Genomic DNA, 44,267 nt, shown 5'->3' on the forward strand with positions numbered 1-44,267 from the left:
CACCGCCGACTCCGGCGGCAGCGTCAGCTCGACCAGGTTCGCGTCGCCGTGGCTGAAGCGGAGCAGCCGGACCAGGTCGCCGACGCTCACCGCCTCCTCGACCAGGGCCGACATCAGGCGCGGCGTCGAGACGGCCACGTCCACGCCCCAGGCCTCGTTGAACAGCCACTCGTTCTTCGGGTTGTTCACCCGGGCGACCACGCGCGGCACGCCGTACTCGGTCTTGGCGAGCAGCGAGACGACCAGGTTCACCTTGTCGTCGCCGGTCGCCGCGATCACCACGTTGCAGCGCTGCAGCGCCGCCTCGTCCAGCGAGGTGATCTCACAGGCGTCGGCGAGCAGCCACTCCGCCTGCGGCACCCGCTCCACCGAGATGGCGGTCGGCGCCTTGTCGACCAGCAGGACCTCGTGCCCGTTCTCCAGGAGCTCGCCCGCGATGGAACGGCCCACCGCACCCGCGCCCGCAATAGCGACACGCATCAGTGACCGCCCTCCTCGGGACCCTCGGCGAAGGCCGCCTCGACCTTCGCGATCTCGTCCGTACGCATCATCACGTGCACCAGGTCACCTTCCTGGAGCACCGTCTGCGAGGTCGGCAGAATCGCTTCGCCCAGCCGGGTGAGGAAGGCGACGCGGACGCCGGTCTCCTCCTGGAGCCGGCTCACCTTGTGGCCGATCCACGCCGGGGAGGTGTGCACCTCGGCGAGCTGCACGCCACCGCTCGGGTCGCGCCACAGCGGCTCCGCGCCCGAGGGCAGCAGCCGGCGGAGCATCTGGTCGGCGGTCCAGCGGACCGTCGCGACCGTCGGGATCCCGAGGCGCTGGTAGACCTCGGCGCGCCGCGGGTCGTAGATCCGCGCCGCCACGTTCTCGATGCCGAACATCTCGCGCGCGACCCGCGCCGCGATGATGTTGGAGTTGTCGCCGCTGCTCACCGCGGCGAAGGCACCGGCCTCCTCGATCCCGGCCTCACGCAGCGTGTCCTGGTCGAAGCCCACACCCGTGACCCGCCGACCGCCGAAGCCGGAGCCCAGACGGCGGAAAGCCGTCGGGTCCTGGTCCACGACCGCGACGGTGTGCCCCTGCTGTTCGAGGGTCTGCGCGAGAGCGGCTCCCACTCGCCCGCAGCCCATGATGACGATGTGCACGTCCCCTTACCCCGCACTCCTGATCGCCTTGCTGACCTGCGAATACACCCTGCTCACAACTTTCCTCGCCCGATCGGCCCGGGCCGTGGCGGGCAACGCCCTGACGGGTCGCCCGGTCCGAGCTTAAGCGGCAACGCTGGCGGGGACCGCACCGGAGGTGGTACTCAGGGAGATTCGGTGCGGATCGGGGGTGCCGGTGCGCGTGGCTCTTTTCGAACGCTTACGATCCTCTCCGTGTCCAAACTGACCGACGTGCCCAAACGGATCCTGATCGGGCGGGCCCTGCGCAGCGACAAGCTGGGAGAAACCCTTCTCCCGAAGCGGATCGCCCTCCCCGTCTTCGCCTCCGACCCGCTGTCCTCGGTGGCGTACGCCCCCGGCGAGGTGCTGCTCGTCCTCTCCGTCGCCGGCCTGTCGGCCTACCACTTCAGCCCGTGGATCGCGCTCGCGGTCGTCGTCCTGATGTTCACGGTGGTCGCGTCGTACCGGCAGAACGTGCACGCGTACCCGAGCGGCGGCGGCGACTACGAGGTCGCCACCACCAACCTCGGGCCGAAGGCCGGACTCACCGTCGCGAGCGCCCTGCTCGTCGACTACGTCCTGACCGTCGCCGTGTCGATCGCCTCGGGCATCGAGAACCTCGGCTCGGCCGTCCCGTTCATCGTCGAGCACAAGGTGCCCTCGGCGATCGCGGTCATCGTCCTCCTCACCCTCATGAACCTCCGGGGCGTGAAGGAGTCGGGCAGCCTCTTCGCCATCCCGACGTACGTCTTCGTCGCGGGCGTCTTCATCATGATCGCCTGGGGCGCCTGGCGCGGCCTCGTCCTCGGCGACACCATGCAGGCCCCCACCGCCGGCTTCGAGATCAAGGCCGAGCACCAGGGCCTGGCCGGCTTCGCGCTGGTCTTCCTGCTGCTCCGCGCCTTCTCCTCCGGCTGTGCCGCCCTCACCGGCGTCGAGGCCATCTCCAACGGCGTCCCCGCCTTCCGCAAGCCGAAGTCGAAGAACGCCGCCACCACGCTCGCCCTCATGGGCGGCCTGGCCGTCACCATGTTCTGCGGCATCATCTTCCTGGCCATGGCCACCGACGTCCGGATGGCCGAGAACCCCGCCGAGGACCTGCTGCACAACGGACAGCCGCTCGGCGCGGGCTACGTCCAGGACCCGGTCATCTCCCAGGTCGCGGCCGCCGTCTTCGGCGACGGAACGTTCTTCTTCGTCGTCCTCGCCGCCGCCACCGCCCTCGTCCTCTTCCTGGCCGCCAACACCGCGTACAACGGCTTCCCGCTCCTCGGCTCGATCCTCGCCCAGGACCGCTACCTGCCGCGCCAGCTGCACACCCGCGGCGACCGCCTCGCCTTCTCCAACGGCATCGTGCTCCTCGCCGGCGCCGCCGCCCTCCTCGTCTGGATCTACGGAGCCGACTCCACCCGGCTGATCCAGCTCTACATCGTCGGCGTCTTCGTCTCCTTCACGCTCAGCCAGATCGGCATGGTCCGGCACTGGAACCGGCACCTGAAGACGGAGCGCGACCCGGCCAAGCGCCGCCACATGATCCGCTCCCGCGCGATCAACGCCTTCGGCGCCTTCTTCACCGGCCTCGTCCTCGTCGTCGTCCTCGCCACCAAGTTCACCCACGGCGCCTGGGTCGCCCTGCTCGGCATGGTGATCTTCTACGTGACGATGACCGCGATCCGCCGCCACTACGACTCCGTGGCCGCCGAGATCGCCGCGGCCGAGGAGCGCCCCGACGAGTACGTCCGGCCCTCCCGGGTCCGCTCGGTCGTCCTCGTCTCCAAGCTCCACAAGCCCACCCTGCGCGCCCTCGCGTACGCCAAGCTCATGCACCCCGGCGACCTCGAAGCGCTCACCGTCAACGTCGACCCGGCCGAGACGAAGGCGCTCAAGGAGGAGTGGGAGCGGCGCGGCATCAACGTCCCGCTCAAGATCCTCGACTCGCCCTACCGCGAGATCACCCGCCCGGTCATCGAGTACGTCAAGACCCTGCGGCAGCAGAGCCCGCGCGACGCCGTCTCCGTCTACATCCCCGAGTACGTCGTCGGCCACTGGTACGAGCACCTGCTCCACAACCAGTCCGCGCTCCGCCTCAAGGGCCGGCTGCTCTTCACCCCCGGCGTGATGGTCACGTCCGTCCCGTACCAGCTCCAGTCCTCCGAGGCCGCGAAGAAGCGGGCCAGGAAGCGCCAGGAGTGGAACGCGCCGGGCTCCGTCCGCCGCGGCCCGGTGGAGAAGCGCCAGAAGGAACCCACCGCAAAGAACAACTGAGAAACAGCAACTAGACTGGTGGGCTGCCGTCGGACCGTGGTCCGAGCGGCAGCCCACCTTCTTCTTCCCTCTGGAGTCCCCGGTCATGCAGAACACCCCTGTTACGTCGCTGGTCGGGGCGGAGTACGAGGTAGAGGTCGGCCCGGTCGCCCACGGCGGCCACTGCATCGCCCGCACGGAAGCCGGCCGGGTCCTCTTCGTCCGCCACGCCCTGCCCGGCGAGCGCGTCCGGGTGCGGGTCACCGAGGGCGAGGAGACCTCCCGCTTCCTGCGCGCCGACGCGATCGAGATCCTGGACGCCTCCAAGGACCGCGTCGAGGCGCCCTGCCCCTTCGCCGGGCCCGGCAAGTGCGGCGGCTGCGACTGGCAGCACGCCAAGCCCGGCGCCCAGCGCCGCCTGAAGGGCGAGGTCATCGCGGAACAGCTCCAGCGCCTGGCCGGGCTCACCCCGGAGGAGGCCGGCTGGGACGGCACCGTCATGCCCGCCGAGGGCGACAAGCTCCCCGCGGGCGAGGTCCCGCAGTGGCGCACCCGCGTCCAGTACGCCGTCGACGCCGAGGGCCACGCGGGCCTGCGCAAGCACCGCTCCCACGAGGTCGAGATCATCGACCACTGCATGATCGCCGCCGAGGGCGTCTCGGAGCTCGGCATCGAGAAGCGCGACTGGCAGGGCATGGCGGCGATCGAGGCCATCGCGGCCTCGGGCTCGAACGACCGCCAGGTCATCCTCACCCCCCGCCCGGGCGCCCGCCTCCCGCTCGTCGAGCTCGACAAGCCGGTCTCGGTCATGCGCGTCGACGAGAAGGACGGCGGCGTCCACCGCGTCCACGGCCGCGCCTTCGTCCGCGAGCGCGCCGACGACCGCACCTACCGCGTCGGCAGCGGCGGCTTCTGGCAGGTCCACCCGAAGGCCGCGCAGACCCTGATGCTCGCCGTCATGCAGGGCCTCACCCCCCGCAAGGGCGAGACGGCCCTCGACCTCTACTGCGGCGTCGGCCTCTTCGCGGGCGCCCTCGCCGACCGCGTCGGCGACCAGGGCGCGGTCCTCGGCATCGAGTCCGGCAAGCGCGCGGTCGAGGACGCCCGCCACAACCTGGCCGGCTTCCCGCGCGTCCGCATCGAACAGGGCAAGGTCGAGTCGGTCCTCCCGCGCACCGGCATCACCGAGGTCGACCTCATCGTCCTGGACCCGCCCCGCGCGGGCGCCGGCAAGCAGACCGTCCACCACCTGGCGGGCCTGGGCGCCCGCCGCATCGCCTACGTGGCCTGCGACCCGGCAGCCCTGGCCCGAGACCTCGCCTACTTCGCCGAACGCGGCTACAAGGTCCGGACCCTGCGCGCGTTCGACCTGTTCCCGATGACGCACCACGTCGAGTGTGTCGCGATCCTGGAGCCGGTGAAGAAGGACGCCTGACCTGGGGTTTTGCGGGTGGGCTGTATGCGCGGTGTGGGCGTTACGGGCGATGTCTTGACGCTGAGATGACGCTCGTGACGCTCATTTGACGCTCGTTCTGATGGGGTGTCAGGACTGGGGGCGGCCAGACCCGACGAGCACCATGCACTGCCCTACCCTCCGGTGGGGTGAGTCAGGCCCCTTCCACGACCGAGAGGTGGTGGCGGAGCTCGTCGGCCACTCGTGCCCTGTCGCCGTTGGCGGGGAGGCGCCAGTCCGTCTCGATGCCTCGTTCCACGGCCGGCTCGCTGCTGAAGCGGACGAGGTCGGGGGCGGGCAGGTAGGTGTCGCGCAGCCAGAGCAGGAAGGGGGCCGCCTCACCCGCCGTGGTGTCGGACAGCATCACGCAGTCCCGCCCGTGGACGGTGGCGGTGCCGTCGTACTCGGTGCCTTCGTCGGTGCCCGCCCAGAAGGAGAGGTACGGTTCGCCCTGGTGCGTGTGGTCCTGGTGAACCTTGTAGCGAACCTCGGGGAACAATTCCCGCAGGGCTTCGCCGAGGCCGGCCAGGTCGAGGCCCCAGGCGTGCGGTTCCCGCTCCGGGGCGTAGAACAGAAACGTGGTCCGGTCGTCGTCATCGTGCGTCATGGGGTGCGTCCTTCCTGGGGTGGGTCACTTCACGTACCGGGCGTTTCCGGGAAGCTGCTGGAGGGCCATGAGCGTCTGTCGGTACGCTGCGGCTTCCTTGTCGTTGGTGACGATCTCCAGACCCCGGATCTGCTGGTGCTCGTTCATCGCCTGCCGGTACTTCTCCAGCTCGCTCTCGTCCCTGCCGATCAGGATGTCCTTCCGGTTCCACTTCTTCGTGCCGTCCGGTTTGTACTCGTCCTCGATCTCGAAGGTGGACGGGCGGCGCCATGTGTTCTTCCTGCAGTCGTCGTCGGCGTCCTGTACGTACTTGGCGTCGACCATCATTCCGTCCGCCGGACGCATGCCGTCCGCGCCGATGGCGGGCTTCTCGTAGTCCCTGGGCAAGGGGATGATGCGTTCGGGGTAGCCGGCGATCCGCAATTGGTAGACGTTCTCAGGGGTTGTGGGATCCGACTTGCCACCGAAGTGGGCCGGCTTCAGGGTGTTCACCCAGGCGACGAACTCCTTGCGCTCCTCCGGAGTCAGCAACCGGGGTGGCGGGACTGCGGCCGGGGGGATCGGGTCGCGCCACGGGATACTGGGATCGGGGTCCCGGTACACCGCGGGGACCATTCCCGGCATCCCTCCGCTGTACGACGCGAGGACCAGCGGCACCGGGGCAGGCACCGGAACCGGCGCCGGGATGAGCGGAGGCAGGAACGGCAGACCGGGCGCACTCGGTCTCCCTGAGCCCTCGGGAAGCCTGACGCGCTTCTCGGCCGAGTCCAGGGCATGCCCCACCTCTCCCAGTCGGCGGATCCACGGGTCGTCCAGAACGGCGGCAGGCCCCCCATCGAAGCTGTTGCCTCCGAACAGGGGGCTGTCCCAGGGCAAGTCCACCGCGAAGAGATCCGGCTTGTGCTGCTGGATCGCCTTCTCGGCCGCCTCGACGTGCTCGGCGTAGCGGTCGCGCGCCTCGGCGATCTCGTCGCAGGCGGCCACGAGATCGGTGACGAGCGGTTCGTCCTCCTGGACTCGGGAGGGTGGGCAGGGGAGCCCGACGGACGTTTTGAAGGAGGCCCGGAGGGCATCGGCGGCCTCCTCGGAGTGTGCCTTGTCGGCCGTCACGGCCGATGCCCGGCCGTCCTCCAGGAAACGCGGCATCAGCCCGCCACCGCGCCGCCGACGATCGGCGACCGCGCGGATCTTCTCCGGCGATCCCCGGAAGCGGTCGGGTCCGCCCGGTGCGTACTGCTCCTCCCAGGCCCTCCCCCCCGACCACCTCCGGAAGCTCGTGCCCAGACCGAGGCAGTTCTCAGGGCAACCCTCCTCGGGGTCACCCATGCCGGAGACCAGGTCGGGCTGGTCGCCGAGCAGCGAGGCGACGATCCGCTCTCCTGCGCCGTGAACTCCCGCGCATGGTGTCCGTCAGTCCCGTCGAGGGCGACGAGAACCCCTGACGCAGGGGCGAAGCCCGGCTGGTCGACGGGGAGGTGGAGGGCAGCGAGGAGGCCCTGCCGTGAAGCCTCTCGGGACCTGGCCGAAATCGGGTTCCTGGGGCGATGGAGAAGGACCGGGTCGCCGAGCCCTCGGTCGCGCCGGGAAGACGACCCCGAGCCATGAGCTGGGAGTCGCCCGGCGCTTCCTCCTCAGAACAGTGTCCGACCTGCGGAAACGAGCGCCGGCGTGGCGGCTGGGGTCGCCCCGGCGAAGTCGTTGTCGATTGCTGCGCACCGCCACTACCGGCACGTGGTGGCGGTGGTCGCTCTCAGGCCGCGTCCCCGCCAGGGCGGTCGTGTACGGAGAGCTCCGCCACGGCGGCGTCCCGTACCCGTTCGAGGTCGGCGATGTAGGGCGGGGTGTCCGGCAGGGGTGTGCAGAACGTGACCTGGGCGGTCAGGAGGTCGTCGTCAAGGCCGCCCAGGGACAGCGAGACGTACGCCCGTACCCGGTCGTCGCCGAAGTGATCGCGCGCCGCCCGCAGGCAGTCGGCGGCGTAGGCGAGGCAGCGGCGCAGCAGCACGTTCGTGCGCTCGTCCGCGGCGGCGGGCTCGGTGGGGAGGTCGTAGTCCGTCATCCCGCGGCCGTTGACCGTGGTCTCCTCCGCCAGGCGGTCGAAGTACGACCCGTCCGGGTCGGGGCGGAGGTCGGTCAACACCCGTGCCCCGCTCCCCGTCACCGACCAGCCCCGCTCGACGACCTCCTGGAACATCGGGGGGACGTCCGACGAGGACAGACCGGTGAGGTCCGCGTCCGTCAGGAGTTTCCTCATCCACTGGTTGGTGCGCACGTCTACCCTTCGCCGAGTGCGGCGAGACCCTTCCTGATGCCCGCGATGAAACCGGGGTTGTTGCCGACTGCCTTCTCGATGCTTCGCGGGAGACCCTCGAACTTCCCGGACTCGAAGTCGAACTGGTACTTCGCACCCTTGTTGCTCTGGTCCTGGAAGTGCAGCTGCCCCGGTCGCTGGCCCGGGTTGGGGTTCTCCACGTCGATCCGGTACGGACCATGATTCCAGAGCGTCTTGCTGGTGATCTGGGGCCCGTTCGCCCCGATCATGCCCCGATCGTTCGGGTCCTTGATGCCGTAGAGGTCGCGGTTGTCCTTGATGCGCTGCTCGACGACGTCGGGGTGGTAGGGGTCCCGCTCGAACCCCGGTGACGAGGTGTACCCCTCGCGCAGCGGGTCGTAGGGGGCGAGGCCCAGCGGGTCGGCCCAGGTGTGCGGGTTGTGCACGTAGGCCGAGGGGTTGGGGCCGGGTGCGAGACCGAGCGGATCCTGCGTCAGGTAGCGGGCGGTCTCGGGGTCGTAGTGCCGGTGCAGGTTGTAATGCAGGCCGGATTCGGAGTCGTAGTACTGCCCGGGGAAGCGCAACGGGGTGTACGTGGTGCCGTTCCTGGACCAGGTGGTGGTGCCCCACACCGTGGCGCGGGTGAGCCACGCGATGCCGCCGGACTCGGAGACGAGTTCGGTGGGGGTGCCGACGAGGTCGGTGGCGATGGCGAAGAAGCGTTCGTCGAACACCTCCTGGGAGGATTCCGCCGCGAGCACGCGCTCCGTCTGGGACAGCGGCCGCACGCCTCGGTGCTCCCAGGTGAGGGCGACGGGCCGGGGCATTCCCGGGGCGGTGGCGGTCTGCTCGCACAGGGTCCAGCCGTCCCAGGTGAAGCGCACCTCCTCGACGACCGTCGTGCCGTCCTCCGCCAGGCGCTGTTTCGCGGTGCGGCGGCCCAGCGGGTCGTACCGGTAGCGCCAGTGGATCCCGTCCGGGGTGGTGACGGCGGTGAGTCTGTCCTCGGCGTCCCAGGTGTAGCGCCAGATGTCGGCCTTCCGGGACAGCCGGGTCCTGCGGCGCAGAGTGATCCGGCCGGCGGCGTCGTGCTCGTAGCGCACGGATCCGGCGCGGGTGAGGGTGGTGCCCTCGTAGGCGCGGATGCCGGTCGCCTCGTGGCCGGCGTGCTCCACGGGCCACGAGGCGTCGGTCTGGGCGCCCGCCGCGTCATAGGCGTACGTCTCGGTCCAGTCGGCGGCCGTCACCGTGGTGATCCGGCCCGCGGCATCGAGGTCGTAGCGGAAGGAGCCGCGCAGGGCGTCGTCGAGTGAGGTGAGGTGTCCGTCGGCGCGGTAGGCGTAGGCGCGCCGGTTGACGGTGCGGGTGCCGGCGGTCAGGTGCTGGTCGGTCAGTCGGCCGGCTTCGTCCCAGGCGGAGGCCAGGAGCAGCGGGCCTTCCGTCCCGCCGATGGACCGGCTCACCTCGCGTCCGAGCGGGTCGTGGGCGAACGCGATCCGGCGGGTGCCGCTGGTCAGCGTGGCGAGGTGGCCCGCCGCGTCGTAGCCGTAGGCCGTCACGTGCCCCGTGGGCGTGGTGCGGCGGGCGCGTCGCCCGGCCGTGTCGTAGGAGAAGGAGAGCAGCCGGCCGTCGACGATCTCCGCCTTCAGGTTGCCGCGACGGTCGTACTGCCGGACGAGTTCGCCGTCCGGCCCGGCCGCGTGGACGATCCGCCCGGCCTTGTCGTACGAGTAGGTGGTGACGGTGCCGGACGCCTCCTTCCGGACGACCCGGCCAAGCGCGTCACGCCCGTAGCCGACCGTCTCGCCGGCCGCGTTGGTCCGCGAGGTCACCTGCCCGGCCGCGTCCCGGGTGTAGGTGACGGTCCGTCCGTCGAAGTCGGTCTCGGCGACGGTCCGGCCGGCCCGGTCGTAGGTGTACGACCAGGTCAGGCCGCGCGGGTCGGTGACCTTGGTGAGTCGCAGGGCGGGGTCGTGCTCGAAGGTGTGGCGAGCCCCGTCCGGGCCGGTGCGGGCGGCCAGGAGGTCGAAGTGTGTGTACTCGAAGCGGCTGGTGAGCCCCGCCCGGTCGGTGTGGGAGGTGCAGTTGCCCTCGCCGTCGTACGTCCAGGTCTCGGAGGAGCCGTCCGGGTGGGTGCGCCGGGCCAGTTCGCCGTCGGCGTCCCATTCCAGGGTGGTGACCTCTCCGAGCGGGTTCGTGACGCGGACGAGACGGCCGAAGGCGTCGCGTTCGTAGCGGGTGGTGGCTCCGAGCGGGTCGGTGACCTCAAGGGGCAGTCCGGCCGCGTCGCTGCGGTACGTGGTGACGGCGCCGGTCCCGGTCGTACGGGACAGGAGGTGGCCCTGCTCGTCGTAGGCGTAGCGGATGGTGTGGCCCGCGGCGTCGGTGACCGCCGTCAGGTTGCCGCGCTCGTCGTACTCCTGGCACATGCGCGTGCCGTCCGCGTCCGTGAAGTCGACCGGGAGCCCGCGGGCGTCGCGGCGGACGGCGACGCGGCCGCCGTCGGGGCGGATGAGGGTGAGCAGTCGGCCGTCGGTGTCGTAGGTGTACGTGGTGGTTCGGCCGAGCGGGTCGGTGCGGGTGAGCACGTTGCCGTGCCGGTCGTGGGTGAAACGGGTGGTGTGGCCGAGCGGATCGGTGACGGCCAGGACGCGGGAGGCGCCGTCGACGAGATGGCGGGTGACGCGCCCGTCGGCGGTGGTCAGGGTGGTGGTGCGGTGGCCCGTGACCTGGTCCGGGAGGCCGTACGCGAGGGTGAGCTGGAGGTGGCCGGCTCCGCCGCCCTCGCCGATGACCCGGTCCTTCTCGTCGTAGACGTAGTCGTACCGGCTGTCGTTGGAGTCGGTCCAGGTGATGACCCGGTGCCGGTCGTCGTACACGAAGGCGAGGGTGGCGCCGGAGGGCTTGACGACGGCGGTCAGGTCACCGTCGGTGTAGCCGTAGCGGACGATGTCCTGCGCGGTGCCGTCGGGGAGCCGCAGGGCGAGGCGGGTGACCCGGCCGTCCTCGGCGTCGACGGTCACGTGGTGGCCCGCCGAGTGGACGAGAGCGAGTGGGGTGCCGTCCTCGGCGCGGTCCACCGTGATGGCGTGTCCGTTGCGGTCGTCGACGCGGGTGAGCCAGGCCACGCCGTCTCCGCCCGGCTCGACGCCGGCCGGTGCGGTGAACCGGCGGACCAGGCCGGTCGTCGGGTCGGTGAGGGTGTAGTCGCCGTCGTCGTGGCGGGCCAGGAGCCGGCGCGTGGTGCCCGACTCGGGAAGGGTGGGGACGCCGGGCACCGGGTGCGGATAGGGGAGCAGGAGGCCGTCGTCGGTGACGTGGACGACGCCGCGCGCGTCGACCGTCAGCCGCTCGTCCACGGTCGAGGACCAGGACGGGCCGAAGAACCGGCCCAGCGTGTACCCGGACTCGGTGCGCCGGGTGAAGGCCAGCGGCAGCGCGCCGGGCAGCACCAGGTCGGTCTGTGGAAGGAACATCCGGCCCGAGGCCAGGTCCACCGGGTCGGTCTCGCCGACCGGGCGCCGGCCGTCGGGCCGGGTGTGGGTGCCGCCGGGGGCGTCGTCGATCAGCTTGCGGACCCGGTTGGCGTCGTTGGCGAGGTCCGCCGCCTCCGCCGCGACCCGCGCGCCCTTGACCGCCGCGCCACCGCCGCCGGTGGCGGCGGTGAGCACCAGGTCGGGGACGAGCCGGCCGAGGCCCTCCGCCGGGTCCTTCATGAAGTTGTCGAGCATCTGCTTGCCGGCGCCCATGGGGTCGTTGGCGACCTGGACGAGCCCGGCGGCGAGGCTGTTGAGCTGGGTGAAGTACTCGGCGGGGTGCGTGAGGTTGTAGGGGTCGGTGGGGTTGACGCTCCGGACGAAGCTGAGCAGACCGGCCGTGCCCTTGACGATCCCGCCGCCGAAGTGGGTCTGCATCACCTGTAGTTCGTCGAGGCCGTCCTTGGCCTGCTCGGCGTACGAGGGCTTGGGAGGGGCCGCGTCCCGGGCCGCCCGGATCGCCGTGCGGGCGGTCTCGGCGGCGGCGTTGCGCTGTTTCCGGGCCTCGGCGAGGATCTCCTGCGCCTCCTCCATCAGGGCCTTGCCGGGGTCGCTGAAGGCGCCCGGCCTGGGCGGCAGGGAAGCCGGGTTCCGCTTGTCGGCGGGTTCGGCGTTGTACCGGTCGACGGCCCTGTTGTAGTCGTCGACGTTCTTCTGGTGGGCGTTCGCGGCGTCCTCGGACGCCTTGGTGCCCTGCTTCCACTTGTCGATCGCCGTCTGGGCCTGCCCCTGGGCCCATTCCACGGTCGAGGCGAAGCCGGTCAGCGCGTCGGCGGCCTTGCCGAAGGCGTCCGCACCCTTGAACCACTTCGGCGGCTCGACAGCCACCTTCTCCCGGAAGGCGTCGGCGGCCTCGCCCTTCACGGCGGACGCGTCGAGACCCTTGAGGCCGTTGCCGACCTTGTCGAACGAGGCCTGGAGGTCGTGGAGGTGGGAGGCGGTCGACCGGAGCTTGGACGGGCTGCCGTAGATCAGCTTGGTCTTGTCCTCGGTCTGCCCGAGGTCCATTTCGTCGACCTCGGCGCCCATCCGGTTCGCCACCGAACGCGACTGCTCGCGCACCCAGTCCGCGCCGGACTCCCAGCCGACGTCGTCCAGCCTGTCGGCGGTCCAGTTGCCGGCGTCCTCGACCCGGTTGCCGAGCCATTCGACGCCGTCCTCGACCGCGTCCTCGACGACGTCCGGCGTGAGGTCGCTGATGAAGTCCCCGATGCCCACGGCTCAGTTCCCCCCGGTGTTCTGCTGCTGGGCGGCCCGCTGCTCGGGTGACGGGCCGAACGTCTCGTCCACGGCACGGTCGAAGTCGCCCTGGTCCACCCCGAGGAGCTCGTTGAGGATCCGCGCCCGGCTCCCGCCCTCGCCCTCCGTCACGAGCGCCCGCCCGGTGTCCTTCCAGGTCTGCGCGGCGTCCTCCCCGGCGCGTTCGAAGGATTCGGCACTCCAGTCGGGGCTGAGGTAGTCGGGCGTGAACACGTCGCCCCAGTCCTGTTTGACGATGTCGTCCTCGGAGGCGTGCGGGTTGCCCACGGCGGAGTTCACCGCGACCTTGAAGGTGCCCTGGAGGTACTGGTCCTCCTCCCAGACGAGTCCGGCGGCAAGACCCAGCGCCGCCGCGAGGGTGTTGGCGTCCTGGATCTGCGCCCGCACACCCCACTCCCAGCGCTCGCAGTAGTCCTCGAAGTCGGCCGACAGCCCGTGGTGCCCGGCCTCCATGCCGGTCATCGAGAGTTCGGAGAAGCCCTTGCCGAGCACGGCGCCGGTGCCCGTGCCGATGTCCCGGAGCTCCGCGGTGGCCGCGCGGATCCCCTCCGTGATCCGCTTGATGCTCTCCTGGTCGAACTTGAGGTCCTCGGGCCCGCCGCCCATCAGACGCCACCGCCCTCGGTCCGTGCGTGGCCCTCCGCGTCGACGTCCACGGCGACGGCGTCGGGGACGATGCCGTGCACCGGCGGGAAGAACATCGACCCCTCCGGATCGGCGATGTCGACGGCCACCCCGGCGGGTACGCCCAGGGCCGGCACGACCTCGTCGAGGAGCCGCGCGCCGCGCACCGCCGCGTACTGCCAGGAGCGGGCGGCGTCGTCTCCCGACGCGCCGGGGACACGGGCACGGGCTCGGGCGAACCGGGCGAGGGAGGCCTCGCCGGTGAAGGCGCAGATCCACCGCACCCCACCGAGCGCGGCCGTCCACAGACCTCCGGAATCGACGGGAACGAGGACCACGGCCCGCCGCAGCTCGCCGATCATGTCCAGGGGATCGCCCTGCCCCGCCCGCCGCTCGGCGATCCGCTCCACAAGTGCCGTTCCGTCGCTCACTGGCTTCCCTCCCCGCCGTTCCGGGCCGTACCTACCCGCTTTCGAGAAGGAACACGACCTCTTCAGGAGGAACGGTTCCGTGGACGCGATCGAGACGTGACCACGAGCGGCACGCACCGGGACGGCGTCGTGCGCACCGCCGGCGGGCTGCCGGCCGCACTGCTCGGAAAGGTCAGGGCGCCGTCATGTTCGGCTTCATCGCGTCCGCGTCCCCTCATTAGGGTGACAAGTGCCGGGATCCGCCCGGACGTTGGTCTCGGAGGGTGGGGGAGAATGCGGCGTGGACGGGTGAACGGGGCTTCGGCTGCCGTGGTGTTGCCTTCGGTGTTGCGGGCGGGGCTCGTGGGGATCGCCGGTCTCGCCGCGGTGGTGGTCGTCGTGCTCGGGGCGCTGTTCGCCGGTGACGGTCGGCCCGGTGGGGTGGACGCGCGGGTCCGGGCGGTGGTCGACGGGGTGGTGCCGCCTCGGCGGGACGTCGCCCTGGGGCTGGACTTCCTGGGGGAGCCCGTGGGCGCGGCCGTGCTCGTGCTGGTCGCCGTGGTGGGGTGTCTGCTGCTCCGGTGGCCCCGCGCCGCCGTGTTCGTCGGGGTCGGGGTCGGGGCGGCCGTGGGGGTGGCTCGGCTGCTCAAGTTCCCGGTGGGGCGCACCATTCACGGGGACAACCTGTCCTTCCCCAGTGGGCACACCGCTTTTCTCACGGCCTTCGCCCTTGTGGCGGCGCTGCTCGTGGCCGGGCGGCTCGGGCTCGGGCGGGCGGCCGGGCTGGTGCTCGTGTTCGGGGCCGGGCTCGTCGCCGGTGCCGCCATGGGCTGGGCGCAGGTCGTCCTGGACGCCCACTACCCGACCGACGCCCTCGGTGGCTGGTGCACCGCGCTCGCGGTGGTGCCGGTGGTGGCGTGGGGCGTCGATCGGGCGGGTGGGTCCGGGCGGTGACGTCCCGTCACGCCCGGCGGCGGAAGACCGGTTTCACCGGGCGGCCCGCCAGCCAGGGGGTCGGGTCGCCGGCGTCCAGTGCCTTTCGGTAGACCGCGCAGGCCTGGGCCACCACGTCGACGGTGTGGTCGATGTCGGCGTCGTCCAGTGCGCTGCTCACCACGAACGACGGGGCCAGTACCCCGCCCGCGAGGAGCCGCCGCAGGAACAGGGTGCGGTACTCCTGCGAGAGCCGCCCCTTCTCGTCGAGGGTGGCGAAGACCAGGTTGCTGGCCCGGCCCCGTACGACCACGTGGTCGCCGACGCCCATGGCGGCCGCCGCTTCGCGGACTCCGGCGGCCAGGCGCTCGCCGAGGGCGTGCAGGCGGGCGGTGACGCCTTCTTCCGTGTAGGTCGCCTGCACCGCCATCGCGGCCGCCAGGGAGTGCGTCTCCGCGCCGTGCGTGGTGGAGAGCAGGAACACCCGGTCGTCGTCGTGGCGCAGGCCGCCCCGTTCCATCAGGTCGCGGCGCCCGGCGAGCGCGGAGACGGCGAAGCCGTTGCCCAGCGCCTTGCCGAAGGTGGAGAGGTCGGGGACGACGCCGTACAGGCCCTGGGCGCCCGCCTCCGACCAGCGGAAGCCGGTGATCATCTCGTCGAAGACCAGGACGCAGCCGTGCCGGTCAGCCAGTTCACGCAGGCCCGCGAGGTAGCCGGGCGGCGGCTCCGTGTGGGCGGCGGGTTCCAGGATCAGGCAGGCTATCTCGCCCTCGTACGCGGTGAGCAGGGCCTCCGTGGCGGGCAGGTCTCCGTACGGGAACGTCACCGTCAGGTCCGTGACCGGGATTCCCGCCGACATCGGTGTCGTGCCGATGAACCAGTCGTCGACCGAGAAGAACGGGTGGTCGGCGCAGATCGCCACCCGCGTGCGTCCCGTGGCCGCGCGGGCCAGGCGTACCGCCGCCGTGGTGGCGTCGGAGCCGTTCTTCGCGAACTTCACCATCTCGGCGGTCGGGACGGTGGCGAGGAAGCGCTCCGCCGCCTCGGCCTCCAGGATCGACGGGCGGACGAAGTTGCTGCCCCGGTCGAGTTCCCGCCGCACCGCCTCGATCACGCGCGGATGGGCGTGGCCGAGGCTGACCGACCGCAGGCCGGAGCCGTACTCGACGTAGCGGTTGCCGTCGACGTCCCACACGTGGGCGCCGTGGCCGTGGCTGATGACCGGGGCCAGGTTCTCGGGGTACTGGTCGTCGCCCTTGGCGTAGGTGTGCGCGCCCCCGGGGATCAGGGCGTGCAGGCGCTCGTTCGCCTTCCGCGACCTGGGGAGCTCGAACTCTTCGGTGTCCACGCCGACCTCACTTCTCTTTGTGCTTCAGGACCTCGGCGAGGCTCGGCGCCTCCCGGTCCCGCTGGGACGTCGACGTGACCGGCAGCGGCCAGGGGATGGCGAGCTCCGGGTCGTCGAAGGCGATCGTCACGTCCTCCGCCGGATCGTGCGGGCGGTCGATCCGGTACGAGGTGTCGGCGGTCTCGGTCAGCGCCTGGAAGCCGTGCGCGCACCCCGCCGGGATGTACAGCGTCGCCTGCGTCTCGCCGGACAGCTCGAAGAAGGCCCGGCCCAGGTACGTCGGCGAGTCCGGGCGCAGGTCGACGACGACGTCGAAGACCTTCCCGTACGAGCAGCGCACCAGCTTGGCCTCGCCCTCGCCGGAGCGCAGGTGCAGGCCGCGCAGCACGCCCCGGACCGAGCGGGACAGGCTGTCCTGGACGAAGGCGTCCGGGTCGATGCCGACCGAGCGGACCACGTCGGCGTCGAAGGTGCGGCAGAAGAAGCCGCGTTCGTCGGCGTGCGGGGTCGGTTCGAACAGGTACGCGCCGGCGATCTCCGGGACTTCGGTCGCTTTCATGGAGCCTTCCGCGAGGTGGGGGTGGTCGTGGGGAACAGGGCCGCCGTCAGGGCGGTGAACTGGTGGTCGAGTCGCCGGACGGCGTCCTCGTTCCGCTCGGCGAGCGTCCGCCGCAGCTCCGCCGAGCGCTTCTCCAGCTCCCGGAACTGTTCGAGCAGCCGGTCGGCGTCGACCTCGCGCGCCGGGTGGCAGTACTCGGCGAGGCCCATCTGCGCCATGAGCGCCTCGCTCTTCGCCGCGTAGGTGACCGCGAGCACCGGAGTGCCCGCCTTCAGCGCGCAGATCAGATTGTGGTAGCGGATCGCCACCGCCGTGTCGGCGGCCGCCATCTCCCGCGTCAGGTCGGCCAGTGAGGCCGTCTCCGCGGCGGTGACCAGCGGCGAGTCCACCGCGCCGAGGATCGCGGCGACCACCGTCGCGTCGACGTCGTCGCCGGTGAGCAGCCGGACCGGCCTGCCGTCCTCGACCATCGCGCGGACGAAGCGGATCGTCCCGTCGAGATAGCGCCGGTGGATCTCCTCGGCCCGGGCCCGGTCGTCGTTGCCGCCGTGGAAGGCCATGACGCCGACGCAGACCAGGCCCGGCGGGCCCGCCGGGGGAGCCGGCGGCGTCGGCAGGGAGAAGGCGAGGTCCGGATGCACTTCGTCGCGTGCGGTGTCCACGCCCATCTCCCGCATGGCGTCGCGGGACTGGGCGTCCCGGTAGGACCGGTACGCGGCGAGCCGCGCCGACCAGCGGACCAGGGCCCGGGTCGGCCGGTCGCGGATCGCGGCGGCGCCGACGCCGACGAGCGCGACCGGGGTGCCGAGGAGCCGGCCGGTCGCGCAGAGCAGGAACAGCGAGTACGGGAAGCCCCACGGCCGCAGCGGCAGCGTGGCCTCCAGGACGCCCATGCCGGGGACGATCACCACGTCGTGCCGGCGCACCCAGGCGGCGGTGCGGAGGACGTCGACGAGCTTGCCCAGGCCCTTCCCCGCGACCGCGCCCGCGCGCGACGCGGTCCGGTACTCCCCGCGGTACCAGTGCAGCCGGGTCGCGGGGATCCCGTACCGGGCCGTCACGGCCTCGGGTCCGCCGCACAGCGCGTCGACGGCCGCCTCCGGGTGCTCGGCGCGGAGGTACCCGAGGACGGCCTCGAGCGATCCGTCGTTGCCGAGGTTCCCGGAGCCGAGGAGGCCGAAGACCCCGACCCGTACCGGAGTCATGACCGCCTTCCCTCGCGTCCGGCGACGAGGGCGTCGACGGAGACGGCGAGCCGGGCCGGGTCGACCGGCGCGCGGTCCTCGACCCGCTCGCCGGCACCCGGCCGGGCCCGGCTGGTCGCCCAGGCGGCGAGGTGGCGGTAGCACGCGCGCCGGTCGGCGGCGGACAACGGAGCCCTCTGGATTGCCGAGACGAAGCCCCAGACGTACTCGGCGAGCAGCCGGGGCGTCGGGTGCAGCGGGCCCGCCCGGCGCGGATCCAGGTTGACGCACCGGGAGCGCTTGGAGGGGTTCGCCCGCTCGGCGCGGGTGGGGTGGTCGCGGCGGAAGTACAGCAGCTCGGGCACCTGGTGGAAGGGGCCGTGCAGGCCGATCTCGGAGACGAACGTGCGGTCCGCGTGGTGGTAGCTGTCGTGCGGCTTCACCCGGCGCAGCACGTCGGCCCGTATCACCCCGTAGAAGTCGTCGCCGCCGGGCTCGAACAGCATGCTGCGGAACCGCTCCGGCGCCCGCGGGGAGGCGGTGGCGAGCTTGTACTCGTACGGGACCTTCACCCGGCCGTCGGCGTCGATGACGGCCTGGTCGGCGTGGGCGAGGATCACCTCCGGCCGCTCGTCGAGCGCCTCCACGCAGCGTCGCAGCAGGTCCCGGGCGTACAGGTCGTCGTGCGAGGCCCACTTGAACAGCTCGCCCCGGCACTCGGTGAAGACGTAGTTGTGGTTGGGCGCGGCCCCGATGTTCCGGGGCAGCCGGATGTAGCGGATGCGGGAGTCCTTCTCGGCGTACCGGCGGCAGATGTCCCGCGTGCCGTCGGTCGAGGCGTTGTCGGAGATGACCAGCTCGAAGTCCTCGTACGTCTGGCCGAGCAGGGCGTCGAGCGACTCGGCGAGGTACTCCTCGCCGTTGTACACGGGCAGGCCGATGCTCAGCCGGGGTCGGGCGGTCATGGGGTCCTCACTTCGTGGTTCGGGTTCCGGTGGTGCTCCCGCGAGGCGGAGCGCAGCTGCAGCCACCACACGGCCGAGCCTGCGGCGGTCGCGGCGGCGACGCCCCAGGCCGAGCCGACGGTGCCGGCCACGACGGCCCCGCCGAGGCCGCCGGTGACGTAGCAGGCGGAGGCGAACAGCTGGGCGCGCAGGCTGCGCCGGGCCGCGCCGAGCGCGCGCAGCCCGGCCGCCGCGCCGGTGCCGAGGCCGGCGCCCGCGACGCCGAGCGTGGCCGGCACGATGAGCTCCGAGGCGGAGTGCCAGACGTCGCCGAGCACGAGCTCGCCGAGCCGGTCGGGCACGAGCAGCAGCGCCGCGCCCCAGAGCAGCGCGGCGACGGCCTGCCCGCCGCCGAGCAGGAGGCAGAACCTGCCGAGTCGGTGCGGGGCCCGGCGCAGCACCCGTGCCGCCTCCGCGACGGTGACGAGCGACAGCCCCATCAGCAGGGCGAGGAACGGGCCGAGCAGGAGCTCGGCGCCGCGGACCGCGCCCACCGCGCCGACTCCGACGATCACGCCGAGCCCGTACGACCGGAGCTGGCCCGCGCCGCTGAGGCTGCCGTTCTCGACGAGGTAGCGGTAGCCGAGGTCGCGCTGCTCGCGCAGCCAGCCGCGCGCCTCGGCCGTCCGGGGCCGGACGCCGGACTGGAGCAGGCCGTACGCCGCGGCGACCGCGGCGGACGCGCCCCAGGCGAGCACGAAGGCGGCCACGCTGCCCACGCGGGCCGCCACGACCATGGCCGGGACGAGCGCGACGCCCCACACCAGGTCGTTGACGAACGCCTTCCGTCCGGCGCCCGCGGCGAAGAAGGCGAACCGCCAGGCGTCCTGCAGCAGCAGCCCCGGCAGGACGACGCCCAGGCAGGCGAACGCGGTCCCCACGCCGCCGCCGAGGGCGAGCCCGGCCAGCAGGCACACCGCGCCGACGGCGGCGCCGACGGCGAGCGAGGCGCCCGTCGACCGGGCCGCCGCCCCGCGCCAGGCCGTCTGCGACACGCCGCTGAAGCGCACCACCAGCGGATCGGTGGCGAGCCCCCGGGAGGCGCCGAGCACCACGCCGTAGGTCACCCACGCGAGGCTGAACACGCCGAAGGCGGTCACCCCGAGCGAGCGCGCCACGTAGAACCCCACCACGAAGTTGGACATGCTGGAGGCCGCCTGGTCGGCCAGTCCCCAGGACAGCCGGCCGACGACGGCCCGCCGCACGGACCGGGCCGGTGCCGTCGCCTTCTCCTCCTCCTCGGTGGTCATCGGCGTCATGCCTTGATCAGCCCGGCGGCGACCAGGGCGTCGGCGGCGGCGGCGACGGTGTCGAACGGCAGCCCGGACCGCTCGGCGACGTCCAGCAGGTCGTGCTCGCCGTCGGAGAGGTTGAGCACCCAGAGCATGGCCATCTGGGCCTGCTTGGTGTCGCTGCGGCCGCCGAGAGCGTCGTACAGCCCGCGCCGGCCGAGCTGGGGTTCGCCGTAGGGGCTGAGGTTGAGGTGGCGCCGGTTGCGGTCGAGGACGGCGAACGCCTCGCGGCAGACGGCGAGCGTGTCCTCCATCGCCTCCGGGGAGACGAAGTCCGGGTTGTCCGCCGAGGTGTGGTACTCGGGGTAACCGGCGTACGGGGTACGGGTGAGCGAGCCCACGCCGAGGTCGAAGCCGGGCGAGCAGAACTGCCGCTCGTCGTAGCCGTACGGAGTGAACTCGACGATTCCGTGCGGCCGTTCGGAGGATTCGAGCACGTGCCGCATCACCCGGTCGATCTCCGCGTCGCCGCGCCGGCTCCGCTTGTACGTCAGGCTGCCCCGGTCGCCGGCGCAGGCCAGCACGAGCCCGTGCTTGACCCGGTCGATCCGCTCCTTGTTCCGGGCCAGCCAGGTGATCGCCCCGATGGTGCCGGGCGCGAAGAGGAAGCGGTACGTGTAGTACGGCGTCCCCTCCGCGAGCGCCCGGGCGAGGAACGTCGCCACTGCGATGCCGGCCAGGTTGTCGTTGGCCAGCGACGGGTGGCAGACGTGGCAGGAGACGATCACCTCGTCGGCGACCTGCCCGGGGACCACGTGCTCGGCGTAGGTGAGGTGGCCGTCGGCCAGCGTGGAGTCGATCCGCACCTCGTACGCGCCGTCCGGCAGCGCGTCCAGGGTCTCCTGGGCCAGGCAGAAGCCCCATTCCGGCTTGTAGTAGCTGGTGCGGTACGGCACCCAGGACGGGTGGTCCGGCAGGGTGTGCAGGTGTTCGCGCAGCTCGCTCAGCGGCAGGGTCGCCGACACCGGCACGCTGTAGCCGAGGACGTGCAGGCTGGACGCGGCGAAGTCGACGACCCGGTTGCCGGCCGGGTCGGCGACGTACGCGTCCCGGATGTTCCACTCCTGGGGCACCGTCCAGTCCAGCACCTGCGTCCCGGTCGGCACCTCGTGCACCTCCAGCGGAAGGTACTCGCCGACGATCTCCAGGGTGGCGCGCACCCCGTCGCCGGTGATGCTCCGGCACAGCGGGTACAACCGCTCCACCAGGGCGTGCATCTCCTCGCCGGCCGCCGTCATCGGCGCCACCGCAGGGTGTCGTCGACGGCGCCGGTGCCGGAGGCCGCGCGCAGCACGGCGAGGCGGGTGAAGCGCCGCTCGAAGTCCTCCCGGGTGAGACCGTGCTCCCTGTAGGCCTCGGCGAGTTCCAGCGCGCCCCGCTTCACCGTCCACTCGCAGTCGAAGCCGGGGACCGCGGAGCGGAACCGGGAGAAGTCCACCCGGTACGACCGCGGATCGGCGCCGGTCTCGCCGGTGATCACCACCTTCGAGCCGTCCACCGCCTCGGCGACCTGCGCGGCGATCTCGGCGACCGTGACGTTGTTGACCTCGCTGCCGATGTTGAACGCCTGGTCGTGCACCGCCTCCCGGGGCGCCTCCAGCGCGGCCGTGAAGGCCCGGGCGATGTCGGCGGCGTGCACCAGCGGGCGCCAGGGGGTGCCGTCGGACAGCACCAGCACCTCGCCGGACAGCAGCGCGTGGCCCACCAGGTTGTTCAGCACGATGTCGGCGCGCAGCCTGGGGGAGTAGCCGAAGGCGGTGGCGTTGCGCATGTACACCGGGGTGAAGTCGTCGTCGGCCAGGGCGTGCAGGTCGTCCTCCACGCGCACCTTGGACTCCGCGTACGGCGTCACCGGGCGCAGCGGGGCGTCCTCGGTCACCAGCTCGTCGCCGCCCGCCGCTCCGTAGACGGAGCACGTCGACGCGTACAGGAAACGCTTCACGCCCGCCTCGCGGGCCAGCCGGGCGAGGCGCACGGACGCGTGGTGGTTGATGTCGTAGGTGAGCTCGGGCGCCAGCGATCCCAGCGGGTCGTTGGACAGCGCGCCCAGGTGGATCACGGCGTCCACCCCGGCCACGTGCTCGGCCGTGACGTCCCGCAGGTCCACCCGGTGGCCCGCCGGGTCCGCCGGGGCCGGGCCGAGCACACAGTCGGCGAACAGGCCGGAGTCGAGCCCGACGACCTCGTGCCCGGCGGCGGTGAGGACGGGAGCCATGACGGTGCCCAGGTAGCCCTGGTGTCCGGTCAGCAGTACGCGCAAGGTTCAGTCCCCCAGGTCGAGAGTGAGTTTGGTGACGGCGAACGCCTCGGCGTAGCGCGCGTGACATTCGATGCCGCGGATCCGTGCCAGGCCGAGGAAGGCCTCCCGGTCGTACCAGGGCCGGTGCCGCTGCGAGGGGTAGTGCTCCTGCAGCAGCCGCACCTTCTCCTCGGCGATCTCCGGCGACAGCGGCTGGTACGCCACCGGGCGGCCGAGATCGGCGTCCCACTTGACGATCTCGTAGCCGAGCACGAGGTGGTCGCGGAACGCGGTGGACATCAGCTTCGCCAGGGTGTGGTGGTCCTGGTGCGCGTCCTCGGTGCGCGGGGCCAGGATCAGGTCCGGTTCGGTCCGCTCGCGCAGCTCCTCGACCGCCGCCTTGGCCTCCTCCCAGTGCGCGGGCAGCCGGCCGTCCGGCAGCTTGAGCACGGTCAGCCGCAGGTCGGCGCCCGGGCAGAAGGCGGCGAGCGCGGCCTGCTCCTCCTGCTCCCGCTCGCCTCCGCCGCCGGAGAGCACCAGCGCGTCGACGCGTGTGCCCGGACGTGCGAGGCACAGCGCGAGGAGCGTGCCGCCGGCGCCGATGGCGATGTCGTCGCAGTGCGCGCCCACCGCGACGATCCGGTCCAGGCGCCCGGTGCCGAGGCGGATCAAGCGGTCACCCCCGCCGCGTCCCGTTCCCACACGGCCCACGGGCGGTCGCCCCGGGCGTAGGCCTCGTCGAGCGCGGCCCGCTCCTTCACGGTGTCGGTCGGCTTCCAGAAGCCGCGGTGTTGATACGCCACCAGACGGCCCTCCTTGGCCAGGCCGGCGCAGCCGTCGGCGACCAGGTCCCCGCCCTCCGGTATGTGGTCGAAGACCTCCTGGCGGAGGACGAAGTAGCCGCCGTTCTCCCACAGCGGCAGTTCGCTGACGGCGGTGATGCCCCCCACGAGCCCGTCCTCGCCCAGCTCCACGCAGTGGAAAGAGGACTGCGGCGGCACCACCGTCATCGAGGCGCCGGCGTCGCGCCGGGAGAACCGGTCGATCATCTCCGGCAGCGGCGCGTCGGTGAGCACGTCGGCGTAGTTGGCGAGGAACATCTCGTCGCCGTCCAGGTGGTGCCGCACCCGGCGCAGCCGCTCCCCGATCGGCGACTCGATGCCGGTCTGGGCGAACGTGATCGTCCAGTCGGATATGTCGGTGGACAGCAGCTCGGTCCGGCCGCCGCGCAGCACGAAGTCGTTGGACGTCGTCTCCTCGTAGTTGAGGAAGAAGTCCTTGATGTGGTGCGCGCCGTATCCGAGGCACAGGATGAACTCCGTGTGCCCGTAGTGCGCGTAGTAGCGCATGACGTGCCAGATCAGCGGGCGCGGGCCGACCATCGCCATCGGCTTGGGCACGTCGTCGGAGGTGCCGTTGCGCATCCGCATTCCGTAACCGCCGCAGAACAGGACGACCTTCATGCTGTGACCTCTTTCGCGGGCACCTCGACGATGCTCAGTTCCGGGATGGGGAAGACGAGACGGCCGCCCCAGTCGCCCACGAAGGACAGCTGCTCGACCAGCTCGGCCCGCAGGTTCCAGGGGAGGACGAGGACGTAGTCCGGCCGGTCGGCGGCGATCCGCTCGGGCGGCAGGATCGGGACGCGGGTGCCCGGGGTGAACCTGCCGTGCTTGTAGGGGTTGCGGTCGACCGTGTACGCGAGCAGGTCGGGCCGGATGCCGCAGTGGTTGAGCAGCGTGTTGCCCTTGCCGGGGGCGCCGTAGCCGACGACCGTCTCGCCGCGCTCGGCCGCGTCGATGAGGAACCGCAGCAGGTCCCGGCGCACCTTGGCCACCCGGTCGGAGAACTCGGCGTACCCGGACAGGTCCTGGAGTCCGGCGGCCTTCTCCCGGTCCAGCACCTCGGCCACGCGGCCGGTCGGCTCGCCGGCCACCGCGGAGGGGCGGGCCCACAGCCGGATGGAGCCGCCGTGCGTGGGCAGCAGCTCGACGTCCACGAGCGTGAGCCCGCCGCTCGCGAGCGCCCGGGCCGCGGACGCGACCGTGTAGTACTGGAAGTGCTCGTGGTAGATCGTGTCGTACTGGTTCTCCTCGATCAGGGTCAGCAGGTGCTGCACCTCGATGGAGACCCAGCCGTCGTCGGCGACCAGGGCGCGCAGCCCCTGGGTGAAGCCGACGACGTCGGGGATGTGCGCGTACACGTTGTTGGCGACGACCAGGTCCGCCGGGCCGTGCTCGGCGCGGACGGCCGCGCCCGTCTCCGGGCTCAGGAAATCGGTGCGCGTGGGCACGCCTGCCTCCCGCGCCGCGGCGCCGACGTTCACCGAGGGCTCGACGCCGAGGCAGCGGATCCCGCGGTCCACCACGTGCTTCAGCAGGTACCCGTCGTTGCTCGCGACCTCGACCACGAAGGCGTCGCCGCCGAGGGCGAGCCGCTCCACCGCGTCCGCGACGAACGTGCGCGCGTGCTCCACCCAGGAGGTCGAGTACGAGGAGAAGTACGCGTACTCCTCGAAGGTCTCCTCCGGCGTGATCAGCGGAGGGAGCTGGGCCAGCCAGCAGTCGGTGCAGACCCGCAGGTGCAGCGGGTACGCGGGCTCCGGCCGGTCCAGTTCGTCCGCGGCGAGAAAGCTCTCGCACGGCGGCGTCGCCCCCAGGTCGACGACGCTCGTGAGCGCCGCCGAGCCGCAGAGTCGGCATCGTGTCATTTACTGCCCCCCATTGATTCCGCCCGCACCGCGATCGCGGTGCGGTACTCCTCCAGCAGGCGCTCCAGCCCGACGGCCGGGCTGAAGTGCCGCTCGTACCGGCGCCGGGCCGCCAGGCCCATCTCCCGGTTGCGGGCCGGCGCGGCCGTGATCCGCCGCAGGCGGTCCGCGAGCGAGGAGGCCTCGCCCGGCCGGTGCAGCAGCCCGGTCACCCCTTCGTCGACGAGTTCGACGAAGGCGCCGTGCCCGGCGGCGACGGCCGGGACCCCGGCCGCCATCGCCTCGGCGACCACCAGTCCGAAGGTCTCCCTGGCCATCGAGGGAGCCACCACGGCGACCGACCGGGCCACGGCCCGCCGGCACTCCTCCGGGTCGTACAGGCCGACGTACCGCACGTCGTCCCGGCCCTCCGCCCAGGCCGCCACCTCCCGCTCCAGCGGCCCCGCGCCGGCGAGCACGAGCGGCACGCCCGCCCCGCCGTCCGCCGCGAGCTCGTCCCACGCGGTCATGAGCAGCCGTACGCCCTTGGGCTCCGCGAGCCGGCCGAGGAAGAGCAGGTGCTCACCGGTGCCCGTCCGGCAGGTGCCCGGGTCGGGCACGAAGTTGTGCTTCACCGCGAGCCGTTCGGCCGGCATGCCGGACCGCACCAGGATGTCGCGCTGCGCCGCGGAGATGCAGAAGAACCGCTCCACCCCGGACCACCACCGCCGCCGGTTGACCGTCAGGCTGACCGCGAGCGGGACCGTGGCGAGCCGGGAGTTCCGGTAGCAGCCGTGCCGGACGGCGGGCAGCGCCGCCGTCGACCCGACGCACTCGGTGCACGGCCGGCCGTCCCGGTGCAGCGTGCCCGGCGGGCAGACCTGGGTGTAGTTGTGCAGGGTGGCGACGACGGGCACGCCGGCGTCGGCGCAGGCGGCGAGCACCGCCGGCGAGAGGAGCGGGAACACGTTGTGGACGTGCACCACGTCCGGCCGGTCGGCGCGGAGCCGGGCGGCGAGTTCGGTGCGGACCGCCGGGTTCCACGGCACGAGGAGCGGCACCGCGGCCTTGCCGAGGAGGGACCGGCCGGCGATCTCGTCGCTGCGCCGCTCGAACAGGTCGACGCGGTGGCCGGCCGCGCGCAGCAGCGCCACCTCCTCGTCGACCACCCTGTTCTCCCCGCTCGGCTGCGCCGAGGAGTAGCGGTTGTGCACCACTAGGACATGCATGCTCAGATCACCTCCGGGCCCATCGCGGGACACGTCGTCGGGGAATGTCGGACCTCTGAGGAGGAATGCCGGCCGCCGGGAGCGGCGCGGCCGCGGCGGGCGCCGCGAGCAGCGAGGCGGCCAGGGCCAGATGCAGCAGATACGCCGAGGCGTCGCCGAGACCCACCTCGGTGTACGACGAGATCGCGCAGTAGCTGATCAGGAAGATCGCGCAGGCCCTCGACAGCGACGGCGGCCGTAGCAGCGCGATGCCGCCGAGCGCGAGGAGGAACGACGCCACGACGGCGACGCCGAGCAGTCCCTGCTCGTTGTAGACGGCCAGCCAGCTGTTGTCGATCGGCAGCCCGTCCCACGACTTGTCGCCCAGGCCCAGGCCGAAGACCGTGTCCCCGGTCGTCCGGGGCGCCGAGAGGAGGGAGTCCCACACCTTCGCCCGGCCGGTGAGGTTGGAGAAGTTCTCCTGGCTCTGCCCGCGCAGGAACCACGTCCGCAGCGCGGAGCCGAAGACCACCGCGGCCACCGTCGCGCACAGCACCGCCCAGGCGAAGAACTTGCGCGCGGCGGCGCTGGTCAGGATGAGCGAGCCGATCGCCAGGACCAGGCCGATGATCATGCCGAGCGTCGCCGTCCGGGTGTGGGTCATCGCCAGCAGGACGAACGAGGGCACGATGACCACCGCCGCGCCGGCCAGGGTGGTCCTGCGGCCGAGGAGCAGCAGCACGGAGAGCCCGATGATCACCGCGGAGTACTGCCCGATCTGCGGCGGTGTGAGCGGCCACAACGCGCCCACGAGACGCCCGCCGTAGTACTCGGGCATGGCCGTGCCCGGCGAGACGACCAGGCCGGCGGCCACCAGGACGAGCACCGCGAAGTACCACCGGATGTGGTGGTGGACGAACCGCGGACTGCCGTCCCACCAGCGGCTGAGGAGCCACAGCGTGCCGACGAAGAGCGTGAGCCGCGCGCAGCGGAAGAGCGCGCCCGCCCCGGCGTCCACACTGGAGATCAGGCTCGGCACGAGCAGCAGGGTCAGCAGGAACACGAACGCGCTGGGCCGGATCCGCAGCCGCGGGTTGACCGTCAGAGCCAGCGTGAACGCGCCGACCAGCGCGCCCATCGTGACCATCTGGATCAGGGAGCGGGGGATCGGGACGATCGTCTTCGCCCCGGCGGAGCCCAGCACGTTGAGCGCGAGGAGCGCCCAGGCGATCCCGACCGCCTTGGGGGCGCGGTCCGTGCCCGCCTCGATGTCCGTACGCATCTCAACCACCGTTCCGCGCGCGGAAGGTGCTGCCCGCGTCCTGCCCGTACGGCGCGCCCTGCCACTGCCCGGCGCCGAGCGTCCGGCCCGCGTCGTGCGCGACGAACGTCCACGGCCCGACGTAGACGTTGTCGTGCCAGCGGTTGTCCTGCCGGAACGTGATCGCCCGGGCCACCCGGTCGCCCTTGTACGGCGACCAGTCCGGAGAGGTCCCGTCGTTGGAGAGCACCGCCATCCGGTCGCACAACACCGTGCAGTCGAGGACGGACTTGTCGAGGACGAAGCGGTTGCCGTGGATGTCCACCCGCTGGGTCTTCCACCGGCAGTCGGCGTAGAGCGGTGCGCCGGCGATCCCGGGCCGCGCGCAGCGCCTGGTGTCCTTCACCAGCAGGGTGCAGTAGCCGGTCGAGGTGTTGGCCGGGCTGTTGCAGAACCGGTCGGCGTTCTCCCACAGGGTGATCCCCGACCAGTTGTCCTCGAGCACGTTCCCGTGGATCTCGATCCTGTCCGTACGGGCGTGGATCCGCGGCTCGCCGCCGGCCTCCGACACGTAGACGGCCGCGTACGGGAAGTCGTCGCCGTCCTCGGCGCCCGCGCGGCCCTCGACCCAGTTGTTCCGCCGGATCGTGTTGTTCCGGATGACCGCGTTGTAGCTGGTCTCGTACATCAGCGCGGCACCGTCGTTCGCCTCGAGGACGTTGTCCTCGAAGAGGAAGTCGTTGTTGTTGTTGTCCGCCCACAGGCCGGCCCCGCGGTTGTCGTGCACCCAGTTGCCGCGGATGTCGGCGCCGTCGACCGCCCAGAACTTGACGCCTCCCGTGCAGCCGCAGCCCGGCTGCCTCCGCTCCCAGTCGTCGGTGTTGTTGCCGGTGATCTCGTTGCCCTCGACGACCAGGCCCTTGATGGAGTCACCGGTCTTGTAGGCGTTCATGCCGTACTGGCCGTTGCCCCGCAGGCAGCTGGCGCGGACCTGCTGGCGGGCACCGGCCATCAGCCCGGCGCCGGAGTTGTGCTGGATCACCGCGTGCTCGATCACCCACCCGTCGGCCATGTCGTGGTTGACCACGCCCTCGTCCTGCGGCGCGGTGAAACCCTGCACGGTCAGGTACCTGATCGTGACGTCGCGGGCGGTGCCGCCGAACGCGTAGTGGTTGGTCTTCGCGCCGTCGAGCACCGCGCCAGGCGCCCCGAGGTACGTGTTCCCCTCCTTGGGGAGGACCTGGTCGTACTCGCCCGGCTCCAGCCTGTGCCGGCCCGGCCGCAGCCAGAACGTGGTGCCCGGCGGGCTGTCCTCGGTCTTCGCGGCCAGGTCACCGGTCACCGAGGGATCGACCGTCACCGCGCCCGCCGGCGCCCGCGCCGGCCCGGCCGCGGGCCCGGCGCACACCCGGGCCACGGCCGTGGACGCGGACGGGGCGGCGGTGGCCCTCGGCCGGCCGCCCTGCTTCGGCCGGGCGTCCGGCGCGCCGCCGCTCTCGCAGCCGGTCGCCACGAGCAGCGCGAGCAGTGCCGCCGGCACCGCCCGGTGCCGCCACGTGATCCGCAAGGTCCTCCTCCCTAGCCGTGGAACCCGAGTACGGTGACGAACTCCGCGCCGTCGGCGAAGCCCGTGCCGACCAGCGTGGTGGCGGGCTCCTTGCGCCCGAAGCCCCCGGAGTACCAGCCGAGCGGCGGCCCGGTCTCGCCGCGGTGCGCCCGCCAGGACAGCCCCGCGGGCAGGTCGAGCACCGCCGAGCGGTCCTCGCCGTCCACGGTCCAGGTGAGCACGGCCCGGTTCCCCACGAGCTCCGCGGCGATCGCCGGGCCGAGGTGGAACGCCAGCTCCACGGTCCCGCCCGGGCCCCGCACCTCGTCGACCACCCGCAGTTCCCGGCTCGCGGCCGTCAGCTCCACCCGGCGGCGGTGCACGGAGGGCCGGTAGCCGTCGTGCTCGGCGCACCAGCGGGACACCGCCGGGTTCGAGGTGTCCGCGACCAGGACGCGGCTCTGGGCGTGCCGGGTCCACAGGAACGGGCCGCCGGAGACGGACTGGTCACGGCCGTCGAGCCGCAGGGTGTTGTGGCCGAGGGTCGACCGGAAGTACCGCCTCCACTCGGGCTGCCCGTGGTAGCAGAACGTCCCCGGGTCGGCGAGCACGTCGACGCCGTCGTGCCGGACCTCCACGGACAGGGCGTCCGCGTGCCCGTGCGCGGCGATGGACAGGAAGCCGTGCGGGCCGCCGTCGCAGCGGACCCAGATGCCCCCCGGCGCCCTCATGATCGTCATGCCCGCGTCGGGGAAATGGACGGGCCGGTTCGCCGGCCGCTTCACGGCCGGTCCACCGGGCCTGATGAGCGCGGCCAGCAGCGGGGTGCGCACATCGGTGCCGGTGGCCTCCGGCCACCAGGCGAGCCGGCCGAACACGGCGTCGCCGGTGGCGAGGAGCGAGCCCCAGCGGTCGCTGCCCGCGCCGTCCACGATCAGACCGTGCCCGTCGTCCGAATCCCCCTGGCGGGGCGGCCGCAGCCGGTCGTCCAGGACGGCCGCGAGCACGTCGGTCATCCGCAGCAGGACGAGACGGGTGGTCGCGGGCACCGGCACGCCGGCGGCGTCGGCCTCGGCCAGCGCGGCCAGGCCGAGTTCGAGGACGAGGCCGTGGTACTCGGAAGCCAGCTCGCGGTTGAGGCCGGACAGGAAGGTGTTGCTCCGCAGATGCCGGTCGAGCGACCGCAGCGCGTCGTCCCGCCAGCGCGCCGAGGCGGGGAACCAGCCGAACGCGCAGGCCGCGGCGAACTGCCCGGCGGCCTCGGCGATGACGTGGTTGTTCGCCGACGACCCCCGGCTGGGGAAGGCGGCCAGCCAGCGCTGGTGGTACCAGACCTGGCGGAGCGCCACCGGGTTCTCCTCGAAGAGACCGGCCGCGCCCTGCCAGCCGTCGAGCAGCCGGCGGACCCACACCCAGGAGAGCAGTCGGATCCCCAGCTCGATGCCGCTCGTCCAGTGCACCCCGCGCAGCGGCGGGTTGGCCGCCCACCACGACCGCAGATGCGCGTCCACCCGCTCGGCGTACCGCTCGTCCCCGGTGACCGCGTAGGCGGCGGCGAGCACGGTGAGGTACTGGTGCCGGGACAGCTCCCAGATCTGCTTGACGTCTCCGACCGTCTCCTCGTCCCGGTACGGCACGTCGAAGGCGTACCCCGAAGGTGCCCGGCGCCCGGTCTTCGGGTCGAACCACCAGTCCGGGTCGGCCAGGTCGTCGCGCTCCACCCCGAAGTACTCGGCATGCCCGGCCATCAGCCGGTCCGCCTCGGCCACGAGACGCTTCGCGGCGTCCGGGGCCACCCGGTCGACCGTCCCGGCGGGGAGCACGGCGGTGAACCGGGCGCCGGTCACGCCGGGGAACTCCGGCCGCGCCGACCGCCACCGCCGCCTGCGCACCGCGTCGACCGTCCGCCCGCCGACCTCCCGCGGCCCCATCGCGGACAGCCGGCGCAGGTACCAGCCCGCGCTCGTCGTCATCGCTCGCCCGCCAGCGTCACCGGCACGCCGACCGCCAGACCGGCCTGCACGGCGAGGGTGGCCGCCGTGGTGGCGACGAGCGACTCCAGCGGCACCGGCATCGGTCCGCCGGTCCGCACGGCCCGGAAGAAAGCGGCCAGTTCGGCGTTCTGACCCTTGTCGCGGGCCTTGGGCAGCCGCGAACTGACCCACCGCTTGGGTCCGGCCGTGCTCTTCTCGAAATACACGGAGGCGCGGACGAAGTCGTCGAGCCGCAGCACCTTGCCGTCGGCGACCAGGTCGAGGGTCTCCTTGGGGAAGCCGGAGGCGCCGGTGGTGACGTAGCTGATGGTGGCGGTGGACCCGTCCGGGTAGCGCAGCACGACCTGGAGGTCCTCGTTGCCGGGGGTGGCCACCGCGTACACGGAGACGGGATCGGCGTCGAGGAGCCAGCTCGCCGTGTCGATGAAGTGACCGCCCTCGCCGGCGAACCGCGAGCCCTCGCTGCCCTGCCGGAGGTACCAGCTGCCGTGCTCGAGACGGCCGGCGTTGACCAGGTAGCGGAGGTTCGCGGGACCGGTCCGGGCCCCGAACCGCTGCTTCGCCTCGTGGAGCAGCGGCGCGAACCGGCGGTTGAAGCCCACCTGGAGCCGGTCGTTGCCGGACTCCTCCACCGTGGCGAGCACCCCGGCCAGCTCGTCCTCGCTGAGCGCCAGCGGCTTCTCCACGAACACCGACTTGCCGGCGAGCAGCGCCTTCCGGGTCAGGTCGGCGTGCGAGCTGTGCCGGGTGACCACGAACACCGCGTCGACGGACTCGTCGCCGAGCACGGCGTCGAGATCGGTGGTGGCGCGGGCGAAGCCGAACTTCCGCTGCGCGTTGGCCGCGGACAGCGCCGTCGTGGTGACGACCGCGGACAGCTCGACGCCCTCGCGCCCGGCCAGGTGAGGCAGCAGCATCGAGGTGGCGTAGTTGCCCGCCCCGACGAACGCGACCCGTACCGGCCTCCCGGCGGCCCGGGCCGGCGTGCGCTTCGCGTGCACCGCGGGCACGGCCACCGCCGGCGCCTCCGTGGCCTCCTCCGCCTGCTCGGGGTACCGGAACAGCACGGCCACGGCCTTCAGCTCGCCGTCCTTCAGCGACCGGTACGTCTCGACGGCGTCGTCGAAGGCGGCGACGTGCGACACCAGGGGCTCCACGTCGACGCTGCCCCGGGCCACGAGGTCGAGGAAGCACGCCAGGTTCCGGCGCTCGGTCCAGCGCACGTAGCCGATCGGATAGTCCCGCCCCTCCAGCTCGTACTCCGGGTCGTAGCGCCCCGGGCCGTAACTGCGGGAGAACCGGACGTCGAGCTCCTTCTCGTAGTACGCGTTCCACGGCAGGTCCAGACGGCACTTGCCGATGTCGACGACCCGGCCGCGGTCCCGGCACAGCCGGGCGGCCAGCTCGACGGGCTGGTTGCTGCCGCCACCGGCCGCCAGGTACACCTGGTCCACGCCGTGACCGCCGGTGAGCTCGGCGACGGCGGTCTCCACGGAGGCCGATCCGGGATCGCCGCAGGCCTCGGCGCCCAGGCGCTCGGCGAGCTCGCAGCGCGCCGGGTCGGGGTCGGCGCCGACGACCCGGACGCCCGCGGCGGCGAGGAGCTGCACCACCAGCTGTCCGATCAGCCCCAGGCCGATGACGAGCGCCACCTCGCCGAGCTGCGGCTCGCCCTGGCGTATGCCCTGGAGGGCGATGGACCCGACGGTGCCGAAGGCGGCGTGCCGGGGCGCGAGGCCGTCCGGGACCGGGGTGTAGAGGTTCTTCGGCACCCAGTTCAGCTCGGCGTGCAGCGCGTGCTCGTTGCCGGCGCAGGCCACGAGGTCGCCGACCTTCACGTCGTCGATCCCGGCACCGACCTGCTCGACCACCCCGCACAGCGAGTACCCGAGCGGCGTGTACGAGTCGAGCTTGCCCATCACCTTGCGGTACGTGGCGGGCACGCCGTTGGTCGCCACGCTCTGCACGACCTTGGCGACCTGGTCCGGGCGCGAGCGGGCCTTGCCGAGCATCGACATGCCGGCCTCGGACACCTTCATGAGCTCGGTGCCCGTGGATATCAGCGAGTAGGCGGTCCGCACGAGGACACCGCCCGGCTTGCACCCCGGCACCGGGACGTCGAGCACGGCCAGTTCGCCGCTCTTGTAGTTCTGTACGACCTGTTTCACCGAAGTCCTCTTGTTCTCTACGCAGTCAAGGAAGCGTTCTGGCCGGCCTGGGAGGTCGCGCCGCGGTACCAGTACTCAAGGGTCAGCACGTGCCACAGGTGCTTGGAGCGGTCCTGGTGCCCGGCGGCGTCCTCGGCGGCGAGGCGCGCCAGGGCGTCGCGGCGCAGGAAGCCGGAGCGGACGAGCTCGCCGTCGTGGATCACCTCGCGCACCAGCGGGGCCAGGTCGCGGCTCATCCAGGCCCGCAGCGGGGCGCTGAACAGGCCCTTGGGCCGGTACACGATCTCCCGGGGCAGGACCGAGGCGGCCGCCTCCTTGAGGACGGCCTTGCCCTGCCGTCCGACGATCTTGCGGTCGCCGGGCACGGTGAACGCCGCCTTGACCACCTCGACGTCCACGTACGGCACCCGCACCTCGGTCGACGCGGCCATGCTCGACCGGTCCGTGTACGCCAGGTTCAGGCCCGGCAGGAACATCCGGGCGTCGCCCAGGCACATGCGGTTGACGAAGTCGTCGAGCGCGTTGTCCTCGTACACGTCCGCGTGCTCGGTCAGCACGTCGTCGACCGTCCCGGCCAGGTCCGGATCGATCAGGCCGAGCAGCTCCTCCCGGTCGTACATGGTGTAGCTCCGCCGGAACGCCGTCTCCTCCGGCAGGTCGGCGAAGGAGAGGAACCGCTTCGCGAAGCGCACCGACCGGTACCCGCGGCGGGCCGAGGCGACCGGCAGCAGGTCCACGGCCCTGGACACGCCGCTCCGCAGCGGCCGCGGAACGCGCTGGTAGCGCAGCGCGACCAGGTTGGCCAGGTGCTTGCGGTACCCGGCGAACAGCTCGTCGGCCCCCATCCCCGACAGCATCACCTTCACCCCGGCCTCCCGGGCGGCCGAGCAGATCAGGAAGGTGTTGATCGCGGCGGGGTCGCCGATCGGCTCGTCCAGGTGGTACGTCATCCGCGGCAGCAGGTCGAGCACGTCCGGGGCGATCTCGATCTCGTGCAGGTCGACGCCGAACCGCTCGGCCACCTGCCGGGCATAGCGCAGGTCGTCCGGCATCGCCTCGAACTTGGCGTCCTCGGCGCGGAACCCGATCGTGTAGGCCGAGATCCCGGGCTGCTCGCGGGCCGCGAGCGCCGTCAGATAGCTGGAGTCGAGCCCGCCCGAGAGGAAGGTCGCCACGGGGACGTCGGACAGCAGGTGACGCCGGGTCGACTCCTCGACGATCGCGGCGAGATCCGGCCGCTCGCCGGCCAGGGCCCGCTCCCGGCCCTCGGCGGCGACCTCCTTCAGGTGCCAGAACCGGCCGCGCTCCACCCGCCCGTCGGGCCGGCACCGCAGCCAGCTCCCCGGCGGCAGCTTCTCCGCCTCGCGGAACGCGCACCGCGAGTCCGGCACCCAGTAGTAGAGCAGCGAGGCCACCAGGGCCGCGTGGTCCACCTCCAGGGATCCGCCGGTCACGGCGGCGAGCGCCTTCAGCTCGGAGGCGAACACCAGGCCCTCGCCGCGCCGCAGCAGGAACAGCGGCTTGATGCCCAGCTGGTCGCGGGCGAGCACCAGCTCACCGGTGCGCTCGTCGAAGATCCCGAACGCGAACATGCCGCGCAGCCGGGGCAGACAGTCCGTGCCCCAGCGCCGCCAGGCCTCCAGGAGCACCTCGGTGTCGGAGGTCCCCCGGAAGCGCACGCCCGCCGCCGCCAGCTCGGCCCGCAGCTCGGGCGCGTTGTACAGCTCGCCGTTGTACGTCAGGACGAGACCGCCCGAGACCATCGGCTGGGCGCCGGTCTCGGACAGGTCGACGATCGACAACCGGCGGTGCCCCAGGTGCACCTCCGCGTCACCGACGGGATGGCTGTACCGGCCGGCCCCGTCCGGGCCGCGGTGCGCGAGGGTCTCGGTGAGCCGGTCGGTCACTTCCTTCCCGTCGGGCCATCGGTACGTGCCTGCGATGCCACACATGTGCTACCGCGCCTCCTGGTCGCTGTCCGGGACCGTCGCCCACGCGGGCAGACGCTCCCTCCGCCGCCGGCCCGTGCCGTTCGCCCGGGCAGGCCCCTCGTTCTGGCCGCGCGGCGCGGCCTGCGGCCCCCCGTCCCACAGCGTGCCGTCGGTCCGGTCACGCGGATCGGGGTCGATCAGCACCACACCGAGCACGAGGATGCGCTGCTCGGCCAGCTGCCGCGCCACGGTGTGCAGCCAGGCCGCGCTGCCGTGCCCGGCCCGCACGACGAGCACGGTCCGCGTCCCCAGGTACGGCAGGTCGGTCCACGCCGCGCCGGGCCCCACCGAGCCGACGCCGAGCCGACGCTCCTGGTGCGCCACGGCCGTGGCACGCTCCAGACCGACCACGGTCGGGTCCCCGGGCCGCGGCCGGCGGCCGGAGAGCTCCGGGCCGGGCAGACCGTCGACGACGACCACCGGCCCGTCCTCGCCCAGGGACCCGGCGAGGTCGAGCGCGATCACGCGCGCGCCGTCCGCGCAGCCCAGTTCGAGGAGGGACATCGGCTCCGCGGAGCCGCGCGCGGTGCGGGCCAGGGACGCGGTGAGCCGGGTCCGCGCCGTCCGGGTCCTGCGGCGCTGCCACCGCCGGCCCGGCCGGCCGGGCAGCTCCGCGATCACCGAGGCCCCGAGGTGCGCCGCGATCTCCCGGCGCAGCACGGGACGGTCCGCCACCACCGTGCCGACGGCCGCCACCGCGAGCCCCAGGGCGAGTCCGAGGACCAGCCCGATCCCGGCGTCCTTGGCGAGGGTCTTGGGCAGGGAGCGCTTGACCGGGCGCGGGGCGTCGACGATCTGCGTGCCGGAGATCAGCCGGGGCGTGCCGATGCGGGCCTCCTCGGCGCGCTGGCTGAAATCGGAGATGCGCGAGGTGAGTTCGGCCCGGCGGGAGAACAGCGACTCCGTGTTCGCCGAGGCCTTCCCCGCGCCCTGCGGCGACTCGTCCCCGATCTCCTTGTTGACCCCGGCGAGTTCGTCCTTCAACCGGTCCCGCTGGTCGAGCAGGGCCTTGGCGTCGGCGTTCGCGGCCTGCTGTATCCGTCGCACGTGGTCCGCGACGAACGCGTCGGCCAGCGCCTTCACGCGGGCCACCGCCTCGGCGTCGCTGTCACCCGTCGCGTTGATCTGCAGCAGGTTGTTGGTGAGGCCGATCCCCTCGTACTCCTTCATGAAGTCCTCGGGCCTCTCCGAGGACTTGAGGGCCTTCAGCGCGTCACCGGCGATCCGCGTGGTCCGCAGCAGTGCGACATCGGTGCGGATCAGCGTCCCGGGGTCGTTCGGCTGGTCCTCCTGCCGGGCGACGAGGACCTTCGTCATCGCGGTCGGCGGCGTCGGCAGCAGGACCGCCGCCGCCGCGCCGAGGACGAGACCGAGCAGCGCGAGCGAACCCCAGAGCCGACGGCGCCTGAACACCGCCACCACCAGGGAATGCAGGTCGATCAGGGGAGCGGCGACCGGAGGCTCCGCGGTCGTACGTGTCGTCACGCCGAACCTCCCGTCGCGTCGGCGCCCACGGCGAGCACCGGCGTCGCGGCCTCCCGGGGCCGGCCGGCGGACCCCTTCGTACGGATCCGGACCGTGCCGGCCAGGACGGCGCCGACGACCTCGTGGCCGGCGTCCGCGCACGCCTCGGCGATGCCGGCGAGCTCACCGGCCGTCCAGTTGCCCGCGCTGAGCACGACGAGCGCGCCGGACGCGTCGTCGTGGTCCGGCACCATCGGCTCCGACACCGAGACGCCCACCACCCGCAGCACCGGGTCGCCGCCGGCCTCGGTGACGAGCTCCCCGGCGGCCCGGCGGGCGATCGGGTCGCCGTCCGGGACGACGACGAGCAGCGGCCGGGCGGCCGGCAGCCGGTCCCGGAGGCGGGCGCACGCCCGCCGGTAGCGGGTCCGCCGGCCGGCCTCGTCGCCCGAGGTCCGCGGGGGCGGGACGTCCCACCGGACGTCGGTCCCGAGGAGCCGGCGGATCCAGGTCCGCGGTCCGCGGCCCTCCGGCCGGTACGCGTTCCGCTCGGCGGGCACGTCGACGGAGCCGAGGAGCGCCACGCCGAGGGCCCCGGCGATCTCCCCCTCGGTGCGCAGCCGACGGCTCATCCGCGCCGCCGTGAGATGGCCTACCACCGTGACCAGGAAGAACAACAGCGCACCGGCGGCGACGAGTTGGATCCGCGTCGGCGGTGCCTCGCCGGTGGGCCGGGCCGCCGGACCCATGACGACCATGTGGGCCTTGTTCGACGTGGGATCGGCCTGGCCCAGCTTCTCGATGGACTCCTGCAGCGCGGTGCGCAGCCCCTCCAGCTCGGTGCGGGTCTGCACGCTCTCCACGTTCCGCCCCGTACCGGCCGCGTCGGCCAGTTCGGTGATGCGGCGGCCGGTCTGCGCGACGGTCCGCCGCAGGGTCTCGAGGCGCGCCGCCGCCTCGGGGTCGGCGTTGTCGCCCACGATCCGCGCGGCGAAGGCGACGAACTGCTCGGCCACCTGGTCGGAGAGCCGCTGTGCGCGCTCGGGCGTGTCGGCGGTGCCCGAGATCTGGATGATGTTTCCCTCGGAGGCCTTGGCGGTCACCTGCTCCTTCAGCTCGGTGGTGCCGACCCCCCTCCAGTGGAGCGCGGACGCCACGCGGTCGATCACCACCGAGCTGGTGGCGACCTCCGCCTGGGTCCGCAGCTCGCGCTCCTCCCACGCCCCCGGCAGCAGCACGGACGCCGACGTCGTGTAGCGCGGCGGGAGCAGCAGGGAGGTGCCGTAGCCGACGAGCGCACCCACCACCACGAGGATGGTGAGGAGCCGCCGGCGCCGGCGGAGAATCCGCCCGACCGTGACCAGGCGTATCGTGTCATCGCTCAACGGAGCGGCCTCGTCCCTTCCCCGTCGGGGTCGCCCGCCGACGCCGGAGCGTGGGGTCGGCAGGCTGCGGCGTAGGCGGCGAGCAGGGCCCGCTGGGAGTTCCGCCAGGAGAGCGGTCCGCCGATCCGCTCCTGGCCGACCTTGCCCATGAGGGCCCGCTTCTCCGGGTCGTCGAGCAGCAGCGCGACGAGCCGGGCGAACTCCGTCTCGTCGTTGGCGGGCGCGTAGACGGCGGCGTCACCGGCGGAGACCCGCGCCTCCCGGAGGTCGAACGAGACGATCGGCCGGCCCATGACCATGTACTCCAGGACCTTGTTCATGGTCGACACGTCGTTGAGCGGATTGTGCGGGTCGGGGGAGAGGCACACGTCCGCCGTGGACAGGTAGCGCGCCAGGTCGGCGTCCGGGATGCGCCCGGTGAACTGCACCTGCTCCGAGAGCCCGAGCTGCCGGGACAGCTCCACCATCGCGTCGAAGGTGTCGCCGCCGCCGACGAACACCGCGTGCCAGTCGGTCCGTCCGAGCTCGTCCCGCAGCCTGGCGAGGGCCCGCAGGGCGTAGTCGACGCCGTCCTGCGGCCCCATGACGCCGAGGTAGCACAGCAGATGGGGCTTGCCGCGCTTCAGCTCCGGCTCGGCCGGCACGGGGTGGAAGCGGTCGACGTCGGGCGCGCTGCGCACCACGAAGACGTCCTCCGGCCGCCGGCCGCCCCGGCGCACCGCGACGTCCCGGTAGCTCTCGTTCGTGGCGAGCACGACGTCCGCGGTCCGGTAGGTCAGCCGCTCCAGCGCGCACACGGCGCGGTAGAGCAGGTCCTTGCCGCGGTCGAACCGGGAGAGGTACAGCTCGGGCACCAGGTCGTGCTGGTCGAAGACGAACCGCGTGCCGCGCCGCTTCAGCCACAGGGCCGGCAGGAACAGCAGGTCGGGCGGGTTGCAGGCGTGGACCACGTGGACCGGGCCGACCTTCCGGGCCAGCCGGAAGGTGTGCCACAGAGCCGTCCCGTACTCCTTCAGGTATCCGGCCGGCCCGCCGGTGGCCGCGCGCAGCGGGTAGCGGTGGATCCGTATGCCGTCGATCTCCGCGAACGGCTCCGTGTCCCGCTTGCCGCCCCGAGGGCAGATGACGTTCACCTGCCAGCCCGCGTCGCGCAGCGTCGTGCACTCCTGCCACACCCGCCGGTCGAACGGCACCGACAGGTTCTCCACCAGGATCAGCGCGCGGCGGTCCCGCCGGACGCCCCTGGTCGTGTTACCAAGCAAGGCCCATGTACCCCGGTTCGGCCCGCCGCGCGTCGGCGTCGGGAAGGTGGATGAGGTCGACGATCACCGGGCCGTCACCGTGCGGCAGAGCCGACACCACGGCCGGGTCCCTGGTCCCGACCAGGCACACCTCGGCGTGCTCCAGCACCTCGTCGACGGAGTCCGTGAGCAGCTGCGCGAGGTGCGGCAGCCGGGACTCGATGTACTCGCGGTTGGCGCCGAGCAGCCGGGAGAGGTGCACGTTGGCGTCGTAGATCCGCAGGTCGTAGCCCTTGCCGAAGAGCCGCTCCGCCAGCTCGACGAGCGGGCTCTCGCGGAGGTCGTCGGTGCCCGGCTTGAAGGAGAGGCCGAACAGGCCCACCCGGCGCTTGCCGGTGCGCTCGACCAGCTCCACCGCGCGCTGCAGGTGGTCGGCGTTGGACGGCAGCACGTGGGAGAGGATGGGCACCGAGACGTCGGCCCGCTGCGCCGCGTGGACGAGGCTGCGCAGGTCCTTGGGAAGGCAGGAGCCGCCGAAGGCGAAGCCGGGCCGCAGATAGGCGGGGCTGATGTTCAGCTTGCGGTCGGCCAGGAACACGTCGATCACCTGGTGCGAGTCCACCCCGAGCGCCTGGCACACCGCGCCCAGTTCGTTCGCGAAGCCGATCTTGAGGCCGTGGAAGGCGTTGTCCGCGTACTTGATGGCCTCGGCCACCGGCACGGGCACCCGGAACACCTCGCCGGGCAGGCCCTCGTACAGCGCGGCCACCACGTCGCCGCTCGCCGCGTCGAGCTCGCCGATGACGGTCTTGGGCGGGTCGAAGAAGTCCCGCACGCTCGTGCCCTCGCGCAGGAACTCCGGGTTGACCGCGACCCCGACGTCCACCCCGGCCGTGCCGCCGACGTTCTTCTCCAGGATCGGCACCAGCAGGTTCAGGCAGGTGCCCGGGAGCATGGTGCTGCGGAACACGACGGTGTGCCGCCCGCCCCGCTCGGCGAGCGCGGCGCCGATCTCCTCGGTGACCCGCTCCAAGTACGTGGTGCACAGGCTGCCGTTGGGCTCGGACGGCGTGCCCACACAGATCAGCGACACCTCGCTGTCCGCGATCGCCTCGCGGACGTCGCCGGTGGCGCGCAGCGCCCCCGACTTCACGACCTCGGCGACGAGCTCGCCGATCCCCTCCTCCACCACCGGGGCCTTGCCGTCGTTGACCAGGTCGACCTTGACCGGGTTGACGTCCACCCCGATGACCTCGTGGCCCATGCTGGCCAGGCACGCGGCCGACACGCAGCCCACGTAGCCGAGCCCGAAAACGCTGATCCTCACGACCCGTTCCTCCCCCCAGGCAGGCCCTTCCGGCCTGCGGTCCGAGCTCCGGCTGTCCGCCGACGCCGCCCCCCGCGCATCAATAGGCCCCCTGCCCGTAGAGCACCGCACGCAGCGTCTTCCACAAGATCACCGTGTCCAGGGCGAGCGACCAGTCCTCCACGTACCGCAGGTCGAGGCGCACGGCCTCCTCCCACGGCAGGTCGCTGCGTCCGCTGATCTGCCACAGGCCGGTGAGGCCGGGCTTGACGAGGAGACGCCGCCGGATGTCCGGGCCGTACGCGGCGGACTCCTCCGGTAACGGCGGCCGCGGACCGACGAGCGACATCGACCCGGTGAGCACGTTGAGGAGCTGCGGGAGCTCGTCGATCGAGTACCGGCGCAGCACCGCCCCCACCCGGGTCACCCGCGGGTCCCGGCGGAGCTTGAAGAGCGGCCCCGCGCCCTCGTTGCGGTCGGCGAGCGCGGCGCGCGCGGCGCCGTCGGCCCCGGTGACCATGGTGCGGTACTTGAAGATGGTGAACTCGCGGCCGTCCTTGCCGACCCGGCGCTGGCGGTAGAACGCCCCGCCCCGGCTGTCCAGCACGACGAGCAGCGCGACGAGCGCCATCAGCGGCGCGAACAGGAGCAGCAGGACCGCCGCGCCCAACCGGTCGACGACGCCCTTGATCGCCCGGCGGCCGCCGGTGAAGGTCGGCATGCTGACCCGCAGCAGCGGTATCCCCAGCACCGCGTCGACGTGCAGTCGCGGGCCGGCCACCTCCATCAGGACGGGGGCCACGACCATCTCGGCCTCGCTGCCCTCGAGGTTCCAGGCCAGCCGCCGCAGCCGGTCCGGCGACCAGTGCGGGTCCGGGGTGACCGCGACGACCCGGTAGCCGTCGTGGCGGACGTGCTTGGCGACGTCCGCCAACTGCCCGACGACCGGCACCCCGTCCAGCAGGTCGCCGTCGAGGCCGCGGCCGTCCGTCGTGCACACCGCCTCCACGCGCCAGCCGAGGTGCGGGAACTTGCGGGTCCGGGTGATCAGGTCGCGCACGGTGTCCGGGCTTCCGGCGGCCAGCACCGGTCGCAGGCACCGCCCCTCCTTGCGCTCCTTGTGCAGCCAGAGGCGCAGCAGGTACCGCGCCGTCATGGTGACGAGGGCGATCGCGGGGATCGCGACGAATATCCAGAGCTTGATGTTGCGCGAGGTGAGGGCGATCCCGCCGAGCGCCAGGACGACGGTCGCCGTGAACAGGGAGCGGCCGAGCCGGCGGAACTCCTCGGCGCCCTGGCCGAGCACGGCAGGCGCCCATGCCCGGCTCACCGCCAGCGCCCCCAGCACCAGGAGCTGCGTGCCGAACGCGAGGATCCCCCATTTCTCATGCCAGTTGGCCGCGTCCCGGACTCCGAAGAAGTCGCCGATCGCCGTCACCACGAAGGCGGTGGCCACGGTGTCGCTGATGATCACGGTACGGCGGTAGCGCTGCTCCCACTCGACCGCGGGCCGGCTTGTCGCCCCCTCCGCCAGGCGCTCGCGCGCAGACGGAAACGGACTGACTAGTCCCCCTTGCCGCACAGAACCCCCCAGGTCCCCAGTGGTACGACGTGTGCGCCCGACACTCCCCGGGAGGCCCCCGCCCTCCCCGGCGCATGACATCCCGGCTCTTCCAGAGCCACTTCGACAACTCATCCCGGCGGCAGCGGACTTGTCCGCCCCGCCGGGCACTCGAGGTGCACGGAAATCCGTCGAGACCCCGGGTGCTCCCCGCACCCGACGCCCCTCGCGGGCCCCCGGAAACGATCGCCCCCATGCCCGGCGCCGAGGAGTCGGCTCGTGGCCTTCCGCGGTACCGGACCTATGGATCGTTAATGGTCGCCTCGTGCCCGAACAGCTGAAGCACGGTCAATCTAGAGCATCGCGGGCCGATATGAAGAGGGATTGTGTGAAATTTGTGCGCGCCCCCCAAGGCTGGCCGGATCCATCGATCGGTGACCGCTTATGGGTGCTTTGGCGCCCCTCCATGGTCCAGCAACTCGGCTGATGCCAGCGAGTGTTCGCCTCCGCTGTGATCAGGGTCACTCTGCCGGTCCGTGATGTTTCGCGGGGCCGATCCGCTGGAACATCCGGCGGGATTGCCGTCCCGCCGCCCCGACAGCCTGTCGGGAAAGGCCTGTCGGCCGTCTGACAGGATGGATGTCCTCCGGTTGTTCCGCGGGGGACCGGGTTCATGGGTGTACGGGGTGTGAAGAGGTCGGGTGGGCGAGGGAACGGGGCACGCGCCCGCCGCGGCACACGACCCTGAGAACCGGGCCCGGTTCGGTCCGGAGCACGACGCCCGGTTCGGTCCGGAGCACGACGCCCGTCTCGCCGAGGCCGTCGAGCGGGCCCGGCGGGGGGACGAGGGGGCGTTCGCGGAGGCCTACCGGATCGTCCACCCCGGACTGCTCGGCTATCTGCGCGGCATCGTCGGCGAGGACGCCGAGGACGTCGCCTCCGACGCGTGGCTGGAGATAGCCCGGGACCTCGGCCGGTTCCGCGGCGACGGCGCGGGCTTCCGCGGATGGACCGCGACCATCGCCCGCCACCGGGCCCTCGACCACCTGCGGCGCGTACGGGCCAGGCCCCGTCCCACCCGGTTCGAGCAGGACCTGCTCGAACTCCCGGCCGCCGCCGACGCGGCCGACGAGGCGCTGGAGGCGCTGTCGACGGAGCGGGCGCTCGCCCTCGTCGCGGGTCTTCCGCAGGACCAGGCCGAGGCCGTGCTGCTCCGGGTCGTCGTCGGTCTCGACGGCCCTTCGGCCGCCCGAGTACTGGGCAAGCGTCCCGGTGCGGTACGGTCCGCCGCACATAGGGGATTGAGGCGACTTGCGAAACAACTCACGGGGAGAGGGAGGTGACGGATGCGTGACGAACCGCGGGACGGAGATCCGGCGGAGCTGCTGAGAGCCGCTCTGAGCGGCGACCGGGGGGACGGGAGCGTCGGCGTCGCCGGTGAGGAGGCCGCTCTCGCCGCCTTCCGGGAGGCCCGTGACGCGGGGCTCCACGGGTCGCTGCCCACCCGCGACCGTGACGACTGGACCCCGGCCGCCGAGCGGCGCCGCACCTGGCGTTCGCCGAAGGCGGCCGTGGCCGCGCTGGTCGCGAGCGTGACGCTCGGCGGCGTGGCCGTCGCCGCCGGCGACCTGCCCGAGCGCTTCCTCGGCACCACCGCCCCGACCTCCGGGCCGCGCCCGACCCGTTCCACGCCCGGGCCCGCGGAGCCGGGCGCGACGGCCGGTACGGGCGGCGGCGCGGTCCGCACCCCCGCACCGCCCGGCACGACAGCCCCCCTGCGTCCGGAGAAGGACCCTCCGGAGCTCCCCGGCAGGAGCCGTGACGCCCTCTGCCGTGCCGTCGAGAAGGAGAAGGGGCGGACGAAGGACAAGGGCAAGGACAAGAGCAGGGGTGAGGGCGGCGACAAGGTGACGGGCAGGGCGTCCACGTCCGCCGCCTGGCAGCGGCTCGTGGCCGCCGCGGGCGGCGAGGAGCTCGTCCCCGAGTACTGCCGGCACGACCCTCGTCCCGCCCGCACCCCGCCCCCCGCGCCCCGGTCGAACAACGGCACCGGCCGCGGCGACTCCTCGGACAACCCGGGCAAGGGGGTCGGCCGGTCGCGCGCCGACAAGCCCTGACGGCTCCAGGACGTGCCGGGCGCCGCGGCCCCGCCGGACGCCTTGCCGGGACTCGCCGGACGCCCCCCCGGGACTCGCCGGACGCCCCCCGGGACTCGCCGGACGGCCCCTAGGTGTTCTGTCCCGGGAGGTTGTGGACGGGTGATGCAGGTCTCGGCTGAGGGATCTTGAACGGGTGAGGGCCTTCCCGGTTCGGTGTGGA

Annotated in this window: 34 protein-coding genes (1 of these 34 cut by a window edge); 5 read left to right on the forward strand and 29 right to left on the reverse strand. The window is 72.6% G+C overall.

Going from position 1 to position 44,267, the window contains the following annotated elements:
• Positions 1-480, reverse strand: partial view of a TrkA family potassium uptake protein gene (locus ACFYUZ_RS30985; protein WP_041131657.1) — the 5' portion only. 198 nt of this gene lie to the left of the window's left edge; 480 of the gene's 678 nt are visible here — the first part of the coding sequence; the start codon lies at positions 478-480; its stop codon lies beyond the left edge, outside the window.
• Complete coding sequence (locus ACFYUZ_RS30990) at positions 480-1,148, reverse strand: TrkA family potassium uptake protein (protein ID WP_041131658.1); 669 nt, start codon at positions 1,146-1,148, stop codon at positions 480-482. The genes ACFYUZ_RS30985 and ACFYUZ_RS30990 overlap by 1 nt, the downstream gene beginning before the upstream one ends.
• 234 nt (positions 1,149-1,382) lie before the next feature.
• On the opposite strand from ACFYUZ_RS30990, the gene ACFYUZ_RS30995 reads away from it, so the two are divergent.
• Both ACFYUZ_RS30995 and ACFYUZ_RS31000 read left to right on the forward strand, forming a co-directional pair.
• Complete coding sequence (locus ACFYUZ_RS30995; RefSeq protein ID WP_389314784.1) at positions 1,383-3,434, forward strand: APC family permease; 2,052 nt, start codon at positions 1,383-1,385, stop codon at positions 3,432-3,434.
• A gap of 85 nt (positions 3,435-3,519) precedes the next feature.
• Positions 3,520-4,848, forward strand: a complete 1,329-nt coding sequence (locus ACFYUZ_RS31000) for a class I SAM-dependent RNA methyltransferase (RefSeq protein ID WP_389314786.1) — start codon at positions 3,520-3,522, stop codon at positions 4,846-4,848.
• Between the two features lie 172 nt (positions 4,849-5,020).
• Here ACFYUZ_RS31000 and ACFYUZ_RS31005 read toward each other — a convergent pair whose 3' ends face one another.
• The 6 genes from ACFYUZ_RS31005 to ACFYUZ_RS31030 form a co-directional block, all read right to left on the reverse strand.
• Positions 5,021-5,473, reverse strand: coding sequence for a hypothetical protein (locus ACFYUZ_RS31005; protein ID WP_389314788.1), 453 nt, complete (start codon positions 5,471-5,473; stop codon positions 5,021-5,023).
• Positions 5,474-5,497: 24 nt separating this feature from the next.
• A complete protein-coding gene (locus tag ACFYUZ_RS31010; RefSeq protein WP_389314790.1) occupies positions 5,498-6,799 on the reverse strand; it encodes a restriction endonuclease fold toxin-2 domain-containing protein in 1,302 nt (433 codons plus the stop codon).
• 424 nt (positions 6,800-7,223) lie between these two features.
• On the reverse strand, positions 7,224-7,745 hold the full coding sequence (locus ACFYUZ_RS31015) for a hypothetical protein (RefSeq protein ID WP_389314792.1): 522 nt from the start codon (positions 7,743-7,745) through the stop codon (positions 7,224-7,226).
• A 2-nt stretch (positions 7,746-7,747) separates the two neighbouring features.
• The gene (locus ACFYUZ_RS31020; protein WP_389314794.1) at positions 7,748-12,499 is read right to left on the reverse strand and encodes a putative T7SS-secreted protein; all 4,752 of its coding nucleotides are present in this window, start codon (positions 12,497-12,499) and stop codon (positions 7,748-7,750) included.
• 3 nt (positions 12,500-12,502) lie between these two features.
• A complete protein-coding gene (locus ACFYUZ_RS31025; protein ID WP_389314848.1) occupies positions 12,503-13,150 on the reverse strand; it encodes a hypothetical protein in 648 nt (215 codons plus the stop codon).
• A complete protein-coding gene (locus tag ACFYUZ_RS31030; protein ID WP_389314796.1) occupies positions 13,147-13,596 on the reverse strand; it encodes a hypothetical protein in 450 nt (149 codons plus the stop codon). Before ACFYUZ_RS31030 ends, ACFYUZ_RS31025 begins: the two co-directional genes overlap by 4 nt.
• 288 nt (positions 13,597-13,884) lie before the next feature.
• Here ACFYUZ_RS31030 and ACFYUZ_RS31035 point away from each other — a divergent pair, with 288 nt between their 5' ends.
• A complete protein-coding gene (locus ACFYUZ_RS31035; protein WP_389314797.1) occupies positions 13,885-14,529 on the forward strand; it encodes a phosphatase PAP2 family protein in 645 nt (214 codons plus the stop codon).
• 7 nt (positions 14,530-14,536) lie between these two features.
• On the opposite strand, the gene ACFYUZ_RS31040 is transcribed toward ACFYUZ_RS31035, so the two are convergent.
• From ACFYUZ_RS31040 to ACFYUZ_RS31140, 21 genes are all read right to left on the reverse strand, one after another.
• Positions 14,537-15,856, reverse strand: a complete 1,320-nt coding sequence (locus ACFYUZ_RS31040) for a glutamate-1-semialdehyde 2,1-aminomutase (RefSeq protein ID WP_389314799.1) — start codon at positions 15,854-15,856, stop codon at positions 14,537-14,539.
• Between the two features lie 7 nt (positions 15,857-15,863).
• Complete coding sequence (locus ACFYUZ_RS31045) at positions 15,864-16,415, reverse strand: dTDP-4-dehydrorhamnose 3,5-epimerase family protein (RefSeq protein WP_389314801.1); 552 nt, start codon at positions 16,413-16,415, stop codon at positions 15,864-15,866.
• Positions 16,412-17,620: a polysaccharide pyruvyl transferase family protein gene (locus ACFYUZ_RS31050; protein ID WP_389314803.1), complete on the reverse strand. Its 1,209-nt coding sequence runs from the start codon at positions 17,618-17,620 to the stop codon at positions 16,412-16,414. Before ACFYUZ_RS31050 ends, ACFYUZ_RS31045 begins: the two co-directional genes overlap by 4 nt.
• The gene (locus ACFYUZ_RS31055) at positions 17,617-18,564 is read right to left on the reverse strand and encodes a glycosyltransferase family 2 protein (RefSeq protein WP_389314805.1); all 948 of its coding nucleotides are present in this window, start codon (positions 18,562-18,564) and stop codon (positions 17,617-17,619) included. The genes ACFYUZ_RS31050 and ACFYUZ_RS31055 overlap by 4 nt, the downstream gene beginning before the upstream one ends.
• Positions 18,561-19,862, reverse strand: coding sequence for a hypothetical protein (locus ACFYUZ_RS31060; RefSeq protein ID WP_389314807.1), 1,302 nt, complete (start codon positions 19,860-19,862; stop codon positions 18,561-18,563). The genes ACFYUZ_RS31055 and ACFYUZ_RS31060 overlap by 4 nt, the downstream gene beginning before the upstream one ends.
• Positions 19,859-21,142, reverse strand: a complete 1,284-nt coding sequence (locus ACFYUZ_RS31065) for a DUF4910 domain-containing protein (RefSeq protein ID WP_389314809.1) — start codon at positions 21,140-21,142, stop codon at positions 19,859-19,861. Before ACFYUZ_RS31065 ends, ACFYUZ_RS31060 begins: the two co-directional genes overlap by 4 nt.
• Positions 21,130-22,155: an NAD-dependent epimerase/dehydratase family protein gene (locus ACFYUZ_RS31070; RefSeq protein WP_389314811.1), complete on the reverse strand. Its 1,026-nt coding sequence runs from the start codon at positions 22,153-22,155 to the stop codon at positions 21,130-21,132. The genes ACFYUZ_RS31065 and ACFYUZ_RS31070 overlap by 13 nt, the downstream gene beginning before the upstream one ends.
• 3 nt (positions 22,156-22,158) lie before the next feature.
• Positions 22,159-22,806 carry a PIG-L deacetylase family protein gene (locus ACFYUZ_RS31075; protein WP_389314813.1) on the reverse strand — a complete coding sequence of 216 codons (648 nt, stop codon included), beginning with the start codon at positions 22,804-22,806 and terminating at the stop codon, positions 22,159-22,161.
• Positions 22,803-23,597: a glucose-1-phosphate cytidylyltransferase gene (locus tag ACFYUZ_RS31080; RefSeq protein WP_389314815.1), complete on the reverse strand. Its 795-nt coding sequence runs from the start codon at positions 23,595-23,597 to the stop codon at positions 22,803-22,805. The genes ACFYUZ_RS31075 and ACFYUZ_RS31080 overlap by 4 nt, the downstream gene beginning before the upstream one ends.
• A complete protein-coding gene (locus ACFYUZ_RS31085; RefSeq protein ID WP_389314817.1) occupies positions 23,594-24,844 on the reverse strand; it encodes a class I SAM-dependent methyltransferase in 1,251 nt (416 codons plus the stop codon). Before ACFYUZ_RS31085 ends, ACFYUZ_RS31080 begins: the two co-directional genes overlap by 4 nt.
• A complete protein-coding gene (locus ACFYUZ_RS31090) occupies positions 24,841-26,052 on the reverse strand; it encodes a glycosyltransferase (RefSeq protein WP_389314819.1) in 1,212 nt (403 codons plus the stop codon). The genes ACFYUZ_RS31085 and ACFYUZ_RS31090 overlap by 4 nt, the downstream gene beginning before the upstream one ends.
• 7 nt (positions 26,053-26,059) lie before the next feature.
• A complete protein-coding gene (locus tag ACFYUZ_RS31095; protein ID WP_389314820.1) occupies positions 26,060-27,313 on the reverse strand; it encodes an O-antigen ligase domain-containing protein in 1,254 nt (417 codons plus the stop codon).
• 1 nt (position 27,314) lies between these two features.
• On the reverse strand, positions 27,315-28,859 hold the full coding sequence (locus tag ACFYUZ_RS31100; protein WP_389314822.1) for a right-handed parallel beta-helix repeat-containing protein: 1,545 nt from the start codon (positions 28,857-28,859) through the stop codon (positions 27,315-27,317).
• A gap of 11 nt (positions 28,860-28,870) precedes the next feature.
• Positions 28,871-30,811, reverse strand: a complete 1,941-nt coding sequence (locus tag ACFYUZ_RS31105) for an alginate lyase family protein (protein WP_389314824.1) — start codon at positions 30,809-30,811, stop codon at positions 28,871-28,873.
• Positions 30,808-33,000: a bi-domain-containing oxidoreductase gene (locus ACFYUZ_RS31110; protein ID WP_389314826.1), complete on the reverse strand. Its 2,193-nt coding sequence runs from the start codon at positions 32,998-33,000 to the stop codon at positions 30,808-30,810. The genes ACFYUZ_RS31105 and ACFYUZ_RS31110 overlap by 4 nt, the downstream gene beginning before the upstream one ends.
• A gap of 17 nt (positions 33,001-33,017) precedes the next feature.
• Complete coding sequence (asnB, locus tag ACFYUZ_RS31115; RefSeq protein WP_389314828.1) at positions 33,018-34,952, reverse strand: asparagine synthase (glutamine-hydrolyzing); 1,935 nt, start codon at positions 34,950-34,952, stop codon at positions 33,018-33,020.
• Positions 34,953-34,955: 3 nt separating this feature from the next.
• Positions 34,956-36,476 (reverse strand): Wzz/FepE/Etk N-terminal domain-containing protein, encoded by a 1,521-nt coding sequence (locus tag ACFYUZ_RS31120; protein ID WP_389314830.1) that lies wholly within the window; start codon positions 36,474-36,476, stop codon positions 34,956-34,958.
• Complete coding sequence (locus ACFYUZ_RS31125; protein WP_389314831.1) at positions 36,473-37,840, reverse strand: Wzz/FepE/Etk N-terminal domain-containing protein; 1,368 nt, start codon at positions 37,838-37,840, stop codon at positions 36,473-36,475. Before ACFYUZ_RS31125 ends, ACFYUZ_RS31120 begins: the two co-directional genes overlap by 4 nt.
• On the reverse strand, positions 37,837-39,102 hold the full coding sequence (locus tag ACFYUZ_RS31130; RefSeq protein WP_389314833.1) for a glycosyltransferase family 4 protein: 1,266 nt from the start codon (positions 39,100-39,102) through the stop codon (positions 37,837-37,839). The genes ACFYUZ_RS31125 and ACFYUZ_RS31130 overlap by 4 nt, the downstream gene beginning before the upstream one ends.
• Positions 39,092-40,408: a nucleotide sugar dehydrogenase gene (locus tag ACFYUZ_RS31135; RefSeq protein WP_389314834.1), complete on the reverse strand. Its 1,317-nt coding sequence runs from the start codon at positions 40,406-40,408 to the stop codon at positions 39,092-39,094. Before ACFYUZ_RS31135 ends, ACFYUZ_RS31130 begins: the two co-directional genes overlap by 11 nt.
• 79 nt (positions 40,409-40,487) lie before the next feature.
• Entirely contained in the window at positions 40,488-41,969 is a 1,482-nt protein-coding gene (locus ACFYUZ_RS31140; protein WP_389314836.1) for a sugar transferase, read from the reverse strand.
• Between the two features lie 680 nt (positions 41,970-42,649).
• Here ACFYUZ_RS31140 and ACFYUZ_RS31145 point away from each other — a divergent pair.
• Entirely contained in the window at positions 42,650-43,291 is a 642-nt protein-coding gene (locus tag ACFYUZ_RS31145; RefSeq protein ID WP_389314838.1) for an RNA polymerase sigma factor, read from the forward strand.
• A gap of 3 nt (positions 43,292-43,294) precedes the next feature.
• A complete protein-coding gene (locus ACFYUZ_RS31150; protein WP_389314840.1) occupies positions 43,295-44,065 on the forward strand; it encodes a hypothetical protein in 771 nt (256 codons plus the stop codon).
• The last annotated feature ends 202 nt before the right edge of the window (positions 44,066-44,267 follow it).

The organism is Streptomyces sp. NPDC004266 (genome assembly GCF_042874095.1).
Taxonomy (GTDB): domain Bacteria; phylum Actinomycetota; class Actinomycetes; order Streptomycetales; family Streptomycetaceae; genus Streptomyces.

Bases quoted from the DNA above. Each gene is read 5' to 3' on its own strand.
- ACFYUZ_RS31000 (WP_389314786.1), top strand. From the start codon at position 3,520: ATGCAGAACACCCCTGTTACGTCGCTGGTCGGGGCGGAGTACGAGGTA.
- ACFYUZ_RS31005 (WP_389314788.1), bottom strand. From the start codon at position 5,473: ATGACGCACGATGACGACGACCGGACCACGTTTCTGTTCTACGCCCCG.
- ACFYUZ_RS31010 (WP_389314790.1), bottom strand. From the start codon at position 6,799: ATGGGTGACCCCGAGGAGGGTTGCCCTGAGAACTGCCTCGGTCTGGGC.
- ACFYUZ_RS31045 (WP_389314801.1), bottom strand. From the start codon at position 16,415: ATGAAAGCGACCGAAGTCCCGGAGATCGCCGGCGCGTACCTGTTCGAA.
- ACFYUZ_RS31050 (WP_389314803.1), bottom strand. From the start codon at position 17,620: ATGACTCCGGTACGGGTCGGGGTCTTCGGCCTCCTCGGCTCCGGGAAC.
- ACFYUZ_RS31055 (WP_389314805.1), bottom strand. From the start codon at position 18,564: ATGACCGCCCGACCCCGGCTGAGCATCGGCCTGCCCGTGTACAACGGC.
- ACFYUZ_RS31060 (WP_389314807.1), bottom strand. From the start codon at position 19,862: ATGACGCCGATGACCACCGAGGAGGAGGAGAAGGCGACGGCACCGGCC.
- ACFYUZ_RS31080 (WP_389314815.1), bottom strand. From the start codon at position 23,597: ATGAAGGTCGTCCTGTTCTGCGGCGGTTACGGAATGCGGATGCGCAAC.
- ACFYUZ_RS31085 (WP_389314817.1), bottom strand. From the start codon at position 24,844: ATGACACGATGCCGACTCTGCGGCTCGGCGGCGCTCACGAGCGTCGTC.
- ACFYUZ_RS31090 (WP_389314819.1), bottom strand. From the start codon at position 26,052: ATGCATGTCCTAGTGGTGCACAACCGCTACTCCTCGGCGCAGCCGAGC.
- ACFYUZ_RS31095 (WP_389314820.1), bottom strand. From the start codon at position 27,313: ATGCGTACGGACATCGAGGCGGGCACGGACCGCGCCCCCAAGGCGGTC.
- ACFYUZ_RS31105 (WP_389314824.1), bottom strand. From the start codon at position 30,811: ATGACGACGAGCGCGGGCTGGTACCTGCGCCGGCTGTCCGCGATGGGG.
- asnB (WP_389314828.1), bottom strand. From the start codon at position 34,952: ATGTGTGGCATCGCAGGCACGTACCGATGGCCCGACGGGAAGGAAGTG.
- ACFYUZ_RS31150 (WP_389314840.1), top strand. From the start codon at position 43,295: ATGCGTGACGAACCGCGGGACGGAGATCCGGCGGAGCTGCTGAGAGCC.